The organism is Photobacterium chitinilyticum, assembly GCF_004104355.1.
Taxonomy (GTDB): domain Bacteria; phylum Pseudomonadota; class Gammaproteobacteria; order Enterobacterales; family Vibrionaceae; genus Photobacterium; species Photobacterium chitinilyticum.
The window spans coordinates 1-57,671 of the sequence record NZ_RJLM01000016.1; the positions used below are offsets into that span (position 1 = coordinate 1).

Genomic DNA, 57,671 nt, shown 5'->3' on the forward strand with positions numbered 1-57,671 from the left:
GGCGCGTCCGGGAGGATTCGAACCTCCGACCGCCTGGTTCGTAGCCAGGTACTCTATCCAGCTGAGCTACGGACGCGCAGGCTTCTTTCCGAAGAAAGAAATTTTGTCTGGATCTGAAATTGTAGCTGGAAGGCATATTTCAGAAACAGCAAAGAATGGCGGTGAAGGAGGGATTCGAACCCTCGATACGGGATAAACCGTATACTCCCTTAGCAGGGGAGCGCCTTCAGCCTCTCGGCCACCTCACCACACAGATTAATGGCGCGCTCGGGAGGATTCGAACCTCCGACCGCCTGGTTCGTAGCCAGGTACTCTATCCAGCTGAGCTACGAGCGCACACTAATATCTTTTTATCAACATCGCTAGTTTCAACTAGCCATATTGTGAATAGCTGGCGCGTCCGGGAGGATTCGAACCTCCGACCGCCTGGTTCGTAGCCAGGTACTCTATCCAGCTGAGCTACGGACGCGCAGATAATCGTTGCAAGAAATGGCGGTGAAGGAGGGATTCGAACCCTCGATACGGGATAAACCGTATACTCCCTTAGCAGGGGAGCGCCTTCAGCCTCTCGGCCACCTCACCGTCTTGCGGGGGCTCATATTACTGCCAGCCGAAAATAAGTCAAACACTTTATCGTCAAAAAACGACATTCACAGCGCAGGTGCACACTAAATAGCCAACACGACAATTAAACCTGCGCAATGTCCACAGTATCTTACTTATTTTCAAATAAATGGCGCAAAGAGCGAGAAGAATTCGGGTAAATCACAGAGACAAAAAAGGCCAGCAAATAACTGACCTTTTTCGACTTAGAAGTTACCAGAACCTTGAGAACCGGTTTCTTTTTCCGCTTGAATTCGCATATAGATTTCTTCACGGTGAACAGATACTTCTTTAGGCGCGTTAACGCCAATGCGAACCTGGTTACCTTTAACGCCAAGTACAGTAACGGTTACTTCGTCACCAATCATTAGCGTTTCACCTACGCGACGTGTCAAAATAAGCATTCGTGTGCTCCTTGAGTAATCTCAGTCTATTAAGAGTTAAAGTTTATTATCCAACATTATTTACACATCCATTAACGGAAGCGTAAATGGTCACTGCTCAAGAAACAGCGAGAAGTGGTCGATTATCCAGACTTTCTGGCTCAACCACAAACCTTTTGTGGACGATATCTACAGCTAATTGATGATCATCCTCACTTATCAACAAAGAAAGACAATGAGTCGACCGTTTATTCTGGCGCACCCGGATACCCGCTTCAGCCAGCACTGTGCAGATATGATCTGCCAGCTCTGACACATCATCCCCTACTACAGACAGGGTTGAAACCGCAGCGACCTGGTGCATATTTTTACCCAGCACAAGTTTTAGTCGTGCCAAATCTTCATTTGCTGTAACAATTTGCGTTGAATCAGCGGCGACGGCCTTACACCAGCACTGCATACCGAACAAGTTAAGCTGTTCCTGTAGCTCAGAAACTGGCATATCGACATCAAGCAGTGTTTGCTGATTCTTTAGCGCGATCCCCACGACACCAAGTGCCGCAGAGGAGTCAAAACTTACCAGTGTCCCCTTCCCCTCTTCGAACGAAGATAGGACCCTCAACGGGACTCTATGCTGTCGCGCATATTCAACAGACTGTAATTGTAGCACTTTCGCACCGTTTCGCGCCAAGGATGTCATATCATCGAAATGAACAACATCCAAACGGCGCGCCTGCGGTACTAAACGCGGATCGCACGTATATACGCCGTCCACATCGGTGAAAATCTGACATTCATCTGCGTGTAAAGCGCCTGCCAGTGCAACTGCCGTGGTATCTGAGCCCCCACGACCAAGGGTAGTTATATCCCTTTCATCATTAATGCCTTGAAAACCAGCAACTATCACAATCTGGTCTTGGCCGAGCAACTGCTGAATGTAACTAGGATCAATATCTGTAATTTTCGCATCATTGTGCTGGCTGCAGGTTTTGATCCCTGCCTGCCAACCGGTTAGCGATACCGCAGCATGCCCCAGCCTATTCAACATCATTGCGAGCAAAGCCATGGAGACTTGTTCACCCGCCGACAAGAGAACGTCAAGTTCTCGCTCTGCAGGCACAGCATCAACCTGCTGTGCAAGGTCTAGCAGACGATTCGTCTCACCAGACATGGCAGAAACAACCACTACGAGTTGCTTGCCCTCTTCTTTAGCTTTAATGACTCGTTCGGCGACAGCCTGGATACGTTCTATCGATCCAACGGATGTACCGCCAAACTTTTGCACTATTAGCGATTTACGCGCAATCTGCGTCACTTTACTTCACCTTCCTGGGGCTAATACCCCGTTACCTTACGTCTTGATAAAGAGCGCCTTACAGGCGCTCAGCGATCCATGTTTGTGCCGACTCTAGCGCAGCAGGAAGTGCACTTGCGTCCGTACCACCTGCCTGTGCCATATCCGGGCGACCGCCACCTTTACCACCAACTTGCAGAGCCACCATATTGACGAGCTCACCGGCCTTAACTTTGCCGATAAGATCTTTGGTTACACCTGCGATTAAGCCTACTTTGCCGCCACTGACGTTACCCAGTACAACAACACCGCTGCCTAGCTGATTCTTTAGCTCATCAACCATGCCACGCAATGCTTTATTATCGGCTCCGTCCAGTTTAGAGATCAGCACTTTTACACCATTGATCTCTTGTGCCTGATTAATAAGACCGGCACTTTCTTGTGCTGCCAACTTATCTTTCAGTTGTTGAATTTCTTTTTCAAGCTGCTTGCTATGAGCAACCAGTGCGCCTACTTTGGTCGCGACGGATGCTGCATCAGACTTCACTAAACCGGCAGTTTCTGACAGCAACGCTTCCTGCGTATGCAATGCTTCGATTGCGGCTTCACCCGTTACCGCTTCAATACGGCGGATACCTGCGGCAATACCACCTTCCGAGGTGATTTTGAACAGGCCGATATCACCGGTATTCTTGGCGTGGATACCACCACAAAGCTCCGTCGAGAACTCACCCATGCTCAGTACGCGGACCTCGTCATCGTACTTCTCGCCAAACAGTGCCATCGCACCTTTTTCTTTCGCCGTTTCGATATCCATAATGTCGGTATCGATAGCATGGTTCAGACGGATCTGCTCGTTCACGGTACGTTCAATCTCACGTAGCTGCTCTGACTTCACCGCTTCTAAGTTCGAGAAATCGAAACGCAATGACTCTGGCTTAACCAGCGAGCCTTTCTGCGCGACATGTTCGCCGAGCAGGTTACGTAGTGCTGCATGCAATAAGTGCGTAGCCGAGTGGTTAAGGCTGATCGCCGAGCGGCGCGCCGCATCCACGGTTGCCGTTAACTTATCACCCACTTTCAGCTCACCTGTTGCCAATGTCCCTTTATGGCCAATGGCATCACCAAACTTCTGGGTGTCTGCAACATCAAACTGGACACCAGTTGCTGTCATTACACCCGCATCACCACACTGGCCGCCAGACTCAGCGTAGAATGGCGTATTGTTCAGTATCACCAGCGCTTCTTCACCAGCACGGATGCTGCCTACAGCTTCACTGCCACGGTACAGGCCAATAACTTCGCCTTCGCCGTCAGTACCGGCATAACCACAAAATTCGGTGTTGGCGTCAACCTTGATAGCCTCGTTATAATCAACACCAAAATGACCCGCGTCACGGGCACGCTGGCGCTGGGCTTCCATGGCATTGTTGAAGCCTTCTTCATCAATAGAGAAGCCACGCTCGCGGGCAACATCATTGGTCAAATCCGCCGGGAACCCATAGGTATCATACAGTTTGAATACTGTTTCACCGTCCAGTACCTTGCTGTCTAGGCTATCGAGCGCATCGTTCAAAATTGTCATACCACGGTCAAGTGTACGGCCGAAGTTTTCTTCTTCGATCTTCAGCACTTTCTCGACCATTGCCTGCTGCTTCTTCAGCTCTTCGCCCGCCGTCCCCATAATTTCAGCCAGAGGACCAACTAACTTGTAGAAGAAGACACCCTTCGCGCCCAGTTTGTTACCATGACGTACTGCACGACGAATGATACGGCGTAGCACGTAGCCACGACCTTCATTCGACGGCATCACACCATCGACAATCAAATATGCACAAGATCTAATATGATCAGCAACAACACGTAACGACTGGTTCGACAGATCATCGTACCCAATCACATCTGCTGCTTTTTTGATTAGGGTCTGGAAAATATCAATCTCGTAGTTCGAATGTACACCCTGCATGATTGCAGCAATACGCTCGATCCCCATTCCGGTATCAACTGACGGCTTTGGCAACGGCTCCATGGTACCGTCAGCCTGACGGTTAAACTGCATGAATACGTTGTTCCAGATCTCAATGAAACGGTCGCCATCTTCTTCCGGCGTGCCGGGACGGCCACCCCAGATATGCTCGCCGTGATCGTAGAAAATTTCAGTACACGGGCCACAAGGGCCAGTATCACCCATCTGCCAGAAGTTATCAGACTCAAAAGGCTTGCCGCCCTCCTTGTCACCGATACGGACGATGCGATCAGCCGGGATCCCCATATCTTTGTTCCAGATAGCGAAAGCTTCGTCATCGGTCTCGTAGACGGTCACCAACAGGCGGTCTTTTGGCAGCTTCAGTACGTCGGTCAGAAACTCCCATGCATACTTGATCGCATCTTGCTTGAAGTAATCACCGAAACTGAAGTTACCCAGCATTTCGAAAAAGGTATGGTGGCGCGCGGTAAAGCCGACGTTTTCAAGGTCATTGTGCTTACCACCAGCACGTACACAGCGCTGAGCTGTTGTCGCTCGAGTGTAGCCACGCTTTTCCATACCTAAAAATGTATCTTTAAATTGGTTCATACCTGCGTTGGTAAACAATAGTGTTGGGTCGTTAGCAGGTACAAGAGAAGAGCTTTCTACGATCTGGTGACCTTTGCTCTCAAAAAACGCAAGAAACGCACGGCGAATCTCATCAGTGCTCATGTACATTGGCAAATCCTGAATAAATGCTTTGATAAAACCGGAAAATCGCACTTAAGCGATAATGTAACCCCCTCCCATAAACTTCCATGCGTGTCAGCCTGGAACTTATGTCAGCAGGTTTTAATTGAACTAAAATAAATTCTTTGGCGGCTATTGTAAAACAACGGCAGGTAATACGGGAAATGTTATGTTAAGAATTAGCGCAATTAATACATAGTTGCTAGAACGAAAGATGCCATTAAAGAAAGGTAACGCTGCCAAGCTTGGCAAATTGGCAGCGGGAAGAGAGATGTCGCATGTACTAAATAGAATAACCGTTATTCGTCATCGTTAGTATCTAGGGCATACTTGATCTGATCAAAATCAAACCCACGATACTGCATAAAGCGAAAGCGCCGGGCTTTTTCCTTCGGCGTATCAATTTCGCTATTTCCAAACTTCCGTTGGGCAACGTCGCGGGCATGCTCATACCAATCAATATCGCCATCCTCAAGAGCCTGGCTGACAATCGCGTCATGCACACCCTTCATTTTCATTTCCTGCTTGATCCGCAGTGCCCCCCATCCCTTGGCAACACCATTGCGCATCATCATTGCCGCATAGCGGGCATCGTCTAGCCAGTTATAGTCCTGGCAGTAGGCGATGGCATCGATAACATCCGGCTCACTATAACCTCTCGTTTTAAGCTTCTGGCGCAGCTCTTTCTCTGCATGATCCCGGTGTGAAAGATAGCCGACAGCCGCTTCTTTGGCACTTTGCCTCGGTACTTGTTTTTTCATTTTCCTTGCCTCAATACACAAAACGGGCCACGTACCAAAGTACAGGGCCCGTCTCATTTTTCTAGCCTCTTTACAGAAGCAGGATAGCTGGAATATCTGGATGCAGAAAAGCGGCTTAGAACGCCTGATCTTTCTCTGCGTCTTTCTCCTCAGCCGTTTCTTCCTGCGCAGCCGGTGGCGTTAGCAACAAATCACGTAGCTTCTTATCTAGCTCTTGTGCAATTTCAGGGTGCTCACCCAGGAACTTACAGGCATTTGCCTTACCTTGGCCGATCTTATCGCCCTGATAGCTGTACCAGGCACCTGCCTTCTCGACCATTTTATTCTTCACACCAAGGTCAACCAGCTCGCCTAGACGGTTGAAGCCCTGACCATAAAGGATTTGTGTTTCGGCTTGCTTAAACGGCGCAGCGATTTTGTTCTTCACTACCTTGATACGAGTTTCGTTACCCACCACTTCGTCGCCATCTTTGATCGCACCGGTACGGCGGATATCAAGGCGAACAGAAGCATAGAACTTCAGGGCGTTACCACCGGTTGTGGTTTCTGGGTTACCAAACATCACACCAATCTTCATTCGGATCTGGTTAATGAAGATACACATGCAGTTTGATGTTTTCAGGTTACCGGTTAGCTTGCGCATCGCCTGTGATAGCATACGTGCCTGAAGACCCATATGAGAATCACCCATCTCGCCTTCGATCTCTGCTTTCGGCGTTAGTGCCGCCACAGAATCGACAACAATCATGTCGACAGCACCCGAACGGGCTAGTGCATCGCAAATTTCAAGCGCTTGCTCACCTGTATCAGGCTGGGAAACCAGTAACTGATCAATATCAACACCCAGTTTTTGCGCATAAATTGGATCCAGAGCATGCTCCGCATCGATAAACGCACAAGTTTTGCCGGCTTTCTGAGCACACGCCACCGCTTCAAGAGTTAGCGTCGTTTTACCTGATGATTCAGGACCGTAAATTTCAACGATACGCCCCATTGGTAAACCACCAGCGCCAAGTGCAATATCAAGCGACAGGGAGCCAGTCGAAACTGTTTCAATATCCATAGTACGGTTATCGCCCAACTTCATGATGGAACCTTTACCGAACTGCTTTTCAATCTGGCCTAACGCTGCGGCAAGAGCCTTCTGTTTGTTGTCGTCCATTCGACTCTCCAACGGATGCTAAAATTAAGTACTGATAATGATGATTAGTATACTGTCTATTCATACAGTGTCTAGCACTGTATGAAATTTTTTTTGCCTATCTTCGCTCGCAACTGGGGGGCTTCTTTCGCTCAGCCCAGCTGCCGCAGGCGCTGCAGCATGCCAGACAATGATTTCTCGACAGCTTGCAGCCTGACAGCATTGCGATCACCATCAAAAAAACAGGTTTCACACTGTACCCAGCCAGTTGTATCAGCCCAGGCAAAACAAACAGTCCCGACCGGCTTTTCTTCGGAACCACCACCCGGACCGGCAATACCACTGATCGCCACACTGATCGTCGCCGCTGATTGCTTCAGAGCCCCTTGTGCCATCTGCTGGACGACCTGCTCGCTAACTGCACCATGCGCTTCAAGCTGTGCCAGCTCAACCCCTAGCATCTGCTGCTTCGCTTCATTGCTGTAGGTAATAAAAGCACGATCAAACCAGCCTGAGCTACCGGCAACATCCGTGATTGCCGCAGAAACACCACCGCCGGTACAAGATTCTGCCGTCGTTGCGATCCCCCCCTGCCGGCTCAAAGCCGAACCAAGTTCATGAGCCAATTGCTGGATATCTGCCATCCCTACCTCCCGTCAATTATTCCAGCCCAACCATACTCTGCAACGCACTCGTCAGCAACTCTGCTCATCGCCTTCCATTGTCGATAAGGTATCGAGCAAATAGTTATACAAGAAAACAATTGCTGCTTTGCTCCCCTTGGCTGATTCACGTATCCTTAGCCTCCAGAAATTTACCCGGTACGTTTTCAATTCCGGCATCAATAAGCAGGCAATATCGTGACAGTGAAAGGTTTAGAAAAGCACACCCCCATGATGCAGCAGTTCTTGAGGATCAAGGCAGAAAACCCTGATATTTTGCTGTTCTATCGTATGGGCGACTTCTACGAACTATTTTTTGATGATGCCAAACAAGCCTCTCAACTACTGGATATTTCCCTGACCAAACGCGGCTCTTCAAACGGCCAGCCAATCCCTATGGCCGGAGTTCCCTACCATGCTGTCGAAGGCTACCTCGCCAAGCTGGTTCAGCAGGGGGTCTCTGTTGCCATTTGCGAACAAATCGGCGATCCGGCGACCAGCAAAGGACCGGTTGAGCGTCAGGTCGTCCGCATTGTGACACCGGGTACCGTCAGCGACGAAGCGCTGCTCAATGAACGTCATGACAACTTGATTGCCGCAATTTATCAAAATAGCAACGGATTCGGTTACGCGACGCTGGATATCACCTCGGGCCGCTTCATGCTTACCGAGCCTGAAACCGAAGAAGCCATGCAGGCCGAACTGCAACGTACCTGTCCGGCCGAACTGCTATACCCGGAAGATTTTGCCCTGCCGGGTTTATTGCAGTCGCTTAAAGGCACCCGCCGTCGTCCGGTTTGGGAATTTGATTTGGACACCGCCCGCCAGCAGCTGACCATGCAATTCGGTACCCGTGACCTGGTAGGCTTCGGGGTCGAGACAGCAGAGCGCGGCCTATGTGCTGCGGGTTGCCTGATGCAATATGTCAAAGATACCCAGCGTACCGCGCTACCGCATATCCGTGCTATCACCCAAGACAACAAAGATCATGCCGTGATCTTGGATGCCGCCACCCGCCGCAACCTCGAACTGACCCAAAACCTCGCCGGTGGTTTTGATAACACCTTGGCCTCGGTACTGGATCAGACAGCAACCCCGATGGGAAGTCGTTTGCTCAAACGTTGGCTGCATCAGCCGATCCGCGATCCGCAGCAACTCAACCACCGACTCGATGCTATTTCTGCCTTCAAGGATACCGGCCTGTTTAGCGATGTAGCTGGTGTACTGCACCACATGGGTGATCTGGAGCGCATCTTGGCTCGTTTGGCCCTGCGTTCAGCACGTCCGCGTGACCTTGCCCGCATGCGTACCGCCTTGCAGCACCTGCCGGAGCTGGCAGAGTTGTTGGCGGAAGTCGAGCAGCCGCGCATCGGTGAGTTGGCACAGTTTGCCGCCCCGATGGATGCACTTTGCGAGCTGCTAGAGCATGCCATTATTGAAAACCCGCCCGTAGTGATCCGCGACGGCGGAGTATTGGCTCCGGGCTATAATGCCGAGCTGGATGAATGGCGAGACTTGGCAGACGGTGCCTCGAAATACCTTGATGATCTCGAGGCCAGAGAACGCGAGCACCATGATATCGATAGCCTAAAAGTAGGGTTCAACCAGGTACATGGTTTCTTCATCCAGGTCAGTCGTGGCCAGAGCCACCTGGTGCCTAGCCATTATGTCCGCCGCCAGACCCTGAAAAATGCCGAGCGCTATATCATTCCAGAGCTCAAAGAGCATGAAGACAAGGTACTGAACTCCAAATCCAAGGCTTTGGGGCTGGAGAAAAAGTTGTGGGAAGAGTTGTTTGACTTGCTGCTGCCTCACCTAGAGCGACTCCAGAATGCAGCCAATGCCTTATCCGAGTTAGACGTACTGGCCAACCTGGCCGAACGTGCCGATACACTGAACTACTGCCGCCCAGAACTCGCAACGGAAACAGGAATTGAAATCAATGCAGGCCGCCACCCAGTAGTCGAACAAGTCCTGAACGAACCATTTATCGCCAACCCGATTTCGCTGCACAATGCCCGTCGAATGCTGATCATTACCGGACCCAATATGGGCGGTAAATCTACCTATATGCGCCAGACAGCCCTCATTGCCCTAATGGCTCATGTCGGTTCTTTTGTACCGGCAGAATCGGTAAGAATTGGTCCGCTGGATCGTATTTTTACCCGTATTGGCGCCTCGGATGATCTCGCCTCCGGCCGCTCGACCTTCATGGTAGAAATGACCGAAACCGCGAATATTCTTCATAATGCAACCCAAAATAGTCTCGTGCTAATGGATGAAATAGGTCGTGGTACCAGTACTTACGACGGTCTGTCGCTGGCTTGGGCCAGTGCCGAATGGCTAGCCGAAAAGATAGCAGCCATGACTCTCTTTGCTACCCACTACTTTGAATTGACAGAACTGCCTTCGATGATGGACGGACTGGCTAATGTACATTTAGATGCCGTCGAGCATGGTGATGAAATCGCCTTTATGCATGCCGTACAGGAAGGTGCTGCCAGTAAATCCTATGGTCTAGCTGTCGCAAGCCTGGCTGGGGTGCCGAGATCGGTCATCAAGCGCGCCAAAATCAAGCTACAACAGCTAGAAGCCAGCGGGCACCAACAGGCCGTGAAGTCGCCTTCCGCTGCACCGAAAGAAGAACATCAGCTCACTTTGTTGCCCGAGCCGAGCGAGGTAGAAGAAGCTCTGACCAACCTGAACCCGGACAACCTGACACCGAGACAGGCGTTGGATGAACTGTACCGTCTAAAGGCGCTGCTGTAGGCGGTAAGGTCGGTTAGAGGGCATTAAAAAAGGACGCACTTTGCGCCCTTTTTTTCATTCCTATCCGGCAGATGACAGTGTTGCAATCAGCTGACCTGAATACTTTTACAAATCTTGGTTAAACAACGATTCGATATTCAGCCCTTGGTGCGTCAGCATGTCGCGCAGACGACGCAGGCCTTCGACCTGGATCTGGCGGACACGTTCACGGGTCAGGCCAATTTCACGGCCAACATCTTCAAGGGTCGACGCCTCATATCCCAGCAGACCGAATCGGCGTGCCAGTACTTCGCGCTGTTTCGGATTCAGTTCCTGCAGCCAGGAAACAATCGAGGTTTTGATGTCATCATCCTGAGTCGATGTCTCCGGTCCCCCCCCCTTCTCGTCAGGAATAATATCTAGCAACGCTTTCTCTGAATCGCCACCAATCGGGTTGTCAACCGAACCGACACGCTCGTTCAAACGCAGCATGCGGTTTACATCCTCGACAGATTTATCTAGCTTCAGGGCGATATCTTCCGCTGTCGGCTCATGATCCAGCTTCTGGGCTAGTTCGCGGGCAGTACGAAGATAAACGTTCAGCTCTTTCACTACATGGATGGGTAAACGGATGGTGCGAGTTTGGTTCATGATAGCCCGCTCAATAGTCTGACGGATCCACCATGTTGCATAGGTAGAGAAACGGAAGCCGCGTTCCGGATCAAATTTTTCGACTGCGCGGATCAAGCCGAGGTTGCCTTCCTCAACCAAATCCAACAGGGCAAGACCACGATTGCTGTAACGACGAGATATCTTCACAACCAATCGCAAGTTACTTTCTATCATTCGCTTGCGGGCAACTTCATCACCTCGCAGCGCCCGGCGGGCATACAAAACTTCTTCTTCCGCAGTAAGAAGCGGAGAAAAGCCGATCTCGCCAAGATAAAGCTGTGTCGCATCCAGGGCTTTTTGTGTTGCCCCGTATTGCGAAATATCGACCTCATCACTCGTTTTTTCAGCCGATGCGGTTTTGGTTTCGGCTTCGGCCGAGTCTAATTCCACATCTTCAAAGTCAAAGTTCTCGATATTTGTAGCCGTATTGCTTCTACTCATAGCGCCTCCCAGATGGCGAGTTAGCAAGACATTACAACTTCACTATGCCATGTTGTCTATTTCGGCAAGTACCGTAACGGATTAACCGACTTGCCTTTGTAACGGATCTCGAAATGTAGGCGAACACTGTTGCTACCGGAGCTTCCCATTGAAGCAATCTTCTGCCCCGCTTTTACCGTCTGTTGCTCTTTGACCAGCACCTTATCATTGTGTGCATAAGCACTTAGATAATCGTCGCTATGCTTGATAATTACTAAGTTTCCATAGCCACGCAGGGCATTACCTGCATACACTATGATTCCTCCAGCCGAAGCCTGTACGGCCTGTCCTCTTTTTCCGGCAATATCGATGCCTTTGTTGCCATTTTCTGAGCTGGAGAACTTAGCAATAACCCTACCTTTGGTCGGCCATGACCAACTGGTCACCTTGTTACTCTTGCTCGCTTTTTTTGTAACGACTTTGTTACCTTTCGAATTTTGAGAGTACTCTTTTGTGCGACCTTGATCAACATTTTTATTGGCTGCTTTTTGCTCGGTCGGTTTAGGCTTTGGCTTCGGTTTTGCCACCGGTTTCGGGGTTGGTTTTGGTTGTGTTGCCTTACTTGCTGTTTTTACTGGGGGTTTAACAACAGCGATAGTCCCGGCCTTACCATATGCAGGGGCAACATATTTCGGTTTCCAGAGCTGTAACGTCTGACCCGGATAAATAGTATAAGGCGGAGAAAGTTTATTACTGGCAATTATATCTTTCACTTCCCGTCCGGTGATGTAGGAAATGAAATACAGGGTATCCCCCTTTTCCACTTGATAATAACTGCCACGGAAGCTGCCTCGCTTCAAGCTTTGGTAGTCTTTGTCAAGGCTGGTTACCGGTGCCGGCATATGAGTGCTACAGGCAGACAGCAGCAGGCATAGCACTGCTACTGTCGTTGTTCGCCAATTCGATATCTTCGCCGCCACACTCATCGCAATTTACGCCAGCTCTCCTGCGACCAAAGGTACGAAACGTACAGCTTCAATATCCTGAGAAATATACTGCTCGCCATTTCGTACAATCTGCTTCAGTACTTGGTACTCATCACCTACCGGGATGATCAGGCGACCGCCATCGGCAAGCTGAGCCAGCAGCTCAACCGGAATATCATCGGCAGCAGCCGTCACGATAATGGCATCAAACGGTCCTTTGCTTGGCCACCCCTGCCAGCCATCTCCATGCTTGGTAGAGATATTATGCAAATCAAGCTGTTTAAAGCGACGCTTGGCCTGCCACTGCAACGCTTTGATCCGCTCAACAGAAAATACATGCTCGACCATGTGTGCAAGCACGGCTGTCTGATAGCCAGATCCCGTACCAATTTCCAGTATCCGGGAGTTAGGCTTCAGATCCAGCAACTCCGTCATTTTTGCCACAATATAAGGCTGCGAAATCGTCTGCCCACTACCAATAGGCAAGGCATTATTTTCATAAGCTTTGTGAGATAATGCTTCATCGATGAACAGCTCTCTGGGAACGGTTGACATCGCCTGCAAAACTATATCGTTACGGATACCCAGCTGATGTAAATACGTCAGCAGACTATGTCGTTCTTCCGCATAGCGCATCCTTAATTTGTCTCCACTTGTTTTAACCATTGTTCAATGCCATCAATCGCATCATGCGCCGTTAGATCGACCTGTAATGGTGTGATCGACACATGGTTATGCTCTATCGCAAAAAAATCCGTACCTGGTCCGGCATCCTGACAAGCACCAGGAGGGCCCAGCCAGTATATCGCCTTGCCACGAGGATCGACGGCCTTTTCCATTTTTTCGGCGCGATGGCGTGCACCTAAGCGGGTTACCTTCCAGTCACCAAGTTCCGCAAAGGGTACATCAGGTACATTGATATTCAGTATTTTATTATAAGCCAACGGCTGTTCTGCCAGTTTGCCAACAATATCTTTGATTACCAAAGCAGCAGTATCGAAATGCTGTGAGCCGACCAAAGAAACGGCAATAGCCGGCACGCCGAGAAAATGCCCTTCGGTAGCTGCAGCAACCGTTCCGGAATACAGCACATCATCACCTAGGTTTGCACCATGGTTAATGCCCGCTACAACAATATCCGGACGGTAATCCAACCATTCATTAAGCGCAAAGTGAACACAGTCTGTCGGTGTTCCTTCTACCGAAATCCGACGCTCGCCTTCCTCGCGAATACGCAGTGGATTATCTAAAGTGAGGGAGTTCGAGGCACCAGAGCGATTACGATCCGGCGCGACGACCGTCACCTCGCCAAGTTCTTCCAATGCTGCGGCCAGCGTCTTAATCCCTTCGGCAAAAATGCCATCATCATTACTGATCAAAATTCGCATGGTCGCCATCCTCTAGCTCACGCTCAATCATTAGTTCACGTACTACTGCTGTCGCGAAACAGCCTGCAGGCAGCGCGAATGATACGGTCAGTTCATTGTCTTCAAGCAGCCATTCCATCTGCTGGGGTTTCAGCAGCAACGAGCGACGCTCGTGGCGCATCCGGTTATCGCAGATCAGTTTTAACAACAACGGTTCCTGCTCGACAATTCCCATCTCAAACGCTTCTGCATCCGCGGTGGTTGGTAGGGCATTATCACCCATCATCGGCGCAGTGATCGCCATAGTGCCCTTATCGACTTGCATTTGTAACTCAGCAGTAGCAGGTTCGGCTATTACCCCACGTTCATCACCGTGCTGAAGCAGACTATCACCCGCCAATAATGTACGTTCCTTGCCTTGTTCGATGCGAGAGGATAACACCATGTTAAACAACCAAGAACGCGCAGCAGATAAATAAAAGCTGCGCTTGCTCTTGTCTCGCACGCGGAACTCATCGTTGCCCCAGCTACGTGCTTTCGCCACATTGTTGCCGTTATGGCCAAACCGCTGCTCACCAAAATAGTTTGGTACGCCCTGTAGCTTGATCTGCTCTAGACGAGTGATCACATCTTGGGGCATGTCCAGTTCGGTCAGGCGCAGCTGGAACCAGTTACCCGCTAGATCGCCCGGTCTTAGTTTTTTATCATGACGAGCGGTCTCCAGTACTTCCACGCCCGGATGATCAGCAACGAATTGTGTCAAATCCGGATCAGACTTACCTGGCAGATGAACACTTAACCACTGTTCGGTAATCGCATGACGATCTTTAAGACCAGCCCAGCTCACATCTCGAGACTTGACCCCGCACGCTTTTGCCAGTTCATTAACAACATATTTGGTGTTTTCACCCGTCTTGCGGATTTTCACCATAAAATGCTCACCGGTACCGGTAAAATCAAAGCCTAAATTTTCTTTAACGACAAAATGTTCAGGCAGGACTTTGATCTGTCCCTGGCAACTAGGTTTACCGTATAACCAGCTAAAACTGTCCATTATATTAGACATATATACACCGTATGTTGGCAGCAATAACGATTGCTGCGAAACCTGCCGTTATATTGTTGACAAAGGCAACGACAGGTAAGAAAAACTTATTGTTTATTGATCAAGACCACAGCTTCACAAGCAATACCTTCCTTGCGTCCGGTAAAGCCCAATCGCTCTGACGTTGTCGCCTTAACATTGATATTGCCAATATCCGAATCCAGATCCTCGGCAATCGCTTGGCACATCGCATCAATGTGGGGAGCCATTTTAGGTGCCTGGGCAATAATAGTGACATCCAGGTTACCCAAGCGATAACCCTTCGCCTTCACTTTACTATAGACATCCCGAAGCAGAAAACGGCTGTCAGCACCTTTCCACTCCGCGTCGGTATCCGGGAAGTGCCGACCGATATCACCGGCACCGATTGCCCCGAGCAATGCATCGCATACCGCATGTAAAGCCACATCCCCATCAGAATGGGCAATTAACCCCTGTTCGTAAGGAATCGCCACACCACCAATGATCACCGGCCCTTCACCACCAAATTTGTGTACATCAAAACCGTGTCCAATTCGCATCATGGCTAATCCTTTGTTAGTTGTTGTAAATAAAAATCGGCCAGTGCCAGATCTTCAGGCTGGGTAACTTTCAGGTTATCTGCCCGCCCCTTTACTAATTGCGGCACATATCCACAAAACTCAAGGGCAGACGCCTCATCAGTAATCACGGCCCCTTGCTCAAGGGCATGCTGGAGCGAGTCGCGCAGTTGCTTCACTTTGAACATCTGCGGCGTTAAGGCATGCCAGAGATTTTCGCGATCGACCGTTTCACGTATCCCCTGCGGCTTATCCGGTGACTGTACAAAACCACGCTTCATGGTATCTCGCACCGGCGACGCTAAAATCGCGCCACACTCGCTTAGACTAGCGGTGGCAATCAAGCGTTCCAAGTCTGATAGCTGTAAACAAGGTCGGGCGGCATCATGAACAAGTACCCAGCTATTTTCGTCATCAATGGCAGCCAGACCGGCAAACACCGAATCAGCTCGCTCGGCCCCGCCATCAACGAGTGTAATCCGCGGATCCGTGGCCAATGGCAATGCCGAAAAATAAGGATCGGTTTTGCTAATCGCAATAATCACCCGCTGTATAGCCGGGTGGCAAAACAAACGATCTATGGTGTGCTCTAAAATTGTCTTTCCTGCAACCAGCAGGTATTGCTTTGGACGGTCTGCCGCCATTCGGCTACCAACGCCAGCAGCAGGTACAACTGCGGTGATCTTATCGGTCATAGGTAAGGTGTTATGCTCAGAGTTAAAGTAATACCAATGGCAAGTGCCGATTTCCGATTCAAGTACCGAAGCTCAAGAGCACCCTTCATGTGGCGCTTAGTCACTGACAATCCGAAAGAAGGTTTCTCCCGGTTTTATCATGCCGAGTTCGTTGCGCGCCCGCTCTTCGACCGCTTCCTGACCTCTGTGTAGATCATGAATTTCGGCATACATTTGCTGGTTCCGCTGTACAAGTTCGGCATTGGCCTGCTGCTGAACCGCGACATTTCCTTTCGCCGCCAAATAATCCATCATTCCGTTTTTGCCAAGCCAGAAATCATACTGAAGCCAACACAGTACCGCCAGCAGCGAGACAGTTAACAAGCGCATGCAGCTCCCCGTTATTTCATGTAATTAATTCAGTTTCGGACAATTTGCCTAACTAATCGCACTAAATGGTACATATCGAACAACGCGATTAGTTAATAAAATTGCAATACGGTAATAATCCCATAAAGCGCAAGGTGTGACTAGCGCCTAATTCCAAACTCATTATTTATTCGGGCATAAAAAAACCGCCTCACGAAGAGGCGGTTCGATAATTAAGGGTGATAAGTTCACCCCAAAGGCAAGCTAATGATTAAGCTTGGCCTTTAACTTCTTTAAGACCGTTGAAAGGTGCTTTTTCACCTAGAGCTTCTTCGATACGAATTAGCTGGTTGTACTTAGCAACACGGTCAGAACGGCTCATAGAACCAGTCTTGATTTGGCCTGCAGCTGTACCTACCGCTAGATCAGCGATAGTTGCATCTTCAGTCTCGCCTGAACGGTGAGAGATAACAGCCGTGTAACCAGCATCTTTAGCCATCTTGATTGCAGCTAGAGTTTCAGTTAGAGAACCGATCTGGTTGAACTTGATAAGGATAGAGTTAGCTACGCCTTTCTCGATACCTTCAGCAAGGATCTTAGTGTTTGTAACGAACAGGTCGTCACCAACTAGCTGAAGTTTGTCACCCATTAGTTCAGTCTGGTGCTTGAAGCCAGCCCAGTCAGACTCGTCCAGGCCATCTTCGATAGAAACGATTGGGTACTGGTTAGCAAGATCTTGTAGGTAGAAGTTAAACTCTTCAGAAGTGAAGATTTTGCCTTCGCCTTTCATGTTGTAGTTGCCAGCTTCTTTGTCGTAGAACTCAGATGCAGCACAGTCCATTGCTAGAGTAACATCTTTACCTAGTACGTAACCTGCAGCTTCAACAGCTTCTTTAATTGCAGCAAGTGCAGCAGCGTTTGATTCTAGGTTAGGAGCGAAACCACCTTCATCACCAACAGCAGTGCTTAGGCCTTTCGACTTAAGTACTTTCGCTAGGTTGTGGAATACTTCTGCGCCGATACGTAGAGCTTCTTTCAGAGTTTTCGCGCCAACAGGCTGGATCATGAACTCTTGGATGTCAACGTTGTTATCAGCGTGCTCACCACCGTTGATGATGTTCATCATTGGTAGAGGCATAGAGAATACGCCAGCAGTGCCGTTTAGCTCAGCGATGTGCTCGTAAAGAGGCATGCCTTTCGCTGCAGCAGCAGCTTTAGCATTCGCTAGAGAAACCGCTAGGATAGCGTTCGCGCCGAAGTTAGACTTGTTTTCAGTACCGTCTAGGTCAAGCATAACCTGGTCGATTGCTGCTTGATCTTTAGCATCTTTACCAAGTAGTGATTCAGCGATAGCACCGTTCACAGCTTCAACAGCTTTAAGAACGCCTTTACCTAGGAAACGAGACTTGTCGCCGTCACGTAGCTCAAGAGCTTCACGAGAACCAGTTGATGCGCCAGATGGAGCAGCAGCCATACCAACGAAACCGCCTTCTAGGTGAACTTCAGCTTCAACTGTTGGGTTACCGCGTGAATCGATGATTTCACGACCTAGAACTTTAACGATCTTAGACATTATGTTTCCTCTTGCTTTATCTTCAATTTAAAAGCTAAAAAAATAGCTGCAGCCATAACCGCTACAGCTATCCGTAATCCTTACTTATTCAGCTCACCGCGCTGCTTATCACCAGCGGCTTTTACAAAGCCTTCAAACAATGGGTGTCCATCGCGAGGCGTTGAGGTGAACTCAGGGTGGAACTGAGCAGCCACAAACCATGGGTGGTTCGGGATCTCAATAATCTCCACCAGCTTCTTGTCTGCAGATAGACCAGAAATCTTCAAGCCTGCCTTCTCTAGTTTCGGCAGCAGGTTGTTGTTAACTTCATAGCGGTGACGGTGACGCTCGTGGATAGTCGCGTTACCGTAAAGCTCACGCGCTTTAGAGCCTTCTTTCAGGTGACATAGCTGAGAACCAAGGCGCATTGTACCGCCTAGATCCGAGTTTTCAGTTCGCTCTTCAACTTTACCTTCGCCGTCAACCCATTCAGTGATTAGGCCAACAACTGGGTTCTTGGTTTCAGCGTTAAACTCAGTTGAGTGTGCATCTTTCAGGCCCGCAACATTACGTGCGAATTCAATCAGTGCCACCTGCATACCCAGGCAAATACCTAGATATGGAATTTTGTTTTCACGGGCATATTGTGCTGTCAGGATTTTCCCCTCGACACCACGTCCACCAAAGCCACCAGGGACTAAGATTGCGTCTAGGCCTTGTAGTGCTTCTGCGCCTTTAGACTCAACGTCTTGTGAATCAACATATTTGATCTTCACAGACAGACGATTCTTCAGGCCAGCGTGCTTCAGGGCTTCGTTCACTGACTTATAAGCATCCGGTAGTTCGATGTACTTACCAACCATACCAATAGTAACTTCGGCTGTCGGGTTGGCTTCTTCATAGATCACCTGCTCCCACTCTGTCAGGTTTGCTTCCGGAGCTGTAATACCGAAACGCTGACACACAAGATCATCAAGACCCTGAGCTTTGATAAGCTGTGGAATTTTGTAAATGGAATCTACGTCTTTCATTGAGATAACTGCTTTTTCCTGCACGTTACAGAATAGCGCGATCTTCGCACGCTCATTCGCAGGAATGTTACGGTCAGAACGACATACCAGGATGTCAGGCTGAATACCGATAGAAAGCAGTTCTTTAACCGAGTGCTGGGTTGGTTTGGTTTTAACTTCGCCAGCTGCTGCCAGGTAAGGAACCAGAGTAAGGTGCATAAACATAGCACGCTCGCGCCCAAGTTCGACCGCTAGCTGACGGATAGCTTCCATGAACGGTAGTGACTCGATGTCACCAACTGTACCGCCCACTTCCACGATAGCCACATCATGGCCTTCTGCACCGGCAATCACACGCTCTTTGATAGCGTTGGTGATGTGTGGAATTACCTGAATCGTTGCCCCTAGGTAATCACCACGACGTTCTTTACGTAGTACGTCCGCGTAAACACGGCCAGCGGTAAAGTTGTTGCGTTTGGTCATCTTGGTACGGATGAAACGCTCGTAGTGACCTAAGTCAAGATCGGTCTCTGCACCGTCTTCCGTAACGAATACTTCGCCGTGTTGAATTGGGCTCATTGTGCCTGGATCAACGTTGATGTAAGGGTCTAGCTTCATCATAGTCACGTCAAGACCACGTGCTTCTAGAATAGCCGCAAGAGATGCTGCAGCAATACCTTTACCTAGTGAGGATACTACCCCGCCCGTAACAAAAATGTAATTCGTTGTCATGTTTAACCTGGAAGATTGGTGTAGAGGATTAAAATGTATCTGGACGGGAAATTAGTATACCAGACACACTTTATTGCCACAACGTGAAAACTATCACAGCATTGATCGTTTTTTTTTGTTTCAAATCAAATATACCCAACAGCCTGCCTATCACGGTGCTTTTGTCGCCGAAATCCGGCTCCGACTGGTGAATTAAACGCCGGACTGGCGTTCACGCTGTTTTACCTTATCCCACTCACTATCGAGCAGATCCAGCGAACAATCGTTAAGATGCTTCCCTTGTTCTAGCACACTTTTTTCAACTTCGCGAAATCGACGCTCGAATTTTTTATTGGCCCGCTGCAGGGCAGTTTCCGGTCTGACATTCAGATGACGGCTAAGGTTGACCACAGCAAAGAGTAGATCCCCAACTTCTTCTTCGATCTTACCTTGATTGGGTGATACTTGGATGACTTCATCCATTACTTCATCAATTTCCTCTTTCACCTTTTCAACCACAGGCCCGACTGTATTCCAGTCAAAACCATGCTTGGCGCAACGCTTTTGGATCTTGTCTGCACGCGTAAGAGCCGGAAAGGCTTTAGGGATATTAGCCAGGATACTTACGTCCTCACCTTTGGCTTCTCGCTCTTTGGCCTTTTCTGCTTCCCAGTTGGCATTGATTGCCGCATCGTCTTCGAACTCAGTATCACCAAACACATGGGGATGTCGGCGGGTTAGCTTTTCATTGATACCGGCAACAACATCATCAAAGTCAAACAGTCCCTGCTCTTTTCCCAGCTGGCTATAGAAGATGACCTGAAACAATAGATCCCCGAGCTCTTCGCGCACATCGTTCCAGTCCTGCTGCTCAATCGCATCGGCTACCTCGTACGCCTCTTCAATGGTATGCGGTACAATAGAGGCGAAATTCTGTTTGAGATCCCACGGGCAGCCCTTGTTCGGATCCCGCAATGTCGCCATAATTTCAACCAGCTGATCAATCGGTGTGTGCTGTTTCTCGCTCATAGTCGTCATTCTTGTGTTCTTTTATTCAGTTAAAAAAACGGGCGGCAATAGGCCACCCGCTTCTCGCTTCTCGCTTCTCAGAGTCTAGTAGAGACGCTTGGCTTCGGCGACATCCTTCACCTGCTCAATTCGCTTAAGTACCCGGCTCAATACTTCGAGATCGGTCAGCTCCAGATCAAAATCCATAATCGACATCTGTTTCTTGAAGTCGATACGGCTCTTCATCCCCGCAACCTTCACTTTCTCGTTTGCCAGCGTACTCGTCAGATCTTTGATCAAGCCGTTACGTTCCGAGGCCGTCACTCGCACCGTGATATTGTAGTTACCGACAAAACCACCGCCCCAAACTGTATGGATCATTCGTTCAGGCGCATGATGACGCAGCTCTTCAAGCTGTTCACAATCGCTGCGGTGTACCGAAATACCCCGTCCTTGCGTTACGAAACCAATGATTTCATCGCCAGGAATTGGCTGGCAACAGCGCGCAAGGTGAGTCATCAGGTTATCAACCCCTTCAACGACGACAGCATCACGCTGAGGCTTCTTGCTGGTTTCAACCTTGGTACTTGCCTCGGCCAATTTCTCCAGCAGCTGCTGATCTTCCTCTTCCGCGGTAGGCTTGTTAACCAGCGCATTAATATGGTTTATCACCTGATTAATACGCAGATCACCGCTTCCGATCCCGGCATATAGCTCCACCGCCGAATTAACGTTAAAACGCTTCAGGGCATAGGCCTGGGCATCTTTCAGCGTTGCACCAATTTTCGTCAGCTCAGCTTCGAGGATCTCACGACCGGCGGTAATATTCTTGTCCCGATCCTGCTTACGGTACCAGGCATGTACCTTGGCACGCGCGCGACTAGATGTAACAAACCCCAGGTTAGGGTTCAGCCAGTCACGAGAGGGATTTGGTTCTTTCTGAGTAATAATCTCGACCTGCTCACCCATCTGCAAACGATAGGTAAACGGTACGATACGCCCTTCAACCTTGGCACCAATACAACGGTGACCAACTTCGGAATGAATGTGGTAGGCAAAATCCAGCGGTGTCGCATTCAGTGGCAAATCAACCACATCCCCTTTCGGCGTAAAGGCATATACCCGGTCATCAAAAACCTGGCTACGTAGCTCATCGAGCATTTCGCCAGAATCTGACATCTCTTCCTGCCACGCGAGTAGCTTCCGAAGCCAGTTTATTTTTTCGTCATACGACGATTTTGCGCCGCCTGACGAGCCTTCCTTGTACTTCCAGTGTGCCGCGACACCCAGCTCTGACTCTTCGTGCATTTGCTTGGTACGGATCTGAATTTCAATGGTCTTCCCTTCCGGCCCGAGCACCACTGTATGAATAGACTGATAACCATTCGGTTTGGGGTTGGCGACATAGTCATCAAATTCTTTCGGCAGGTGACGGTATTTGGTATGCACGACGCCTAGTGCGGCATAGCAATCTTGCAGCTGATCAGCAATGATGCGCACCGCCCGGACATCGAACAGTTCATCAAAAGCCAAGCTTTTCTTCTGCATCTTACGCCAGATGCTATAGATATGCTTAGGACGGCCATGCACTTCAGCCTTGATATGCGAGACTTTCATTGACTCATCTAAGTCTGTCACAAAGTGGTCGATGTACTGCTCACGGTCAATACGACGCTCAGAAAGCTGCTTGGCAATTTGTTTGTAGGTATTCGGGTGATTATAGCGAAACGCATAATCTTCGATCTCCCACTTCAACTGACCAATCCCCAGCCGGTTAGCCAGCGGGGCGTATATATTGGCGCACTCTTTTGCCGCCGCACGACGGACCTCATCCGGTTCGTCTTTCACTTCGCGTAGATTACAGATACGCTCAGCCAGCTTGATCACCACGCAGCGGAAATCATCCACCATCGACAGTAACATACGACGAATATTATCCACCTGAGCCGACTGCGCCGCCCCTTCCGTGGTGGCATTTAGCTGACCGATGGCCGCCATCTGGTCAACGCCTGTTACCATCTGCAAAATCGTATTGCTATAATCTTCCTTCAGCTGTTCTTGGTCATATACGCCAGCCTGAACCAACGGGAACAGCAACGCGGCGATCAGGGTATCCCTGTCCATACTCAGAGTGACAAGGATCTCCACCATTTCGCGGCCACGCCATAACAGTAACGGCGCAGACTCTTCCTCTGTCGTTAACTCGATACATCGCTGATAAGTTTGCGTAATGCGTTTCGCCACTTTGGCGTCCTGCTGCAAACTATCCACCCAAGATGAAAGCTCAAATGTATCATTTTCCTTTAAATGCGCACCGCGAACTGCGACCATTTCTCTATCCTGTTATGTTCTCTGTTAATGTTGAATAAACACTACTTTTTGGAGCCCAGACTCTTTTTCGTAAACAGGGCCATAGACTCCAGATGCCCGGTATGCGGGAACATATCCAACATCCCCAGACGTTCCAGCTGATATCCTTGTTTCAGCAACACCTGGCTGTCTCTTGCCAGCGTGGCAGGGTTGCATGAAACATACACGACCCTTTCCGGGTTCAAATTCACAACATGCTGCATCACACCAGCCGCGCCGGCACGGGCAGGGTCGAGCAAAATTTTATTAAAATGTTCCTGCGCCCATTCTAGCGTAGTCACATCTTGATCTAAATTCGCCTGGTAAAACGCAGTATTATTTTGCTTGTTTATCAGTGCATTATCAGTTGCACGATGCACCATCTCATCGACACCTTCAACACCGACCAGCACTTTTGCTCGTTTTGCCAGCGGCAGGCTAAAGTTACCCAAACCACAGAACAGATCCAATACACGATCCTGTGGTGCGACGTCTAGCCACTCCAGCGCCTGCTGTACCATCTGTTTGTTCACATCCCGGTTAACCTGAATAAAGTCTTTCGGGGAAAAGTACAACTTCTGGTCATCTAACTCATAATACGGAGCCTGACCTGAAATTCTATCGATTGAATCAGATGTTGGGGCCAAATACAGAATAACATCGTATTGGTCGGCAAACTGACGCAGCAAGGTCATATCTTTGTCATTAAACGGCTGCAGATGGCGGATCAGTACCACCCGGCCATTATCTGCCTCGACTAGCTCGACATGACCAAGGTGCTTTTGCCCCTTCAGCCGAGTTAACAGACTCCGTAACGGAGGCAAAAGTTCATTTAATGATTGTGCCAGCACCGGACATTGCTCGACATCGACAATATCCTTGCTCTGCTTTTTGCGAAATCCGAACAGCAGCTTACCGTTGCTTGGCCTGAGACTAAAACGGGAACATCGACGATAGTTTTTATCGTTACCGACGATCGGCGCAGCCTGATCCATATCCGTTGCCGCAAACTTACTTATCAGCTCGGCCAATGCCTGCTGTTTGGCCTCAACCTGGCCTGAATGGGATAAATGTTGCAAGTTACACCCGCCACACTGGTCATAGATAGAGCAATGCGGTTTAATACGCGCCTGACTGTCAACCAAACGTTTAATGACTTTGGCACGCGCGTACTGCTTCTTGTCTTCGGTTAGCTGAACCAGCGCCTTTTCGCCCGGCAGCAGGCCATCAACGAAGACCGGCTTTCTGTTGATATGACCAATACCGGCGCCAAGGTGATCCAGGCGGCTTATAACAATTTCTTTATGCTTGGTATCGGTTACTTTTCGTTTTTGAGGCTTAAAAAAGCGTGCCATAGTGTTTTGACTCACGGAGCAGATAGACCAAACTGAGTGATATTGTCGGCAGTTTGGTATTAGTTGATTGTCGAATAGCCATAGTTTCATTAAGCTAACGGCCACAGATGGACGACAATTCTCCCACAGAATCGCATTCTTGTAATTAAGAGAACCATGACCAAATATGGACTTCGTGCCAGGGTCTTCACCCTGACATTAGCACCGACGCTGATTATTGGCCTGCTATTAAGCGCATTTTTTACTATGAGCCGTTATCGGGATCTTGAGCACCAGCTGATTTCGACCGGTGCCAGTATCGTCGAACCCCTTGCGATTTCAACCGAATACGGAATGACGGATAAAAATCGCGAAGCCGTTCGCCGCCTGATCAGCTATGCTCATCGCAAGCATTCACAGATAGTCCGCAGCATTGCCGTCTTTGATGCCGACAACCAGCTGTTTGTCACCTCAAACTTCCACCGAAATTTCGAGGCACTGATGTATCCGGATGATCAGCCAATCCCGATGCTGCTCGATACCCGGCTCAACGAAAATTCCCTCATCCTCCGAGCCCCGATTTTAAGTGAAGGCCAATTTTCCTCAATATCGGGGCCAGGCTACCAGGCTGAAGCACTCGGCTACATCGCACTGGAGCTCGACTTGAGCGCCCTGCGCCTGCAGCAATACCAAGAGGTATTTACCGCCCTAATGGTGCTCCTGCTCGGGCTAACCCTGTCATCGCTCTTCGCCTATAGGCTGATGAAAGACGTTACCCGGCCTATATCCCATATGGTCAGCGTGGTGGATAGGATCCGCCGCGGGCACCTCGATATTCGAATCGAGGGCCAGTTGCTCGGTGAACTCGATACCCTGAAAAACGGTATCAACGCCATGGCTATCTCGCTATCGGAATACCACATTGAGATGCAGCAGAGTATCGACCAGGCAACATCCGATTTGCGCGAAACCCTAGAGCAGCTGGAAATCCAGAATGTCGAGCTGGATATTGCCAAGAAGCGGGCCCAGGAAGCCGCACGGGTAAAATCTGAGTTTCTGGCCAATATGTCGCACGAACTGCGGACACCGCTGAACGGGGTGATTGGCTTTACCCGCCAAATGCTGAAAACCCGCCTCAGTACCAGCCAGCAGGATTACCTGCAGACGATTGAAAAATCAGCCAACAACTTGCTGACCATCATCAATGACATTCTCGACTTCTCCAAACTGGAGGCCGGTAAACTATTACTGGAAAATATCCCGTTCGACTTCACGGATTCATTGGATGAGGTCATGAAACTTCTGGCACCAAGTGCCCACGAAAAAGGCCTTGAACTGACGCTGAAAGTGGACAACAGGATCCCGACCGGGCTGATAGGCGACCCATTGCGCATCCAACAGGTACTGACCAACCTGATTGGCAATGCAGTGAAGTTTACCGAACGCGGCAACATTGATGTTTCGGTAGAACTGAAAACCGATCGCGACGAGAGCGTCGAGCTCCAATTCATGGTACGAGATACCGGCATCGGTATTTCCGAACGCCAGCAGGCACAGCTATTCCAGGCCTTCAGCCAGGCTGATGCCAGTATTTCTCGCCGCTATGGCGGTACCGGACTTGGCCTCGTGATCACCCAGAAACTGGTTACCCAGATGGGCGGTGAAATCAGCCTGACCAGCCGACTCCACCAGGGGTCGACATTCTGGTTCAGCCTGCGGCTGACCAAAACGGATCTGCCGGTATCCCAGCCAATTGATACCTCATCGCTGACCGGCAAGAAGCTGCTGCTCATCGAGCCCAATATGCAGGCGGCCTCTGTGGTCCAGCAGCGCTTGATCAAGGCCGGGCTCCATGTCACTTACCGCTCGACCATGCCGGAAGATGCCGAGCATCACCATTTTGCGCTACTCAACCTTACACCGGGAGAGCAGCCGCCGATTGCAAGCCTGTTGGATATGGTATTCAAAGCCGAGCAGCTCACTGATCAAGTCATGGTTTGCCTGCCGACCACCGAGCTGGCATTGTCTGAACGCCTGGTCAACGCTGGCGTATCCGCCTGTCTTCCGAAGCCGCTTGCTCACCGTAAGCTACTGGAAGCCTTAATCAGCGAACCAGATATGTTCTCTGAGCCGGTACAGCAATTACTACCAGAGCCCAGCCAAAGCATTCAGCCGCTAACTGTCATGGCGGTCGATGACAATCCGGCCAATCTAAAGCTGATTTCTGCCCTGCTCAGTGAGCGGGTCGAAACCGTCATTACTGCAACGGGTGGCCGAAAAGCGGTGGGGTATGCCCACCAGAAAGGCTTTGATTTGATCTTCATGGATATCCAGATGCCGGAAATGGATGGTGTCACGGCCTGCCAAGAGATCCACAAGACCGAGCTCAACCACAATACACCCGTTATTGCCGTGACCGCTCACGCAATGGCCGGAGAGCGAGAACGTCTAATCGATGCGGGCATGGATGACTACCTGACCAAACCTATCGAAGAGCATATCCTGCAACAGATCCTAGCCAAGTGGACGCTCCCTCACGATGCTGATACGAGCCCGGTTTCAGAAGCTATCCCTGAGCCGGATCCCGAGACACATCCCGTCAATCACAATATCAGCTGGGATTGGGATCTCGCACTGAAACAAGCCGCTGGCAAGGAAGATCTTGCCAAGGACATGCTGCAGATGCTGCTCGACTATATGCCGGAAGTAGAAATGCTGGTCAATGAAGCGTTGGATGGCAGAAATGTTGAACTATGGCCGCCGATACATAAGCTACACGGCAGCTGTGCCTATAGCGGAGTGCCAAGGCTGAAAAACCTCTGCTATACCATTGAAACGGCACTGAAAGCCGACGCGAAGGTTGAAGACATCGAGCCAGAGTTGTTTGAGCTGATCGACGAGATGAATAACGTGGTAAAAGCATCGAAGACGTATCGGCACTAGGGGCGAGAAACAAGAGTAAAGAGCTGATGCTCAAGAGTTAAAAAAGGCGAGATCAGTGATCTCGCCTCTTGAAGCGAAGCGTAACTCGCTTCCCGTCGCTTCTGAAAAGCTAGCTTTCTAAAATCACCGTTGCTACCGCGTACTTCTTTTCGTCAGCAATCGTGAGGTGGACATGGTTCGCCCCCATTGCGCCAGCAAGTTCTGCGGCCTTGCCCGACAATGTCAGGATAGGCTTACCCCGTTCGTCATTGCTGACAGTAAAATCATGAAACGACACACCGCAGGCAATACCGGTTCCCAACGCCTTCGACGCGGCTTCCTTGACGGCAAAGCGCTTGGCCAGATAGCGCCCTTTGAGTTTAAGGCTATGAAAAATAGTCAACTCAGAGGGGGAGAGCACCCGCTCGGCAAAGGCATCACCAGAACGGGCAAAAACCTTTTCTACCCGTTCGATATCAGCAATATCAGTACCAAGACCCAGAATGGCCATTAACGACGCGCATCCAGCATTTCAACTTTCATATCAGCTACGGCTTTTTGCAGGCCATCGAATGCTGCACGGCCAATAATCGAGTGACCAATGTTAAGCTCGTACAGCTCCGGCAGTGCCGCAATGGGCTTAACGTTATGATACGTCAGACCGTGGCCGGCATTGACCTTAATGCCCTGATCGTCGGCATAGCTAGCCGCTGCGGCAATTTTCTTCAGCTCGTCCTGCTGCGCTTCTTCGGTCTCTGCATCGGCATAATGACCAGTATGAAGCTCGATATAAGGTGCGCCACAGGCAACGGCTGCATCAATTTGTTCGCGGTCGGCATCAATAAACAGTGAAACTTTAATACCCGCTTCGCCCAGCTTAGCTGTCGCAGCTTTGATTTTCTCCAGCTGACCGGCGACATCCAGACCACCTTCCGTTGTTAGCTCTTCACGCTTTTCCGGTACCAGGCAAACAAACTCAGGCTGGGTTTCCAGTGCAATCTTGACCATCTCATCGGTCACAGCCATTTCCAGGTTCATTCGAGTCTGGATAGTTTCACGCAAAATTCGAACGTCACGATCATTGATATGACGACGGTCTTCACGCAGGTGAACTGTAATACCGTCTGCACCCGCACGCTCAGCCACCTCTGCAGCATGTACAGGATCTGGGTAACGAGTACCTCGAGCGTTACGTAGAGTGGCAATATGATCGATATTAACGCCGAGTAAGATGTTGTTCATTTTCCGGTGCTCCTTCCTCTAGGGATAAACAATTCCCTGCTTTTTAATGGTTTCCCGCCAAGATACGGCTTCAAGGCTATACGTGTAAAGCGTTTTGCCGCCCGGAGTTGATCCGGGGTTTCAAAATGCCGGGTTGCAATGGCCGTTAACTGACTTCCGGTAAACGACAGCTGCCCTGCCACCATGGAAGCAGTAAAGCCCCGTTGTTCACGGTAGTTATAGGTCATATCACTTTCAACAGGTAAGCCGCTGCCGGCACAATGGAGAAAATCAATGCCATAGCCAAGGTGGTGTAATAGTGCTAATTCAAAACGACGCAATGCTGGCTCTGGATTATCCGCCTGCGCCAGCTCTCGCAGCACATTCAAATAATCCAGAAACAGCACCGGATAAGGTGTGTTATTTTCCAGTACCCGCGCCAAGACTTCGTTGACGTACATCGCGGAATACAGGATATAGCTGCGCATCGGTAGGCCAATGCTAATGGGCTCGGCATAGGTCAATACTGGCATTGAACCTCGGCCAGACCATTTCATAAACAGCGGGGTAAAAGGCTGCAAGGCACCTTTTAGATTGGAGCGCTTACGGCGCGCTCCTTTCGATAGGATAGTGACACGGCCTGAATCTTCACTGAATACATCGAGGATCAGGCTCGTCTCACTATAAGGACGAGAATGAAGGACAAAACAACGCTGTAGCCCCTCCATGGTGTCCCTTACAGGTCGTCGATGTAACCTAGGCTTCGTAGTGCACGTTCGTCATCTGCCCAGCCTGATTTCACTTTCACCCAAAGCTCCAAGTACACCTTGCGCTCAAACAGATCTTCCATATCAATACGGGCTTCTCGACCTATGACTTTCATTTTCTCGCCATTTTTGCCGATCACCATTTTCTTCTGGCCTTTTCGCTCGACCAGAATCAAACCATTGATATCAAAACCATTCGTGCGCGGGTTAAAATCAAAACGCTCAATTTCAACCGTCACTGAATATGGCAGCTCTTCACCCAAAAAGCGCATCAGCTTTTCGCGGATAATTTCCGATGCCATAAAGCGCTGTGAACGATCTGTCACATACTCTTCAGGGAAGTAGTATTCACCTTCAGGTAAATGCTCGCGTACAATTTTTTCCACGGCATCTACGTTGGTGCCACTCTTCGCAGAAATTGGCACGACATCGACAAAATCCATCTTTTTAGACAGCTCTTCCAGATGCGGGAACAGCTCATGCTTATCTTTTACGTTGTCGACTTTATTGATCAGCAGTACTGTCGGCAGCTCACTTTTAATCAGCTTGTTCAGTACCATCTCATCATCGGCCGTCCACACGGTACCGTCGACAAGGAACAGTACCAGTTCAACGTCAGTCAAAGAACTGCTTGCAGCACGGTTCATCAGCCGGTTGATAGTCCGTTTTTCTTCAATGTGAAGACCTGGAGTATCAATAAACACGGCTTGATAACCATCACGGGTATCAACCCCCATAATACGGTGGCGGGTGGTCTGAGGCTTACGTGAGGTGATCGATAACTTCTGCCCAACCAAACGGTTGAGCAAAGTTGATTTACCGACATTCGGTCGGCCGACGATGGCAATAAAGCCGCAATGCTGTGTGTCTGTCATGATTCCAACTGCTTAAGCGCAATTTCTGCTGCTGCCTGCTCTGCCTTGCGCCGACTGCCGCCTTTACCGATTACAGGCTTATCCAAGCCTGTTACTTCACATTGTACCGTGAACTCTTGATTATGAGCTTCACCGTGTACCTTAGTTACAGTATATGCCGGAAGCGGTAAACGGCGCCCCTGCAGACACTCTTGAAGACGCGTTTTCGGATCTTTTTGATTGATACCCGGCTGAATCGTATCTAAACGCGACTGATACCAGCTCAATACAATCTTACGAACAACTTCAATGTCACTATCGAGGTAGATCGCACCGATGATCGCTTCAACGCAATCGGCCAGAATAGAATCACGGCGGAAACCACCACTCTTCAATTCACCCGGACCAAGCAGAAGGTGATCACCGAGGTCAAATTCGCGACCAAGCTCGGCCAGCGTCTTCCCACGCACTAAAGTTGCACGCATACGGCTCATATCACCTTCATCCACATTGGGGAAACGGTGGTACAAGTCATCTGCGATAACAAAGCTCAAAATCGAATCGCCGAGGAACTCCAGGCGCTCGTTATGCGTCCCATTGGCACTACGGTGTGTCAATGCCAGGGTCATTAAATCAATATTATTAAATTGATACCCCAGCTTACGCTGGAGTCTATTAGCAGGAGATGTCATTTTATCCCGATCAGTTTATGCCACCGATGCGACTAAAGCGCACACCGGTAGGAATCCAAGATGGAAGTGCGCTATCAGCGCCTCGTTCAAATTCAAAGCTGATCCAGATCCCGACCGCCTTACCAACTAGGTTGGCTTCAGGCACAAAGCCCCAATAACGGCTATCTGCACTGTTGTCGCGGTTATCACCCATCACGAAGTACTGGCCTTCAGGAACAACCCACTCACTCACGCCCGGACGCGGCTGATAAGCCAATGTACGGTCACGCTTAAGCGGGTGCACCAGGATCTGGTGTTCTTGCTCACCCAGTTTTTCGTTGAACTGGACCAAACGTGTCATACCCTGACTGAACTCGCTGTCAGTCATATTTTCTAGCGGTACCGGCGTACACTCGGCTGCACCTTTTGGCGCAACACAAACCTGCTTGTGGGCACTATAGCGAACCGTGTCGCCCGGCATACCCACGACGCGCTTGATGTAATCAATTTGTGGTTGAGGCGGAAACTTAAATACCACGATATCACCACGTTCTGGCTCGCCCGTTTCTATCAGCTTGTGACGGAAAACAGGATCTCGCAGACCGTAGGCATATTTCTCAACCAGGATGAAGTCTCCAACGAGCAATGTCGGCATCATCGAACCGGATGGGATCTGGAACGGCTCATAAATAAATGAGCGAAATACCATAATTAACGCAATCACCGGAAACATCGAGCTGGCTGATTCCACCCAACTCGGTTGCGGTGCTACGGCTTGTAGGGTATTAGCATCGACTTGATCGCCAGCATTTGCGGCAGCCGCTTCAATTTTCAATTGACGTTTCGGAGCCCAGATAAACTTATCCAGTGCCCAAATGATCCCGGTGACCAGCGTTGCCAGTACCAGAATTAGCGAAAAAGTATTTGCCATTTTAATCCCTAATAAATGTAACAGTGCAGCAAGAAAATCTTGCTGCACTGCTCATTGACACTTGCTTCAAAATACCGGAGTTGCCCCCGGTCATTGTTATATTTTCTGAGGCAATAACAATGAGTAAAGTAGTTACTTACTTGTCTTTACCTACATGCAGAATCGCCAAGAAAGCTTCCTGAGGCAGTTCGACGTTACCGATCTGCTTCATACGCTTCTTACCTTCTTTCTGCTTCTGTAGCAGTTTCTTCTTACGGCTAATATCGCCACCATAACATTTTGCGATTACGTTTTTGCGTAACTGTTTCACCGTAGCTCGCGCAATGATCATGCCGCCGATAGCAGCCTGGATAGCAATATCAAACATCTGACGAGGAATAAATTCCTTCATCTTGTCAACTAAATCACGACCGCGACCGTTTGCATTGTCTTTATGCGTAATGATTGCCAGCGCATCAACACGCTCGCCATTGATCATTACATCGACACGTACCATGTTTGACGGTTCGTAACGCTGGAAGTTGTAATCCAGTGATGCATAGCCACGTGATGTTGATTTCAGGCGGTCAAAGAAGTCCAGTACCACTTCAGACATTGGAATGTCATAAGTAAGGGCCACTTGGTTACCGTGGTAAACCATATCCACCTGTACACCACGTTTCTCGATACACAACGTGATCACGTTACCCAGGTACTCAGAAGGAACCAAGATATTACAGCGTGCAATTGGCTCACCAATCACATCGATATCGTTAACTGCCGGTAGCTTCGCAGGGCTATCAACAAACACGGTTTCACCACGTGTGGTCTCTACCTGGTAAACAACCGTTGGCGCCGTTGTAATCAGAGCAAGATCGTATTCACGCTCCAAACGCTCCTGGATAATTTCCATGTGTAGCATACCAAGGAAACCACACCGGAAACCAAAGCCAAGCGCAGACGAGCTCTCTGGTTCATAGAATAGAGAAGCATCGTTCAGACTTAACTTGCCAAGCGCATCACGGAAGTTCTCGTAATCATCAGATGATACAGGGAACAGACCGGCATAAACCTGAGGCTTCACTTTCTGGAAACCCGGTAATGCGTCTTCACAGCCATCTTTAGCCAGTGTGATGGTATCACCGACTGGTGCACCTAAGATGTCTTTGATACCACAAACAACCCAACCTACTTCGCCAGTGTTTAGCTCTGTTGTGTCAATTTGTTTTGGCGTAAAGATACCAAGGCGGTCAATGCCCCACACCTGACCGGTGCTCATCATTTTTATTTTAGCGTTTTTCTTCAACGAGCCATTCTTAACTCGAACCAAAGAAACAATACCCAAATAGTTATCAAACCATGAGTCAATAATCAGTGCTTGTAACGGTGCATCTGGATCACCTTCTGGTGGTGGAATAGCCGAAACAATGTTCTCTAATACATCGTCGACCCCCACCCCCGTCTTCGCGGAACAACGAGTTGCTTCAAGCGCATCGATACCAACGATTTCTTCAATTTCTTCTGAAACACGCTCAGGATCGGCTGCTGGCAAGTCAATCTTGTTCAAGATTGGCACCACTTCCAAGTCCATTTCCATGGCAGTGTAGCAGTTCGCCAAGGTCTGAGCTTCTACGCCCTGACCGGCATCAACAACCAATAAGGCGCCTTCACAAGCTGCCAATGAACGGGAGACTTCGTATGAGAAGTCAACATGCCCCGGGGTGTCGATAAAGTTTAATTGGTAGGTTTCGCCATCTTTAGCAGTGTAATCAAGCGTTACACTCTGTGCTTTGATGGTGATACCGCGTTCGCGTTCAAGATCCATGGAATCCAGAACCTGCGCAGCCATTTCACGATTGGAAAGGCCACCACAGACTTGGATCAAGCGGTCGGATAAGGTCGACTTACCATGGTCGATATGTGCAATAATCGAAAAGTTACGAATGTGCTTCATGAATTGGCGTGACTAACTCGTGATTAAAAAATGAATGGGATCTACAGATCAAGTTAACAGATTCTACCGAATTTCACGGCTAGCCGCTATCTTTCGATGCGGCATTTATTGCGCCATCAGCAGATATAGGGTCGCCCAATACCCGAATAAGGCTTGGTTTGTAGGCCGAATTGCCTTCCAGACGCTTGGCAAAGCGCCGCGCAAGCAACAAACCGACTGCCGCGCTGAGCACTGCCGTCAGGATAACTCCCAGCTCACCACTACCCGCCAAATCAACGAACCACCACTGCCCAAGTACTGCTCCCAGAACTAAGAATAGCAAAGGCAGCACATAAACCAGTATTGCAGAGTGCAGCATACTTCGCTCAGACAAGCCGATTTCGACAACTTCGCCGATGGAAACACGCGTTTGGGTCACTATTTTCACCAAGTGACTGCGCCCCGGCGTAGCCTTGCTGACAATACCGGTTCCGCAACTATCGCGGGAGGCACAGTGGCCACAGCTGGTCTGCTGCTGGCATGTCACCGTAATTATACCGGGGTCGACGGCAACAACCGTCGCCAATGAACGCATCATGGCGTGGTCTCTCCTGACGCACTTACCTTGCCCGCCACAAACGCTACAGATTCAGCCACTCGCCGGGCGGTAGCCGGCGGAATATCTCCTACTACGGTCACTTCTTTATCATTGAGCAGGTAGCTGTGCAGCGTTCGCCGTCCCTGACGCACCAATTGCTCCCGAACGGTAAAATTGTCGGCAGCTGATACATAGATAGAAAAGCTAAATAAGCCATCACTGTACATTTTGCTCTCAACCGGGCGCTCCGTCATCATCAGGCGGTGGCGGTTACGGGAAACCGATTCAAAGCCCTGGGGCAACCAGTTGGCCTGCCAGCTCAGCTCAGCCTGTGGCTGGGGCGGCAGTTTAACAACAGCAGGCAACTCCACCGTTTTCAGGCTTCTCAGCACATCGCCGACTTTCGGGTTCACAACATAAGAGACGGCACGGTACTGCTCGAGCGGCTCTCCATCACGATCGAGCAGATCTGCACGCATCACCAGCTTGCTTCGGGTATCAACCCACAACAAATAGGAATAACGCGCCCCGTCTTTCGGCGCAATACGAATCACGTCACAGGCAACACCGGCCTCTCGTGCTCGCCCCATGGAAATGAAATCATAAAACTGAGCCAGTTCATTAATATCCGACTTCATAATTGGTGGCAGGGGAGCGACCATTTTATTGCTTTTGATCGTGAACGGGTCAAGGCCAGGCTCAAAATAGCTGACCTCGCTACCACGCTGGATCACCTCACGCGGCGGCCCACTCAGATAAACAAGGTGCGCATATGTCTCACCATCTTCAAACGTATGACGATAGCGTATCGGTTCAATACTATTTTTTTTAATGAGTATATATGACAGCTCATAACTAAGCTCACGGCTAGCCTCATCCATTTGATGCAACAAAGCCTCTGCCGAAGATACCGAATCTTCCGCAGAGGCTTGCAATGGCATCATAAGGCTGACCAGTGTCACTACACCGACCAGAATTTTTCTCATTTATCCGCCAATCAGTTTGCTTCTAGCAACGTTTTATCAATGCTGCCATCTTCGGCATTCAAACGCAGCTGTAATTCATAGTCCTGAAGCATCGCGTTAATACGACGTCGCTGCTCCATAACTTGTGCTTCACTCGGTGCGTTATGGTTGTTGCTACGCACAGAATCCCGGGTCAGACTAACAGGTTCGGCCGTGCCGGAAAAAGGAATTGTCTGTAGTACCGGCATCTGTGATTCAGCAGGTGTTCCAACGATACCCTCGTCACCACCGTTATATTGCTGAACCCCTACAATAACAGCCAGTGAGACACAGGCAGCGACAGCAACCTGGCCAAACTGAGTCAGCCAAGCAGGCATCATACGTTTTGCCTGTTGCGGTGTCGGCTGTGCCTCGACAGTTTCACGAGCGGTTGCAAGCTGAATCACTTGAGCTGGCTCTGCGCTGATATCAGCTAGCCCGGTATGCGCAGGCTCATTGTCTAAGGCCAACGCTACGCTTGCAGCAATATTCCAATCCTTGTTTTGCGGAGCTTCTCCCCGCATCACATCACCAATCAGGTTGAAGTGCTGCCAGGTTTGCTGGCTGTCATCATCAACGGCCAACGCATTAATAATGCTCTGATCCAGCTCTTCACCATCTAATAATGCCGAAATCTTTTGTTTATCAGCCATTTTTTTCACCGTATTGGCTTAACATTTATCGCTGCATTAGAGGACGAATACGTTTTTCAACCGCCTCTCGTGCACGGAAAATACGAGATCTTACCGTACCAACCGGACATCCCATGACTTCAGCAATTTCTTCATAACTCAAACCTTCCAGTTCGCGCAGAGTAATTGCCGTTTTGAGATCATCTGGTAACGCTTCAATGGTACTGAAGACTACCCGCTTCAATTCTTCAGACAACATTTGATTCTCAGGGTTCGATATTTCTTTCAAGGCATTTCCACTTTCGTAGTATTCTGCCTCTTCAGCATCTACATCAGACGCTGGCGGTCGGCGGCCCTGAGCGACCAAATAGTTCTTTGCCGTATTCACTGCAATTCGGTACAGCCATGTATAAAAAGCACTTTCACCACGAAATGTCGGTAAAGCACGATACGCTTTTATAAACGCTTCCTGAGCGACATCCGGCACGTCACCGGAGTTGCTGACATAACGGGCAACAAGGCTACATACCTTATTTTGATATTTAACCACCAGCAGATTAAATGCCTGCTTGTCACCACGCTGTACCCGCTCAATTAATACCTGATCAGTTTGCTGCTCGCTCATTCGAGCGTGTACTCCTATATCCGTCTTGCACTCGTGATTTCTAACTCGCCTGTCAACTGTCAGAGCAATAAGCCCCTGGCCTAAGGAAGTAAGCCTAGGTGCTCTTCATTACAACAGTAAAGCTCAATCAAAACAGGGTTGTATGAAAATATGAGCATGAGCACTATCTAAGACTCGGGTATAAAAGCAAAGTTCCCCGTGCCAAAGAAATTATTTCTCATTAATAGTGCGCGATTTTCTATTCGCAATGAAGCAGTATAACCATTGCATTAACTGGGCATTATACCGCGTCAATACGATAAGTGGTTAACTAACAGTCAAAAATGAACAATTGAGATGGAATTTGGTAACATAGAATGATTACCACAGGGATATGATATCGATATGAACGAAAACCGTGAACATATTTGCGATGTACTAGTCATTGGTAGCGGCGCAGCAGGATTATCGCTGGCGTTGCGCCTTGCGCCACTAGGGAAAGTAATGGTTCTGAGCAAGGGACCACGCAGCGAAGGCGCCACCTATTATGCCCAAGGCGGTATTGCAGCCGTCTTTGACGAATCGGACAGTGTTGAGTCCCATGTCCAGGATACCCAAATTGCCGGCGCGCATCTCTGTGATGACGAAGTCGTTCGCTTCATCGCCGAAAATGCCAAACACTGTGTCCAGTGGCTGATTGACGGCGGGGTACCGTTTGATCGCGAGGAAAGTGACAGTGATGATGCTCCTCGCTATCACCTGACCCGTGAAGGTGGCCACAGCCACCGTCGGATCCTGCATGCGGCAGATGCCACAGGCATGGCAGTACAAAACTCGCTACAAGACAATGTTCACAATCATCCTAATATCGAAGTACTGGAGCGCCATAATGCGCTGGATTTAATTACCAACCAGAAATTAGGCTATAGCGACGAGCCAAACCGGGTGCTGGGAGCCTATATCTGGAACCGCAACCACGAGATCGTCGAAACGGTCCGCGCCAAGTTTGTCGTATTGGCCACCGGCGGCGCTTCGAAAGTGTATCAGTACACCTCGAATCCAGACGTTTCTTCCGGGGATGGTATTGCCATGGCTTGGCGGGCCGGATGTCGGGTTGCCAACCTGGAGTTTAACCAGTTCCACCCGACCTGCCTATTCCACCCTGAGGCCAGGAATTTTCTGCTAACCGAAGCCCTACGCGGTGAAGGGGCCTACCTGCGCCGTCCTGACGGTAGCCGCTTTATGACAGACTTCGACGAACGTGCCGAACTGGCCCCCCGTGATGTCGTGGCGCGCGCAATTGATTTTGAAATGAAACGCCTGGGCGCAGATTGCATGTATCTGGATATCAGCCACAAACCGGCTGATTTCGTACAGAAGCATTTCCCAACCATCTACGAGAAGCTGCTGGGATACGGTATTGATATCACCAAGGAATCCATCCCTATTGTTCCTGCTGCCCACTATACTTGTGGTGGCGTCATCGTGGACAAAGAAGGACGTACGGATCTAAACGGCCTCTATGCCATCGGTGAAGTCAGCTATACCGGCCTGCACGGAGCCAACCGCATGGCTTCTAACTCGTTGCTGGAGTGTGTGGTCTATGCCTGGGCAGCAGCTGAAAGTATTGGGCAAAAACTGGATCAGGTTAGCATGCCCGAACACCTGCCGAGCTGGGATGAAAGCCAGGTTAGCTGTTCGGATGAAGAAGTCGTGATCCAACACAACTGGCATGAGCTCCGTCTGTTCATGTGGGACTATGTCGGCATCGTGCGCACAACCAAGCGCCTTGAGCGTGCCATGCGCCGCATCCAGCTGCTCAACGAGGAAATTGACGAGTACTACAGCAACTTCAGGGTGTCGAACAACCTACTGGAACTGCGTAATCTGCTTCAGGTTGCCGAGCTAATAGTTCGTTGTGCTCTAGAACGGAAAGAGAGCCTCGGCCTGCATTACAACCTTGACTTCCCTGAGCAGCAGGACAACTCAAAACCAACCGTTATCACACCAGATCAGCCGTGTTGAGTGCCTAGAAGCCAATATCGATATTCGAGATAAAAAAAGCGAGAGGTCCGTACCTCTCGCTTTTTGCTTTCCCTAGAAACTAGAAACTCGTACCAATTCCTAAACCTTAAACTCCGCAATAGCCTCATCAAGGGAAGAAGCCTGAGTTGCGACAGCATTGGCCGCCTGGGCATTTTCATGCGCCACCGAGGAGTTCAAATTGGTAATATCGCGAATCGAGGTGACATTCTGACCAATTTCATCAGAGACCAAACTTTGCTGTTCTACCGCAGCTGCAATCTGCGTGCTGGTATCCATAATCAACTGCATATCAGCCATGATCTGATTAATTCTTATTTCAGCATTGTCAGCCTGGGTCACACTCAGGTCGCCTTGTTCACGACAGCGCCCGATATGGACAACCACCTGATCGGTTTGCTCCTGCAGCGAGGCAATGATCGTGGTGATTTCTTCCGTCGACTGTCGAGTTCGCAATGCCAAAGATCGGACCTCGTCAGCAACAACCGCAAAGCCCCGGCCCTGTTCTCCAGCACGTGCAGCTTCAATCGCCGCGTTCAGTGCCAGCAGGTTAGTCTGCTCAGCAATTGCCTTGATAACATCCAATACGGAACCGATATTTTCCGACAACGTTGACAGGCTGGCCACTTCTTCACTGGTTTGAGACAGATCATCAGACAAGGTGCGGATACGCTCCTTCGTGGCACTCACCTCATTCAACCCTTCCTGCGCGCCGTTATAGCTTCGATCGGCATTGGCCGCGGCATTTTCGGTATTCGAGGCAATTTCACGGATAGTCACACCCATCTCAGTAATGGCTGTTGCTACCGAGTCAGTTTCCGACTGCTGCTGCTCCATTGCCTCTTCTGAATCCTGACTACGACGCTGAAGTTGCTCCGACGCAGTTCCCAGCTCGGTAACCGCTCCCTGAACATTACCGACCAGATTACGTAGGCTCGCCAATAAACCATTAAAGTTTACTGCCATTTCTGCAAGTTCATCGTTGCCATTTTCATCGGCGGTTTGGGTAAGGTCATTGCTCGAGGCAATGGTTGCCATCAACTCACTCAACCTCTGCACCCGGCGCTGTATCGACTGACTGATAAACCATGAAAGGCTAACCAGCACGATTATCACCATCAACACGGCTGCAATGGTTAACTGGCTGATTTGACTACGCTCAGCGTCAACCTTTGCCTCAAGCTGCAGCTCAAGCTCGGCAAACACTTCTTCAACCAAGTGAGACTGCTTGCGAATCTCACCCCGCAATCCCTGGTTATGACTTAAGCCAATAGCTTGTTGCTGCCGAATGATCTGCTCTGTGGTATGTGCAAAGCGGGTAAATACGGTACCAAAATCATTCTCTAGTTTTTGACCATATTGAGCATAAGCCTTCTGATAAGCCTCGAGGTACTCTTTATCTCCCGTAACAAGGAACAGCTTTGCCACTTCCTCGACACTATAGGCAGCCATAATACCACGCTGCTGCTCGCTGGCGACATTGACCAGTTGCTCCGAGTACTCGAAAAACTCACGGAACAGGCCATCTGAAGATGTCAGTCCGAGCTGCTGATACCCTTTGATCAGCGCCAGCATTCCACCCTGATAGTTCTTAATCGCTGTGGGCAGCATTTCCAGACTTGGAAGAGCAATCGATAGCCCATCAAGATCACTCTTAAGAACCGTCAGCTGTGATTGAAAATGATCATAATTTTTCTGAAATTTACCTTGATACTTCATATCCATCCGCAGCAGGAAATCTTTCTCGTTGCGGCGTAAATTAAGCAAAGTGACTTCGAGATGACTAACCGCTGCGCTGGAGTCATTGATCTTCATTACCCGCTCATTAGCCTTCCAGGTCATGCCCAGTACAGCCAAGAGAGCAACTACCGCCAGAGCGGTAAGCCCCAATAATTTATGTTTTATTTTCATGTCTACATCGTCCTTGCCTAATTACGCACCCTAGGCATGGGTATACAACCGTACTTCGGTAGTGCTGTTACAACCAAATTTAGCGGCCTTAACGGCAATATCTTTAGGGTATAAAAGTTATGACGATGGATAAAAAGGAACAATAATAAAAATAAAACACTGAAAAACAATTGTATTTCATTAAAATTAACCGCGAAAATTAATTGGGCACTTATTATTTACTGGTCGAATCAATAGACAAGTTATGGCATATCAAAGACAGCGAACGATATGCAGCCTCGTCACATGCATCATGACAGATCAGAAGCCAGCGACGCTGGCCTTGATAACGAAGGCGCCACAGCAACAAAAAACGACAACGAATTTTAACCCGATCTATAAACCATTGTTCGCGCTGCCACTGCAGCTCACCTGACAATTTGACCACCAGCCTTCCCTGCTGTGAACGACAATCAATAAGCCGTTGTAGCCACTCAAGCCATAACAGTTCCAAACAGACAATAACAACCGGGAAAGGAAGAACGGCACGGAGCCAGGAAAGCAGTAACAAGCTGGCCGCACAGGTATAGAGGAGTACCAGTACGGCAGCAGATAATCTGGAAGGCGTTATATCAAGATCAGCGAAGTTTGCTGTTGTTGTGGGCGACAATTTTGTCCACCATAGCTGCATGTGCAGGATTTTCGCTACGACCGTGCTGCATCATCCAAGTGAACAAATCAGGATCATCGCACGTCAGCAAAGAGATAAAATCACGCTGCTCTTGCTCTGGTAGCTGCTCAAAGCATTCTTCAAAGAACGGCATGATGATCACATCCAATTCCAGCATGCCACGACGGCATGCCCACTTAACGCGTGCCTTTTCTTCTGCACTCAACATATACAACCTCAACCTTTAACTTGGTCGTTCATACAATTTGCTCAATATTAGCAGTCCATGCCAAGGCCGACTATGCGCAGGAACAAGCAAAGCACCAAGATGAGACCTATGATCAATAATAACCATCCAAGTTAATCAGGTGTTTGGGCTGACAAATGCCTGCCGGCGTTTTAACATAGCAGGAACAAAGATATTCACCCAATCGGAGTAACTTGCCGCCATTGCTGTGCCTATTCTCAGGGTGAGAAGAGCACGGCCTCCTGCAGGTTACCAGCACATCATGGAAATCCTATGAGTACCTGGTCAAACGTTCTGAATTTCAAAAAAATTGCTTTAACTGCGCAAGATAGCCTGCCGGAACTGGCGTTGGTCGACCTCGCTGACTGGGGCCTGATCACCCTGATCGGCGAAGATAAAAAGTCTTATCTACAAGGTCAGGTTACCTGCGATGTCGCGACCCTGACAGCGGATCAATCGACCTTAGGCGCCCATTGCGACGCCAAGGGTAAAATGCGCACCATTTTCCGCTTATTCCATCACCGTGATGGTTATGGCTTCCTACAGCGCCAGAGTATCATGGCGACTCAGCTGCCAGAGCTGAAAAAATATGCCATTTTTTCCAAGGTCGATATCGAGCAAAGTAACGACGTTCTGCTTGGTCTTACCGGCAGCAAAGCCAACGAGGTTATCGAACGCGAATTTGGCGGCGAAGGTGATGTCCGGGCGATTACAGCCGGTACCGCAGTTAAAGTCGACGAACAACGCTGGTTGATTGCCGTAGCAACTGCCCAGGCTGAAGCGCTAGCCGGTAAACTGGCTACAGAAGCAGTGCTTTCCGACAGCACACTTTGGGATCTCTACGATATTCAGCACGCCATTCCACGCGTCGATGCGGCAACCGAATTGGAATTCATCCCCCAGGCGATGAACTTGCAGGCCGTCGATGCCATAAGCTTCAAAAAAGGCTGCTATACCGGACAGGAAACTGTCGCACGAGCCAAGTACCGGGGAATCAACAAACGCGCAATGTACATCGTCAGCGGCAATACCGAGCACTGTCCGCAACCAGGTGATGCCTTGGAGCGCAGTGTCGGCGAAAACTGGCGCAAGGGCGGCACTATTATTTCGGCCTACAAATTTGCTGATAGCCAAGCAATAGCCCTGGTCGGGCTGCCCAATGATCTTGATGAAGACAGTCAGTTCCGCCTCGCAGGACAAGACGCAAGCTGGCACAAGCTGCCGCTGCCCTACTCGCTGGAAGATGATCAATAAACAATGCAAACACCTGTCACTTTCTATTTAGAGCAAGAAGGAGTCGAGTACCGGCTCCTGCCCCACACTAAACCGGCCAAAACCGTCGATGAAGCCGCACAAGAACGTGGTGTCAATCCGGAGCAGATGGTCAAATCGATCCTGCTGCGAGACATGGGAGGATTTCATGTTCTGGCCTGCGTACCAGGCCCAGCCCAGGTCGATCCTAAAAAGGTCCGTACAATGTTTGGCTGCCGCCGGATGACCTGTGCCGATGCCAGTGATGTCGAAAAAGTCACCGGTCTGGTGATCGGCACCGTTGCGCCAATCGGGCTAAAACGCCCTCTGCCGGTTATTTTTGATCACAGCATCAAAAAACATCACAAGATCAATATCAGCAGCGGCGATCGTATGGCTGGTATCGAGTTAGAAACCGAAGATCTCCTTATCCTTTGCGATCCAATGTTTGCTGATATCTGCCGCTGATGACAAAAAAGAGGGACAATAGTGAAGAATATCAACTGGCGAGGTGTCGATCTCAATTTGCTGATCGCTTTTTCAGCCTTGATGGAAACCCGGAGTGTCACCAAAGCTGCTGCGAAATTGTCTCTCGGTCAATCGGCAATGAGCCACAATCTGTCTCGGCTTCGGGCGCTGATCAACGATCCGCTATTTGAACGTCAGGGACACCAGATGGTTGCCACCGACAAAGCCATTGAGCTTGCACCGGTGATCGACAATATTCTTCATCTGGTCACCACCGAAATTCTACAGCCCGGTGATTTTACGCCCCACAACTACCGTGGCAGTTTTCGCATCGGGCTAACCGATTATGCCGAGCTCTTGTTTGCCCCGGCCTTGTTCGATGCTATAACTAAACAAGCTCCCTACTGCCAGCTCAGTTTCTGCAATGTAGACCGCAACAACTTCCAATCAGCGATTGAGGCACAAAAAATCGATCTGATTATTGGATCCATGACGGATCTGCCGCGAGAGTTCGATAGCCAGTATCTGTATACCGAAGATCATGTTTGCCTGTTCGACAAGCAGACAACCGGATTACATCCACCTATCGATCTAGCCCGCTATATCGCAACCCCACAGGCTTTGGTAACTCCTGACGGCAAGCTGGCCAGTGCCGTTGATACCGAGTTATTGCAACAAGGCTTCAACCGCCATATTGCTGTCGGATCGAGCAACTTTATGACCATTCGCCACTTGCTGACAGGCCGCAATTTAATCTGCGTGGTCTCCACCCTGATGGCGCGAGTCGAGATATTTCACGATAAGCTGACCCAGTGCCCGCCACCAGTCAATATCCCTGACTTTGATATCAATATGCTGTGGCTGCGCAGAAACGGCAGCCATCCCAGGATAGAGTGGCTGCGGCAAGTCGTGAGCCGGACAATAACCAGACGAGTGGAGGATCTACGCCAGCGATCCTAGGGTGTACAAGTAGGGCTAGCACCCTGCTTGCCTACTCTTTTTCTGGCTCCTGGATCTGATAGAGCTTATGACTATCACACGGCTGATCACAATTACATTCCTTTTCAACCCCGACACCGGCAAGGCCTCCGCAGCTTCCCTTGATCGTCTGCTTTTTAACAATCCAACCTATCGCCATTGCAACAATAACCAGCAGAAAAACCATCATGGTCAATAAAAACGTCATAACTTTAGTCCTCCTACCTTAGTCAGACCCGACAATGACAATTTTTTATTCATCGCTGTACCAATTTTTGCGGGCGCAACTTGTTTCTTGCTGCCACAACCACAGCCGCAGTCCCCTTTTTCGCGCTTACACGGCCGTCCTTGCTCTGCTGTTGCCAGCTGTTCTCTTGCGGCATCGCCATTCAATACCGATGAGACACTACTCCGTGTAGGCACCCGGATCACCGAGAATCCGGCCTTTAACAACCTTGCCAACGATCGCTGACCAACATTGCCAAGGATAATTTCGCTAACACCCAGTTCACTCAACTGGTGTTGAAGGCGTTTTTTATGCTTACAGCCAATCTCACGACGACCTGCATTGTCAAGAGTGGTTAAAGGTTGCCCCTGTTCATCAAATACCAAAAAAGCAGCAGCTTTACCAAAATGTCCTGCCACTTCATTTCGTGGCGTAATTGCAATTGCGAGCGACATTCTAATGATCCTTCTTGTCGACCTGTCGATCCGCATCGACTGACTGTGATGTTAAAGATGATAACGAGGCTGGCTGGAGTTCCAGTGCCTTGCCCTTTACTAGAGCCTGTGCAACTTTATTTCTCGCCCGAGCAATAATATTGCCTAGGGTTTGCCGGGAAACACCCAGCTCCTGCGCAGCAGCCTGCTGATGGAGGCCATTTAGGTCCACCAGCCTAATTGCTTCCAGCTCATCTGGCGCAAGCACAATACTTTCTAGCTGCGACATCGGGACGCCATTAGGCTTAAAACAGCTATGTGCCGGGCGACATCCTATTCTGCGATGTATTTTGGGTCTGGGCATAACATCCTCTTTTCTAGCATATGCCAACAACAGTCATATTATTAGCATATGCTAAAAACAAACCTTGATCCCGAACAGAAAATCGAAGAAAACTTAAAACACCTCAGACCAGCACCTATATTCAGCACAAAACACTAAATTTACGACAGGCAAAATCTATATTGCCCTAGAAGACTTGATAGGAAGAGCAGAGCTCATTAAAAATATGTATACAAGTGCCCATTGGTAAAATCTCTAAGATCATAATATAAAAACAATAAATGAAATAAACCGCGATATTTGTAACTTTCATTTACATAAGCCAGTTATTTTTCAAAGAAAATAAAAAGCACAATCATCTAAAAATCAAGCAGTAGCACAAAAAAATACACCGCCGTGATTAATTTAACATTATTATTATGCTGTAATCATCACATAACTTTCATAACCTCTATTTTATAATTCCTGCCGTTAGGAACCCATACAAGGTTAGCTTTATATGCGCATGTTCAAACGCTACGTGCCTAAAATGATAGCAAAGCACGTAAGCCGTTTATTTAGTGGAAGGATCTATATTGATGGCCGAGGAGGCTATGAATTCAACAATGGAATGTTGCTTGTGCCAGTAAAAGCCCAGCAACGACATTTTCAGACCGTTAACGAGGTTAATCAGGAAATCAAACGACTAAAAGAATTCTCGTTATTGTAATTTATTAAAATGTTGGCCCGCTTCATTCAAAGCCCACCCTTGCGTGGGCTTTATACACCCAAGTAACCTGGGTATGGTCATGAATGACTCCTTATTCAGACTCATCGACCAAATCTAGATAGTTATCCGCATCCAGCAAATCAGCGAACTCGCCTTCATCTTCGACTTTGATCTGAAATAGCCAGCCGTCACCATAAGGATCGCTATTGAGCAACTCAGGCGAGTTTTCTAACTCTTCATTTATTGCAACCACAAAACCGGTCAAAGGTGCGTAGACATCAGACGCTGCTTTTACTGATTCGGCGACCGCACAGTCTTCGCCGGCCTCTGTCGCTGCATCCAATTCGGGTAAATCAACAAAAACCATATCACCCAACATAGACTGGGCATGATCGGTAAGACCTACGGTATAGACACCATCACCTTCCGGACGTACCCATTCATGGGTATTGGTAAATTTCAACTCAGAGGGAATATAGCTCATGGTGGTACTTCCTTTTGAAAGCCTGCCTATCGCCCTTAACTCAACGCGATGAAAGCAGATAAGTTAAAACACAGTTACAGCACTTCAACTAACATAACTGCCGTCAGTCTCTAATTCGTATTCAAATTCCTGTTATTTACTGTAGGAGAAAAAATCAAAAAGTGATCAATAAAATCCCTATGAATTAGCGACAAACAAAAAAACCGCCTCAGGAGAGACGGTTTATTTTTCAAACACCAGGATTAGCAACCAGTTAGTGCTTCGCTATATCCGGTAACTCACCAGACAAACCCAATGCCCGACGCATAAACTCATCTTTCACACCCGGGGTTTTATCGGCGATAAACATACCAATGTCTCGCACCAGTTTTTTGGCCGGATTACTACCGGCAAATAGGTCGCGAAACGCCTGCATCGCCGTAATCATTTTCGCAGCCTCGGCTTTGCGCCAGCGCTCATACTGACGTAAATTCACTTTCTTACCTATATCCTGTTCTTGCTGCCACAGGAGTTTCAGCTCTTGTGCCAAGCTCGCAGCATCAAGCAACCCCAGATTCACGCCCTGCCCTGCCAACGGGTGGATGGTATGGGCGGCATCGCCGACGAGCGCAACCCGCTCACGCACAAAGTCACGGGCATAACGCATTTTCAATGGAAATGCCTGACGCGCGCCTTCGACTCGGCATAGTCCGAGTCGGTGATCAAAGGCGGCAGTCAGTGTTTTGTTAAATTCATCATCAGACATCGCACAAAGCTGCTCGGCTTCCCGCGGATCCACAGACCAGACTATCGAGCAAAGATCACTGGCTGGCAAAGGCAGAAAAGCCAATGGCCCCTGCGGGCGAAAAATCTGGCGAGCCGTTCGCTCGTGAGCTTCCGTACAACGGATGTTAGCAACGATCGCACTGTGGCCGTAATCCCAGTGAGTTAATGGAATATCAAGCTGCTGACGCAACCAAGAATTGGCCCCATCGGCCCCAACAACCAGTTTAGCCGTCAGGCTTTTGCCCGATTCTAGGCTAAGCCAGGCTTCACTTTCGCCAAAGGCAATGTTCTGACACCGCTCTGGTGCCAGCAATGTCACATTGGGTAATTGCTGTACCCGCTCGAGCAATGCCAGCTGGATCACTCGGTTCTCGACAATATGGCCCAAGTTAGGCTGGGCCAGGCGTCCGGCGTCAAATTCGATACTGGCAAAACTGTCCAGCTCCCAGACCTCCATCTTGCTATACGGGCTCAGACGGCGCGATTCAATACCCGGCCAGGCACCAACGCGGTGTAAAATACGCTCACTGGCTCGGCTTAAGGCAGAAACACGCAAATCCGGCAATGGTTCAAGCTCTTGCTCGGGTAACCGGCCTTCAATTACCGCCACTCGCAACTCGGTATCAGCGAGCGCGGCGGCCAGCGTTAAGCCCACCATTCCGCCACCAATAATGGCAACATCTACACTTTGCATCATCGTTCTACCTGTCCCATTGCCCGCCTAACCAGCGGTGTTTTTAAAATATCACATAGGCTCATCGCCATCAGGCCAATATTCCTGCCAGCGATCAGCGGAAAGCTGTTGTTGGCAAACAAGCTGACCAGGCCTGCAGTCATATTGATGGTCGCCTCACGATCCGGTGTACGGCGCTGACGATAGCGGCTCAAGATGCTAGCACTGCCCGGCTCTTCGCCGGCCTCCAGCCCCTTGGCGACTTCTTCAGCCAAGGTCATCACATCACGCAAGCCAAGGTTGAATCCCTGACCGGCAATCGGGTGCAAGGTCTGCGCGGCATTACCGACCACAGCAACCCGATGAGAAATTAACCGCTGAGATTGACGCAACAATAGCGGGTAGGCACAACGGGATCCCGTTTTCACCAGTTGCCCGAGCCGCCAGCCAAACGCCTTCTGCAGCTCAGTCAAGAACTGCTCATCACTCCACTCCATCACCTTATACTGTTCTTCCGGGCGGATGCACCATACTAACGAGCTACGCCCTTCCGACATCGGCAGCAACGCAACAGGCCCGTAAGGAGTAAAGCGTTCAAATGCCCGTCCCTGATGGGCTTCAGCCGTCGTGATGTTGGCAATAACAGCAATCTGCTCAAAATCATACTCACTGCGTCCCATGTTCAACATCTCACAGCAAGCTGACAAAGCACCGTCTGCCGTTACCAGCAACTTGCCAGAAATAGTATCGCCTTGATCCAAAGTCAGGGTTACCGCTGCTTGGCTTCGCTTAATATCGGTAATAACGGCCGGACAGAACAAGCTAACAGGTTCAAGCTCATCAAGTTGTTTATGCAATACAGCACCTGCATCGGCAAGCTCTACAACATAACCCAACGCATCAACAGCCTGCTCATCGGCATCAACATGTACGATGCCTGCATGCCCCTGATCAGAAACATGAATATGTGAAATCGGTGTAGCCACTTCCGCCATCGGCGGCCAAATACCAATATCCCGCAGGATATTGGCCGAGCCCAACGACAGCGCGATACTCCGCGCGTCATAGCCCGGGTGTTGATCCAATTTGGGTGCAACGGCTTCAACAACTGCTATTTTCAGCAGGCCATTGCTGAGTGTATTAAGTGCAATTGCCAGTGTTGCGCCCGCCATTGCTCCACCAGCAATGACCACATCATACTGCTTCACATCCAGCCCCTTTGCGTAAGTAATTAATGCAGTGTTGGCTTCTCACCCTGGCCGATGCCAGGAATCGTTGGTTCTTCAACAGCACCCGGGCGCTGGCTGAGTTCGACCAGACAGGTCAGGACACATTCCGGCACATAGGCAGCCACATTATCGAATAACTGGGCTTGCTCTGACATATCTTCATCTTCGTCGACACCTAGTTGAGAGATCTCTTCCAGTACCGATACAGCCTCAGTCACTTCAGGTGAGAGTTTGGATTTCTCCAGCCCCATCAAACCCAGTCCTGAGATAAAATTCGTCGTCCATTCACTCAATGCCTCGGCACGCAGCATCAGCTCAGCCTCATCGGCAGGCAGCAGCATCGAGACAGTAAATTCATAATCCGCCAGCTCCGCCGCCGTCGAGCTAAATAAGGTTTTAGCCAATTCACCCAGCTCAAAAGAGGCTGCATCAAAGACCATTCGCACTGCGGCTTTTGCACCATCGGTTAAAAGTGCGCCTTCGTTAGCGTAATCACTGACCGGGCCAACCCAGCTCTCATCATCTACCGCCATACCACCGCAGATCATTCCGCTCAACAGACCGTGAAGTTCTGAAGGCGTGACTGCCAAGCCGTGATCTTTCAATGCTGCTTCAACAACATCATATGCGGGCAATTTAACATCGCTCATGGGCCTTTCACCTTAATCTCATTGGTGCCAATCTTAATTGTGTTATGCTAACACTTAGCCTATGAACAGGCTAATAACCTGATAACAATTCAGTAGATTCCCAGTGCAGCCGTGGTGCGATGTTTTTATTGGCATGCTAAGCCGATGTTTATATCAAACTGGCTCCAAGTTGGTTAAGATCTGGCTAGTCAGTCACCATTTGCGACAAAGCATGATAAGCAAGCTTGCATGTTGAAAAGGCTTTTTCTATATTTAGCCACCTATCGCGTATCGCAAGCGGAATGCCATATTAGCTATCTGGCACGGAGCAGATTAGAAGTTTATGAGTACTCAGGCAGTTGAAATTCAAGTAATGGGCCGTACCTTGCGGGTAAACTGTCCGACAGGTCAGGAGGATGCGCTGCGTGAAGCGGCAATAGATTTTGACCAACGCCTGCAGGACTTGTCTGATCGTACCAATATCAGCAATGTCGAGCAGCTGCTCATGTTTACAGGTCTGAATATTTGTAACGAGCTGCATAGCGAACGTAGAGAACATCAAGGCAGTGATTCAAATTTGTCCAATCGAATCAGCGAACTAGCAGAAAATTTGGATAAAGCATTGCAAAATCAACCAAAGCGTTGATAATAAATTGACCCTGGGGTGTACGTCAGTGAATTAACGTCCCCGAGCCGATAAGCAAATACCCAGGATCAGCTTTTTATTAGCTATTGAGCATGCTCAGCCCGTACTGAGAAGCCTGCGGTTAATGTTGCTGATCCACCTTGAACATCTGGTTCAAGGGCCACAATTCGCAACGGCACCTTGGGGCATACCTCCAACAGTAACGAGAATCGAGAAACTGGATTCTAGAACTCGTCCACAAGATACTCGCTTCTATAATTGCCCGAACAACCTCTGTCATTGGATGACCTATGAGACAACCTGTTCAGCCATCTTCTCCACGCCAGCATATTCGCCAACATGTCCGTCTTCGGCGCCGTGCCCTTAGCCCGGAACAACAGCAACATGACGCACAAGAATTGCTTGTACGGTTCCAACAGATAAAAAGTGTCATCGAGTCTCACCATATTGCACTGTATTTATCCAATGACGGTGAAATTGATACCCAACCTCTGATCAACTGGCTATGGGAACACGGTAAACAGGTTTACCTGCCCGTCCTGCATCCTTTCAGCAAAGGACACCTGCTGTTTCTCCACTACACCCCAGCAACCCGTATGACGCTGAACAAATATCAAATCCAAGAGCCCGCGCTGGATATCAGGCTAGTGAAGCCCGCCAGAGAACTGGACCTGATCTGTACCCCGATGGTCGCTTTTGACAGTACCGGCCAACGCCTGGGAATGGGGGGCGGTTACTATGATCGCACACTCACTCGCTGGCACTATGAAAAACAAGGTCCGCGTCCACTCGGCTTGGCCCATGACTGCCAACAGGTCAATAACCTGCCTTTTGAGGCCTGGGATGTCCCTCTGCCGGAAATCATTACCCCGTCTTGCCATTTTTCCTGGTAACAAGACCTATCTAAATAAATAGCGACACTCTGCTGCCTTTTTCAGCATATTCCTGCTTACCAACGCAAACGTTTGGTTTTTACGTGCCACAAATGGCATAGCTAAATCTATGTTATTAATAGATTTATGTTTTCTGATGTAATGAACAGCGATCTTCGTCAAAGAATAGGCCTGACGCATGCAGTCCAGTTAGCTATAATCAGCGCTTCGCGCAACGTTTGTCATCACTAGGAGAAAGGCATGACACAAGATGAAATGAAAAAAGCTGCTGGCTGGGCTGCTCTGGACTACGTAAAGAAAGGCAGCATTGTAGGTGTCGGCACAGGCTCAACCGTTAATCACTTCATCGATGCTCTAGAAACTCGTAAAGAAGAAATCCAAGGTGCAGTATCTAGCTCGGTAGCTTCCACTAAGCGCCTGGAAGAGATCGGCATTCCTGTTCTGGATGCAAACGAAGTCTCTAGCCTGGATATTTATGTTGATGGTGCCGACGAGATCAACGGCGAGTACGACATGATCAAAGGTGGCGGTGCCGCATTGACTCGCGAAAAAATCGTTGCAGCCATTGCCAAGCAGTTCATCTGTATTGTTGATGATACCAAGCAGGTGGACGTACTGGGCCAGTTCCCGCTGCCAGTCGAGGTGATCCCGATGGCACGTTCATTCATTGGCCGCGAGCTGGTGAAACTTGGTGGTGACCCAGTTTATCGCGAAGGTGTAGTCACGGATAACGGCAACATTATCCTAGATGTACACAATATGAAAATTACCAAGCCTAAAGAACTTGAAGAACAAATCAATGCGCTTCCGGGCGTAGTTACCGTTGGCCTGTTTGCTCACCGTGGTGCGGACGTCTTGCTGATGGGGTCTCGTGAAGGCGTGAAAAAATTCGAAAAATAAACTAGTTAGCCGCAAGGCTAGCCTGAGTTCTGTTATTTGATTACAAAACGGCATATATTATGCCGTTTTTTCTTATCTATATTGTAATATTCTTACCCTTACTGGTTATTTTTTGATACTTTAATATCAGCATGTAGCAATCGTTTGAGTTAACGCCAGGCCGCCAGCATGCAGGAAAATAACCTTGCTAAGTCTTTCCTGCCAACACAGTGCTGGTCTCCCCCCTGAATGCCTAGACTCATGTTTTTAAGGATGAGAACCCAATGGCTAAAGTTTCACTGGATAAAGAAAAGATTAAAATTCTCTTGTTAGAGGGTGTTCACCCTTCTTCAATTGAAGTTTTACAGCACGCTGGTTACACCAATATCGAGTACCACAAGGGTTCTCTTGCTGGTGATGAACTGTTGGAAGCAATCGAAGATGCGCACTTTGTTGGCATCCGCTCCCGCACCCAGCTAACTGAAGAGGTCTTTAGTGCTGCAAAGAAACTGATTGCCGTGGGTTGTTTTTGTATCGGAACCAACCAGGTTAATCTGAAAGCCGCGACCAAGCGGGGGATCCCCGTTTTTAATGCCCCATTCTCCAACACCCGAAGTGTTGCCGAGCTCGTACTTGGTGAAATCTTGCTGCTTCTTCGCGGCATCCCAGAAAAAAATGCCAAAGCACACCGTGGCGAATGGCAGAAATCCGCAGATCACTCTTTCGAAGCCCGAGGCAAACGCTTGGGGATCATCGGTTATGGCCATATCGGTACCCAGCTGGGTATTTTGGCTGAAAACCTCGGCATGAAAGTCTATTTTTACGATATTGAAAACAAGCTATCACTGGGCAATGCCACTCAGGTTCGTTCAATGACCGAACTGCTGAACAAGTGTGACGTGATCAGCCTGCATGTACCTGAAACGCCTGAAACCCAGGATATGATGGGCGCTGAAGAATTTGCCCGTATGAAACCTGGGGCCATCTTTATCAATGCCGCCCGTGGTACGGTCGTCGAGATTGATTCGCTATGCAGCGCACTGGAAAGCAAGCACATTGCCGGCGCGGCTCTCGATGTATTCCCGACAGAACCAAAAACCAATAGCGATCCATTCGAGTCGCCGCTGATGAAATTCGACAATGTCCTGCTGACACCGCATATCGGCGGTTCAACCCAGGAAGCACAGGCCAACATTGGCGTCGAAGTGGCGGGCAAACTGGCGAAATACTCGGATAACGGTTCCACCCTGTCAGCCGTTGGCTTCCCCGAAGCATCTCTTCCTGAACATCGTGACTGCGCTCGCCTGTTGCACATTCACGAAAACCGCCCGGGTATTCTGAACCAAATCACCACGATTTTTGCTTCAGAAGGCATCAACATTGCCGCACAATACCTGCAAACAAGTCCGGAGCTCGGCTACGTGGTTATTGATGTTGAAACAGAGCGTGCCGAAGAGGCACTAACAAAACTTAAGGCGATCGACGGTACAATTCGCGCGCGAATTCTGCATTAATCGCAAAGCGACAGGATCGAGGAACTAGGGCCGAGATTCGATAACAGGAAAAGGAGAGCATGTGCTCTCCTTTTTGTTATTCAGAAACAAAGAGAGTGATTATTCCTCAAGCTTAAATACAACTTCAACTCGATCACGGATTGTGATCTGTGAATCCTGATAAGTCGCTGACGTTTCCGGTGCGGCATCCATCGCCATCCGCATCATCATCGGGCGTGGGCTTGCAGCCTGGTAGGTAATACGCCATACCCCATCGATCTTCTCACCAAAGCCTTTTGCCAATGATTCGGCTTTCTCCATCGCATCTTTTATCGCGGCCTGTCGCGCCTGTTCGATATATTCGGCTTCATTGCTGACCTTGAGCTGGATAGTGTTGATCCGGTTGATCCCGTCGCCCAGCGCGTTATCGAGATAGGTGTTCAGCAGTTCGAGATCTCTCACCGTAACGGTAATATGGCGACTGGCACGGTAGCCGGTCAGTTCGGGCTTCTTGTCTTTCGGGTAGTGATATTGCGGCTGCAGGCTAATATTGGCGCTTTGAATATCGCTTCGCTCTACTCCCTTGGCCTGCAAGCGCTCGACAAATGCTGTAACCGCCTTATCAACCGCCTGTTTGGCCTCTTTGGCCGAAGCGCGCATTTCTTCGACAGCAACCGAGAATTCTGCCATATCAGGTTGCGCCGTTACCTCGCCACTGCCGATCGTTTCAAGGTGAGGTACGGTTATATTAGCCGCCGCCGTGCCCGCAAAGCCCAACGAGCTCAATCCCAATACCACCGCTAATAGTTGCTTTTTCATAAGGCTATCCTAATTGGTTATACCGTCAAATTTGTCTGCTGTTTTGTTTCGACAACAAGGATCCAAAAATTATCCCCCAAAACTGAAAATGTTTTGTACGATGTTTTATTTTGTAATTTATCAACACAACATTAAAACGATTTGCTCTTTCACTATTGTGGCAACACGTTGCGGGCGTATGTGGTTAACTTCTGTGACAGCTCGGCCAACACGCCACTTTCAAGAACCCAATGATGCCAATACATTCGGCGAGTCAGAAAAATCTCCGGCGTCACATTTACCAACAGGCCACTGTCCAGTTCACTCTGGATCTGCACCCGTGGGATCAGGCAATAAGCGATCCCCTCCACCGCCATTCTGACAAATGCCTCGGACGATCTCACCGTATGCTTCATCACACTGCCCAGCGGCAGATTATAGTGCTGGTGAACAAAGCGCTCATGCATATCATCATGCTGATCGAACGCCACACCAGGTGCCGCCAGCAAGGTCTCCCTTGTCACACCATCAGCAAAGTATTTCTTGGCAAACTCGGGGCTGGCAACACACCAGTAGTCAACCCGGCCAAGATAATCTGCCACACAGCCCGGTAACGAATTGGCCTCCATACTGATCGCCCCCACCACTTCACCGCTGCGCAATTTGTCCAGTGTTCTAATTTCATCCTCAACCAGCAGGTTCAACTCTATTCGCCGTGACTTCAAAAGCGGACTCAGTGCAGGCAAAAGCCAGGTAGCTAAACTGTCTGCATTAATAGCCAGAGAAACCGATAAGGGCTGGCTGGTATCATCTGGAGTGAGCTCCGGTAACAACTCTTGCTCCAGCAGACGAACCCGACGATAGAGTCCCAATATTTTCTGCCCTGCCGGCGTCGGCCTCGGTGGCTGCTCACGCACCAGCATTGGCTGGGCCATCAGCTTTTCCAACTGCTTGATCCGCTGAGAAACCGCCGACTGGGTAATACACAAATGCTCTGCTGCCCGCTCAAAACCGCGCTGCGCAATCACCGCATCCAATGCTTCTATCCAGCGATAATCCAGCCCTCGCATACCCAACCCCGCTCATTATTAGAAAGATTAATAATATATAAATTTTATTAGTTGTACTTAATCCTACTCTCGAGAGTAAGCTTGCGCTATCAGAAATCGTCGTTGATAAATCTCTTTTCAGGAACAAGACCAATGAGTATGTGGGTGTTATTACAAGGATTTGGATTGGGTGCGAGCATGATCATTCCCATCGGGGCGCAAAACGCGTATGTTTTGAACCAGGGTATTAAGCGCAACCATCATTTAACCACAGCAACTATCTGCAGCATCTGCGATGTGATATTTATCAGCCTGGGGATCTTCGGCGGAGGCGCTCTGCTATCAAGCAATGAAACCTTGCTGTTTGCGGTTACAGTCGGCGGCATGGCATTCCTGCTCTTTTACGGCGTAATGTCTTTAAAGAGTGCGTTCCAGCCCGCCTCAACAGAGGGTGAAAACACGACCGCCTTGACCCGCAGACGGCGTACCGTCATTCTAGGCGCGCTGGCTGTCACCGTATTGAACCCGCATTTATATCTGGATACGGTGGTCATTCTTGGCTCGATTGGCGGCCAGTTCGAAGGAAGTGATCGAGTCGCGTTTGCAGCGGGCACAATCCTCGCATCATTCGTATGGTTCTACAGCCTGTCGATCGGCGCTGCGAAAATGGCCCCTACCCTGTCCAAACCCAAAGTAAAATGCGCTATCGATCTTTCCGTCGCTGGTATGATGTTCTTCATCGCAGCGCACCTTGCAAACCAATTATGGGAGAGTCCTTTTGTCGGATAACCAGGAACACATCTACCAAACCAATATTGCGCTATTCCAACAGGCAAATGTTCCCTATAAAGAGTGGCAACACGACCCTATTTTGGACTTTGAGACCGATCGACGTATCAGTACCGAACTCGGTATCACCGCGGCACCGACCAAGAGTTTATTTATGAAACTCAAAGGCGGCGGTCATTGCCTGCTACTGACCCACCGTGACAGTCGGCTCGACAGCAAGTTGGTAAAATCACTGGTCGGCAAGCGTGTCTCGATTTGCAGCAATGATGAAATGGTTGAAGCCATAGGTTGTGAACCGGGCGCGGTATGCCCGTTTGGTTTGCCGGAAGCTATCACAATGCTGATCGACCCGGTGTTATATTCCTTTGATGAAATCATGTATACCCCCGGAAAACCGACCGCTACCTTTGCATTTGCCAGTGCCCAATTGGATGCACTGTTAAGCCTGCTGCCTAATCCGCAAATTCAGTTGCCTGCAGTTACTGAAGTATAGAGGGCAGCCGAATACTCTCGGACTAATATCTAAAAAAATGGAGCCAGCCGGCTCCATTTTCATTTTTCGTTTTATTGATGGCTCTTAGCTTTCCTGCTTGTTCAGGTGCACATCCATTTGCGGATAAGGTATACCAATATTCTCTTTATCGAGCTCTTCTTTGATAGCCTGTAGCAAATCAAAATAAACGCCCCAATAATCTACAGTATTCACCCATGGACGAACCACAAAATTCACCGACGAATCAGCCAAGGCTACGACACCAATGGTAGGTTCCGGATCTTTCAGCACCCGCGACTCGGCGTTAACCACACGGGTCAGCACTTCTTTGGTTTTTTTCAGATCCGCATCGTAAGACACACCAATCACAAAATCGATACGACGTGTTTTATGATGTGAATAGTTAGTGATCGCACTACCAATTACTGCGCCATTCGGTACTACAACCATTTTATTATCCGGTGTACACAGTACTGTTGAAAAAATTTGAATCGATTCAACCGAACCGGCTACGCCACCGATTTCAACATAGTCACCAGATTTGAAGGGACGGAAAGCAACAATCAATACGCCTGCGGCAAAGTTTGATAGTGACCCCTGCAAAGCCAGGCCAACGGCAAGACCTGCGGCACCGATCACTGCGACGACAGAAGCAGTCTGGACACCGATTCGTCCCAGAGCGGCAATCAGAACAATGACAAATAATAGATAGCGTACTAATGAGTGTAGAAACTCGACAACCGCTTCATCCATATCTTTCTTGCGCAGCACCTTCGCTACGCCGTTGGCAATCCCCTTGGTGATCATGTTACCAATGAACAAAATCAATAGGGCCGAAAGAACATTCACCCCATATTGGATCAGGAGCTCTTGGTTATCGGCAACCCAAGTACCTGCATTCAATACGCCGTTGGTTAACTCATTATCCTTAATGGTTTCGACAACGGTATCCGTTACGGTTTCCGCGACACTTTCACTCATACTAATCTCTTCCTGCTAACATTATTCTTATCCCACAATAGGTTATAGCTGCATAAATAAACTTAGTCCTAATAACACCAAATCCTTACGC

At 49.3% G+C, this 57,671-nt stretch carries 56 protein-coding genes, 5 tRNA genes and 1 other RNA gene; 14 read left to right on the forward strand and 48 right to left on the reverse strand.

Annotated features, from left to right (window positions below):
- Window positions 1-2 precede the first annotated feature (2 nt).
- From EDI28_RS22375 to pncC, 11 genes are all read right to left on the reverse strand, one after another.
- Window positions 3-76: transfer RNA gene (locus tag EDI28_RS22375), tRNA-Arg, on the reverse strand.
- A gap of 80 nt (window positions 77-156) precedes the next feature.
- Window positions 157-248, reverse strand: a tRNA-Ser gene (locus EDI28_RS22380).
- 11 nt (window positions 249-259) lie between these two features.
- A tRNA-Arg gene (locus EDI28_RS22385) sits at window positions 260-336 on the reverse strand.
- A gap of 56 nt (window positions 337-392) precedes the next feature.
- Window positions 393-469 (reverse strand) — tRNA-Arg (locus tag EDI28_RS22390).
- 21 nt (window positions 470-490) lie between these two features.
- A tRNA-Ser gene (locus tag EDI28_RS22395) sits at window positions 491-582 on the reverse strand.
- A 227-nt stretch (window positions 583-809) separates the two neighbouring features.
- Window positions 810-1,007, reverse strand: coding sequence for a carbon storage regulator CsrA (gene csrA, locus EDI28_RS22400; protein WP_075763080.1), 198 nt, complete (start codon window positions 1,005-1,007; stop codon window positions 810-812).
- A 97-nt stretch (window positions 1,008-1,104) separates the two neighbouring features.
- Window positions 1,105-2,301, reverse strand: coding sequence for an aspartate kinase (locus tag EDI28_RS22405; RefSeq protein ID WP_128786107.1), 1,197 nt, complete (start codon window positions 2,299-2,301; stop codon window positions 1,105-1,107).
- A gap of 58 nt (window positions 2,302-2,359) precedes the next feature.
- Window positions 2,360-4,984, reverse strand: a complete 2,625-nt coding sequence (gene alaS / locus EDI28_RS22410; protein ID WP_128786108.1) for an alanine--tRNA ligase — start codon at window positions 4,982-4,984, stop codon at window positions 2,360-2,362.
- A gap of 311 nt (window positions 4,985-5,295) precedes the next feature.
- The gene (gene recX, locus EDI28_RS22415; protein WP_128786109.1) at window positions 5,296-5,757 is read right to left on the reverse strand and encodes a recombination regulator RecX; all 462 of its coding nucleotides are present in this window, start codon (window positions 5,755-5,757) and stop codon (window positions 5,296-5,298) included.
- A 115-nt stretch (window positions 5,758-5,872) separates the two neighbouring features.
- On the reverse strand, window positions 5,873-6,919 hold the full coding sequence (recA, locus tag EDI28_RS22420) for a recombinase RecA (RefSeq protein WP_128786110.1): 1,047 nt from the start codon (window positions 6,917-6,919) through the stop codon (window positions 5,873-5,875).
- 131 nt (window positions 6,920-7,050) lie between these two features.
- Window positions 7,051-7,542, reverse strand: coding sequence for a nicotinamide-nucleotide amidase (pncC, locus tag EDI28_RS22425; protein WP_128786111.1), 492 nt, complete (start codon window positions 7,540-7,542; stop codon window positions 7,051-7,053).
- 249 nt (window positions 7,543-7,791) lie between these two features.
- Here pncC and mutS point away from each other — a divergent pair, with 249 nt between their 5' ends.
- Entirely contained in the window at window positions 7,792-10,329 is a 2,538-nt protein-coding gene (mutS, locus tag EDI28_RS22430; RefSeq protein ID WP_438942813.1) for a DNA mismatch repair protein MutS, read from the forward strand.
- A 105-nt stretch (window positions 10,330-10,434) separates the two neighbouring features.
- Here mutS and rpoS read toward each other — a convergent pair whose 3' ends face one another.
- The 13 genes from rpoS to rlmD form a co-directional block, all read right to left on the reverse strand.
- The gene (gene rpoS, locus EDI28_RS22435) at window positions 10,435-11,421 is read right to left on the reverse strand and encodes an RNA polymerase sigma factor RpoS (protein WP_128786113.1); all 987 of its coding nucleotides are present in this window, start codon (window positions 11,419-11,421) and stop codon (window positions 10,435-10,437) included.
- Window positions 11,422-11,477: 56 nt separating this feature from the next.
- On the reverse strand, window positions 11,478-12,386 hold the full coding sequence (locus EDI28_RS22440; RefSeq protein ID WP_128786114.1) for a peptidoglycan DD-metalloendopeptidase family protein: 909 nt from the start codon (window positions 12,384-12,386) through the stop codon (window positions 11,478-11,480).
- A 6-nt stretch (window positions 12,387-12,392) separates the two neighbouring features.
- Window positions 12,393-13,022: a protein-L-isoaspartate(D-aspartate) O-methyltransferase gene (locus tag EDI28_RS22445; RefSeq protein ID WP_128786181.1), complete on the reverse strand. Its 630-nt coding sequence runs from the start codon at window positions 13,020-13,022 to the stop codon at window positions 12,393-12,395.
- Between the two features lie 2 nt (window positions 13,023-13,024).
- Complete coding sequence (gene surE, locus EDI28_RS22450; RefSeq protein WP_128786115.1) at window positions 13,025-13,774, reverse strand: 5'/3'-nucleotidase SurE; 750 nt, start codon at window positions 13,772-13,774, stop codon at window positions 13,025-13,027.
- Window positions 13,755-14,819: a tRNA pseudouridine(13) synthase TruD gene (truD, locus tag EDI28_RS22455; protein WP_199287479.1), complete on the reverse strand. Its 1,065-nt coding sequence runs from the start codon at window positions 14,817-14,819 to the stop codon at window positions 13,755-13,757. Before truD ends, surE begins: the two co-directional genes overlap by 20 nt.
- Before the next feature lie 86 nt (window positions 14,820-14,905).
- Window positions 14,906-15,379 carry a 2-C-methyl-D-erythritol 2,4-cyclodiphosphate synthase gene (ispF, locus tag EDI28_RS22460; RefSeq protein WP_199287482.1) on the reverse strand — a complete coding sequence of 158 codons (474 nt, stop codon included), beginning with the start codon at window positions 15,377-15,379 and terminating at the stop codon, window positions 14,906-14,908.
- A 5-nt stretch (window positions 15,380-15,384) separates the two neighbouring features.
- Window positions 15,385-16,092 (reverse strand): 2-C-methyl-D-erythritol 4-phosphate cytidylyltransferase, encoded by a 708-nt coding sequence (gene ispD, locus EDI28_RS22465; protein WP_128786117.1) that lies wholly within the window; start codon window positions 16,090-16,092, stop codon window positions 15,385-15,387.
- A gap of 96 nt (window positions 16,093-16,188) precedes the next feature.
- A complete protein-coding gene (gene ftsB / locus EDI28_RS22470; protein ID WP_128786118.1) occupies window positions 16,189-16,461 on the reverse strand; it encodes a cell division protein FtsB in 273 nt (90 codons plus the stop codon).
- A 250-nt stretch (window positions 16,462-16,711) separates the two neighbouring features.
- Entirely contained in the window at window positions 16,712-18,013 is a 1,302-nt protein-coding gene (gene eno, locus EDI28_RS22475; RefSeq protein ID WP_128786119.1) for a phosphopyruvate hydratase, read from the reverse strand.
- Window positions 18,014-18,093: 80 nt separating this feature from the next.
- On the reverse strand, window positions 18,094-19,734 hold the full coding sequence (gene pyrG / locus EDI28_RS22480) for a CTP synthase (protein ID WP_128786120.1): 1,641 nt from the start codon (window positions 19,732-19,734) through the stop codon (window positions 18,094-18,096).
- A 192-nt stretch (window positions 19,735-19,926) separates the two neighbouring features.
- A complete protein-coding gene (gene mazG / locus EDI28_RS22485; protein WP_128786183.1) occupies window positions 19,927-20,742 on the reverse strand; it encodes a nucleoside triphosphate pyrophosphohydrolase in 816 nt (271 codons plus the stop codon).
- An 84-nt stretch (window positions 20,743-20,826) separates the two neighbouring features.
- Window positions 20,827-23,052 (reverse strand): GTP diphosphokinase, encoded by a 2,226-nt coding sequence (gene relA, locus EDI28_RS22490; RefSeq protein WP_128786121.1) that lies wholly within the window; start codon window positions 23,050-23,052, stop codon window positions 20,827-20,829.
- A 41-nt stretch (window positions 23,053-23,093) separates the two neighbouring features.
- The gene (gene rlmD, locus EDI28_RS22495; protein ID WP_128786122.1) at window positions 23,094-24,425 is read right to left on the reverse strand and encodes a 23S rRNA (uracil(1939)-C(5))-methyltransferase RlmD; all 1,332 of its coding nucleotides are present in this window, start codon (window positions 24,423-24,425) and stop codon (window positions 23,094-23,096) included.
- Between the two features lie 156 nt (window positions 24,426-24,581).
- Here rlmD and barA point away from each other — a divergent pair, with 156 nt between their 5' ends.
- Window positions 24,582-27,347 (forward strand): two-component sensor histidine kinase BarA, encoded by a 2,766-nt coding sequence (gene barA / locus EDI28_RS22500; protein ID WP_128786123.1) that lies wholly within the window; start codon window positions 24,582-24,584, stop codon window positions 27,345-27,347.
- Between the two features lie 109 nt (window positions 27,348-27,456).
- Here barA and acpS read toward each other — a convergent pair whose 3' ends face one another.
- The 11 genes from acpS to rpoE all read right to left on the reverse strand — a co-directional run bounded on the left by acpS (window position 27,457) and on the right by rpoE (window position 36,541).
- Window positions 27,457-27,837, reverse strand: a complete 381-nt coding sequence (acpS, locus tag EDI28_RS22505) for a holo-ACP synthase (protein WP_128786124.1) — start codon at window positions 27,835-27,837, stop codon at window positions 27,457-27,459.
- Complete coding sequence (pdxJ, locus tag EDI28_RS22510; RefSeq protein WP_128786125.1) at window positions 27,837-28,568, reverse strand: pyridoxine 5'-phosphate synthase; 732 nt, start codon at window positions 28,566-28,568, stop codon at window positions 27,837-27,839. Before pdxJ ends, acpS begins: the two co-directional genes overlap by 1 nt.
- Window positions 28,565-29,275: a DNA repair protein RecO gene (recO, locus tag EDI28_RS22515; protein ID WP_128786126.1), complete on the reverse strand. Its 711-nt coding sequence runs from the start codon at window positions 29,273-29,275 to the stop codon at window positions 28,565-28,567. Before recO ends, pdxJ begins: the two co-directional genes overlap by 4 nt.
- 8 nt (window positions 29,276-29,283) lie before the next feature.
- Window positions 29,284-30,189, reverse strand: a complete 906-nt coding sequence (era, locus tag EDI28_RS22520) for a GTPase Era (RefSeq protein WP_128786127.1) — start codon at window positions 30,187-30,189, stop codon at window positions 29,284-29,286.
- Entirely contained in the window at window positions 30,186-30,860 is a 675-nt protein-coding gene (gene rnc, locus EDI28_RS22525) for a ribonuclease III (RefSeq protein ID WP_128786128.1), read from the reverse strand. Before rnc ends, era begins: the two co-directional genes overlap by 4 nt.
- A gap of 10 nt (window positions 30,861-30,870) precedes the next feature.
- Window positions 30,871-31,770 carry a signal peptidase I gene (gene lepB, locus EDI28_RS22530; protein WP_128786129.1) on the reverse strand — a complete coding sequence of 300 codons (900 nt, stop codon included), beginning with the start codon at window positions 31,768-31,770 and terminating at the stop codon, window positions 30,871-30,873.
- A gap of 136 nt (window positions 31,771-31,906) precedes the next feature.
- On the reverse strand, window positions 31,907-33,703 hold the full coding sequence (gene lepA / locus EDI28_RS22535; RefSeq protein WP_128786130.1) for a translation elongation factor 4: 1,797 nt from the start codon (window positions 33,701-33,703) through the stop codon (window positions 31,907-31,909).
- Between the two features lie 79 nt (window positions 33,704-33,782).
- The gene (locus EDI28_RS22540) at window positions 33,783-34,280 is read right to left on the reverse strand and encodes a SoxR reducing system RseC family protein (RefSeq protein WP_128786131.1); all 498 of its coding nucleotides are present in this window, start codon (window positions 34,278-34,280) and stop codon (window positions 33,783-33,785) included.
- A complete protein-coding gene (gene rseB, locus EDI28_RS22545; protein ID WP_128786132.1) occupies window positions 34,277-35,266 on the reverse strand; it encodes a sigma-E factor regulatory protein RseB in 990 nt (329 codons plus the stop codon). Before rseB ends, EDI28_RS22540 begins: the two co-directional genes overlap by 4 nt.
- Window positions 35,267-35,277: 11 nt before the next feature.
- Complete coding sequence (locus EDI28_RS22550) at window positions 35,278-35,937, reverse strand: RseA family anti-sigma factor (protein ID WP_128786133.1); 660 nt, start codon at window positions 35,935-35,937, stop codon at window positions 35,278-35,280.
- Window positions 35,938-35,962: 25 nt separating this feature from the next.
- Window positions 35,963-36,541, reverse strand: a complete 579-nt coding sequence (gene rpoE, locus EDI28_RS22555; protein ID WP_128786134.1) for an RNA polymerase sigma factor RpoE — start codon at window positions 36,539-36,541, stop codon at window positions 35,963-35,965.
- Window positions 36,542-36,925: 384 nt separating this feature from the next.
- Between rpoE and nadB the strand changes: the two genes are divergently transcribed.
- Window positions 36,926-38,545 carry an L-aspartate oxidase gene (gene nadB / locus EDI28_RS22560; RefSeq protein ID WP_128786135.1) on the forward strand — a complete coding sequence of 540 codons (1,620 nt, stop codon included), beginning with the start codon at window positions 36,926-36,928 and terminating at the stop codon, window positions 38,543-38,545.
- A 99-nt stretch (window positions 38,546-38,644) separates the two neighbouring features.
- Here nadB and EDI28_RS22565 read toward each other — a convergent pair whose 3' ends face one another.
- From EDI28_RS22565 to EDI28_RS22575, 3 genes are all read right to left on the reverse strand, one after another.
- Entirely contained in the window at window positions 38,645-40,474 is a 1,830-nt protein-coding gene (locus EDI28_RS22565) for a methyl-accepting chemotaxis protein (protein ID WP_128786136.1), read from the reverse strand.
- Between the two features lie 214 nt (window positions 40,475-40,688).
- Complete coding sequence (locus EDI28_RS22570; protein WP_164918611.1) at window positions 40,689-41,123, reverse strand: protein YgfX; 435 nt, start codon at window positions 41,121-41,123, stop codon at window positions 40,689-40,691.
- Window positions 41,092-41,352, reverse strand: a complete 261-nt coding sequence (locus tag EDI28_RS22575; protein WP_128786138.1) for an FAD assembly factor SdhE — start codon at window positions 41,350-41,352, stop codon at window positions 41,092-41,094. Before EDI28_RS22575 ends, EDI28_RS22570 begins: the two co-directional genes overlap by 32 nt.
- Window positions 41,353-41,643: 291 nt before the next feature.
- Between EDI28_RS22575 and ygfZ the strand changes: the two genes are divergently transcribed.
- The 3 genes from ygfZ to EDI28_RS22590 are packed head-to-tail and all read left to right on the forward strand — an operon-like array spanning window position 41,644 to window position 44,049.
- The gene (gene ygfZ, locus EDI28_RS22580) at window positions 41,644-42,624 is read left to right on the forward strand and encodes a tRNA-modifying protein YgfZ (RefSeq protein WP_128786139.1); all 981 of its coding nucleotides are present in this window, start codon (window positions 41,644-41,646) and stop codon (window positions 42,622-42,624) included.
- A 3-nt stretch (window positions 42,625-42,627) separates the two neighbouring features.
- The gene (locus tag EDI28_RS22585) at window positions 42,628-43,089 is read left to right on the forward strand and encodes an aminoacyl-tRNA deacylase (RefSeq protein WP_128786140.1); all 462 of its coding nucleotides are present in this window, start codon (window positions 42,628-42,630) and stop codon (window positions 43,087-43,089) included.
- A gap of 21 nt (window positions 43,090-43,110) precedes the next feature.
- Window positions 43,111-44,049: a LysR substrate-binding domain-containing protein gene (locus EDI28_RS22590; RefSeq protein ID WP_128786141.1), complete on the forward strand. Its 939-nt coding sequence runs from the start codon at window positions 43,111-43,113 to the stop codon at window positions 44,047-44,049.
- Between the two features lie 31 nt (window positions 44,050-44,080).
- On the opposite strand, the gene nqrM is transcribed toward EDI28_RS22590, so the two are convergent.
- The 3 genes from nqrM to EDI28_RS22605 are packed head-to-tail and all read right to left on the reverse strand — an operon-like array spanning window position 44,081 to window position 45,091.
- Window positions 44,081-44,275, reverse strand: coding sequence for a (Na+)-NQR maturation NqrM (gene nqrM, locus EDI28_RS22595; protein WP_128786142.1), 195 nt, complete (start codon window positions 44,273-44,275; stop codon window positions 44,081-44,083).
- Window positions 44,272-44,748, reverse strand: a complete 477-nt coding sequence (locus EDI28_RS22600) for a NifB/NifX family molybdenum-iron cluster-binding protein (RefSeq protein WP_128786143.1) — start codon at window positions 44,746-44,748, stop codon at window positions 44,272-44,274. Before EDI28_RS22600 ends, nqrM begins: the two co-directional genes overlap by 4 nt.
- A 1-nt stretch (window position 44,749) precedes the next feature.
- Window positions 44,750-45,091 carry a DUF134 domain-containing protein gene (locus EDI28_RS22605; RefSeq protein WP_128786144.1) on the reverse strand — a complete coding sequence of 114 codons (342 nt, stop codon included), beginning with the start codon at window positions 45,089-45,091 and terminating at the stop codon, window positions 44,750-44,752.
- 478 nt (window positions 45,092-45,569) lie between these two features.
- On the opposite strand from EDI28_RS22605, the gene EDI28_RS22610 reads away from it, so the two are divergent.
- Entirely contained in the window at window positions 45,570-45,779 is a 210-nt protein-coding gene (locus tag EDI28_RS22610; RefSeq protein ID WP_128786145.1) for a DUF1107 domain-containing protein, read from the forward strand.
- 91 nt (window positions 45,780-45,870) lie between these two features.
- Here the strand turns inward: EDI28_RS22610 and gcvH are convergent, their stop codons facing one another.
- From gcvH to EDI28_RS22630, 4 genes are all read right to left on the reverse strand, one after another.
- Window positions 45,871-46,254: a glycine cleavage system protein GcvH gene (gene gcvH, locus EDI28_RS22615; protein ID WP_325062649.1), complete on the reverse strand. Its 384-nt coding sequence runs from the start codon at window positions 46,252-46,254 to the stop codon at window positions 45,871-45,873.
- A gap of 262 nt (window positions 46,255-46,516) precedes the next feature.
- Window positions 46,517-47,725, reverse strand: coding sequence for an FAD-dependent 2-octaprenylphenol hydroxylase (locus EDI28_RS22620; protein WP_199287480.1), 1,209 nt, complete (start codon window positions 47,723-47,725; stop codon window positions 46,517-46,519).
- Entirely contained in the window at window positions 47,722-48,909 is a 1,188-nt protein-coding gene (gene ubiH, locus EDI28_RS22625; protein ID WP_128786147.1) for a 2-octaprenyl-6-methoxyphenyl hydroxylase, read from the reverse strand. The genes EDI28_RS22620 and ubiH overlap by 4 nt, the downstream gene beginning before the upstream one ends.
- A 23-nt stretch (window positions 48,910-48,932) precedes the next feature.
- Window positions 48,933-49,580: a UPF0149 family protein gene (locus EDI28_RS22630; RefSeq protein ID WP_128786148.1), complete on the reverse strand. Its 648-nt coding sequence runs from the start codon at window positions 49,578-49,580 to the stop codon at window positions 48,933-48,935.
- Window positions 49,581-49,902: 322 nt separating this feature from the next.
- On the opposite strand from EDI28_RS22630, the gene zapA reads away from it, so the two are divergent.
- From zapA to serA, 5 genes are all read left to right on the forward strand, one after another.
- The gene (gene zapA / locus EDI28_RS22635) at window positions 49,903-50,205 is read left to right on the forward strand and encodes a cell division protein ZapA (RefSeq protein ID WP_128786149.1); all 303 of its coding nucleotides are present in this window, start codon (window positions 49,903-49,905) and stop codon (window positions 50,203-50,205) included.
- Between the two features lie 7 nt (window positions 50,206-50,212).
- Window positions 50,213-50,396: non-coding RNA, 6S RNA (gene ssrS / locus EDI28_RS22640), on the forward strand.
- Window positions 50,397-50,495: 99 nt separating this feature from the next.
- On the forward strand, window positions 50,496-51,098 hold the full coding sequence (locus tag EDI28_RS22645) for a 5-formyltetrahydrofolate cyclo-ligase (RefSeq protein WP_128786150.1): 603 nt from the start codon (window positions 50,496-50,498) through the stop codon (window positions 51,096-51,098).
- A gap of 240 nt (window positions 51,099-51,338) precedes the next feature.
- Window positions 51,339-51,998, forward strand: coding sequence for a ribose-5-phosphate isomerase RpiA (gene rpiA / locus EDI28_RS22650; protein ID WP_128786151.1), 660 nt, complete (start codon window positions 51,339-51,341; stop codon window positions 51,996-51,998).
- A 263-nt stretch (window positions 51,999-52,261) separates the two neighbouring features.
- Window positions 52,262-53,491 carry a phosphoglycerate dehydrogenase gene (serA, locus tag EDI28_RS22655; RefSeq protein WP_128786152.1) on the forward strand — a complete coding sequence of 410 codons (1,230 nt, stop codon included), beginning with the start codon at window positions 52,262-52,264 and terminating at the stop codon, window positions 53,489-53,491.
- 99 nt (window positions 53,492-53,590) lie between these two features.
- Here the strand turns inward: serA and EDI28_RS22660 are convergent, their stop codons facing one another.
- Complete coding sequence (locus EDI28_RS22660) at window positions 53,591-54,289, reverse strand: oxidative stress defense protein (protein WP_128786153.1); 699 nt, start codon at window positions 54,287-54,289, stop codon at window positions 53,591-53,593.
- 152 nt (window positions 54,290-54,441) lie between these two features.
- On the reverse strand, window positions 54,442-55,338 hold the full coding sequence (locus EDI28_RS22665; protein ID WP_128786154.1) for a LysR family transcriptional regulator ArgP: 897 nt from the start codon (window positions 55,336-55,338) through the stop codon (window positions 54,442-54,444).
- Window positions 55,339-55,470: 132 nt separating this feature from the next.
- Here EDI28_RS22665 and EDI28_RS22670 point away from each other — a divergent pair, with 132 nt between their 5' ends.
- Together EDI28_RS22670 and EDI28_RS22675 are read left to right on the forward strand one after the other, a co-directional pair.
- Window positions 55,471-56,106, forward strand: coding sequence for a LysE/ArgO family amino acid transporter (locus EDI28_RS22670; RefSeq protein ID WP_128786155.1), 636 nt, complete (start codon window positions 55,471-55,473; stop codon window positions 56,104-56,106).
- Window positions 56,096-56,599, forward strand: coding sequence for a YbaK/EbsC family protein (locus tag EDI28_RS22675; protein ID WP_128786156.1), 504 nt, complete (start codon window positions 56,096-56,098; stop codon window positions 56,597-56,599). The genes EDI28_RS22670 and EDI28_RS22675 overlap by 11 nt, the downstream gene beginning before the upstream one ends.
- A gap of 84 nt (window positions 56,600-56,683) precedes the next feature.
- On the opposite strand, the gene mscS is transcribed toward EDI28_RS22675, so the two are convergent.
- The gene (gene mscS / locus EDI28_RS22680) at window positions 56,684-57,580 is read right to left on the reverse strand and encodes a small-conductance mechanosensitive channel MscS (protein WP_128786157.1); all 897 of its coding nucleotides are present in this window, start codon (window positions 57,578-57,580) and stop codon (window positions 56,684-56,686) included.
- Window positions 57,581-57,671: the final 91 nt, after the last annotated feature.

Coding starts and splice junctions, on each gene's coding strand:
- rlmD (WP_128786122.1), bottom strand. CDS start 24,425: ATGGCACGCTTTTTTAAGCCTCAAAAACGAAAAGTAACCGATACCAAG.
- nqrM (WP_128786142.1), bottom strand. CDS start 44,275: ATGACGTTTTTATTGACCATGATGGTTTTTCTGCTGGTTATTGTTGCA.
- rpoS (WP_128786113.1), bottom strand. CDS start 11,421: ATGAGTAGAAGCAATACGGCTACAAATATCGAGAACTTTGACTTTGAA.
- ftsB (WP_128786118.1), bottom strand. CDS start 16,461: ATGCGCTTGTTAACTGTCTCGCTGCTGGCGGTACTGTGTTGGCTTCAG.
- EDI28_RS22645 (WP_128786150.1), top strand. CDS start 50,496: ATGAGACAACCTGTTCAGCCATCTTCTCCACGCCAGCATATTCGCCAA.
- recA (WP_128786110.1), bottom strand. CDS start 6,919: ATGGACGACAACAAACAGAAGGCTCTTGCCGCAGCGTTAGGCCAGATT.
- nadB (WP_128786135.1), top strand. CDS start 36,926: ATGAACGAAAACCGTGAACATATTTGCGATGTACTAGTCATTGGTAGC.
- pncC (WP_128786111.1), bottom strand. CDS start 7,542: ATGGCAGATATCCAGCAATTGGCTCATGAACTTGGTTCGGCTTTGAGC.
- EDI28_RS22445 (WP_128786181.1), bottom strand. CDS start 13,022: ATGCGCTATGCGGAAGAACGACATAGTCTGCTGACGTATTTACATCAG.
- ygfZ (WP_128786139.1), top strand. CDS start 41,644: ATGAGTACCTGGTCAAACGTTCTGAATTTCAAAAAAATTGCTTTAACT.
- EDI28_RS22610 (WP_128786145.1), top strand. CDS start 45,570: ATGCGCATGTTCAAACGCTACGTGCCTAAAATGATAGCAAAGCACGTA.
- pyrG (WP_128786120.1), bottom strand. CDS start 19,734: ATGACAACGAATTACATTTTTGTTACGGGCGGGGTAGTATCCTCACTA.
- mutS (WP_438942813.1), top strand. CDS start 7,792: ATGATGCAGCAGTTCTTGAGGATCAAGGCAGAAAACCCTGATATTTTG.
- EDI28_RS22540 (WP_128786131.1), bottom strand. CDS start 34,280: ATGATGCGTTCATTGGCGACGGTTGTTGCCGTCGACCCCGGTATAATT.
- EDI28_RS22660 (WP_128786153.1), bottom strand. CDS start 54,289: ATGAAAAAGCAACTATTAGCGGTGGTATTGGGATTGAGCTCGTTGGGC.
- rseB (WP_128786132.1), bottom strand. CDS start 35,266: ATGAGAAAAATTCTGGTCGGTGTAGTGACACTGGTCAGCCTTATGATG.
- EDI28_RS22565 (WP_128786136.1), bottom strand. CDS start 40,474: ATGAAAATAAAACATAAATTATTGGGGCTTACCGCTCTGGCGGTAGTT.
- pdxJ (WP_128786125.1), bottom strand. CDS start 28,568: ATGAACAACATCTTACTCGGCGTTAATATCGATCATATTGCCACTCTA.
- EDI28_RS22440 (WP_128786114.1), bottom strand. CDS start 12,386: ATGAGTGTGGCGGCGAAGATATCGAATTGGCGAACAACGACAGTAGCA.
- recO (WP_128786126.1), bottom strand. CDS start 29,275: ATGGAGGGGCTACAGCGTTGTTTTGTCCTTCATTCTCGTCCTTATAGT.
- eno (WP_128786119.1), bottom strand. CDS start 18,013: ATGTCTAAGATCGTTAAAGTTCTAGGTCGTGAAATCATCGATTCACGC.
- EDI28_RS22665 (WP_128786154.1), bottom strand. CDS start 55,338: ATGCGAGGGCTGGATTATCGCTGGATAGAAGCATTGGATGCGGTGATT.
- EDI28_RS22670 (WP_128786155.1), top strand. CDS start 55,471: ATGAGTATGTGGGTGTTATTACAAGGATTTGGATTGGGTGCGAGCATG.
- ispD (WP_128786117.1), bottom strand. CDS start 16,092: ATGACCGATAAGATCACCGCAGTTGTACCTGCTGCTGGCGTTGGTAGC.
- barA (WP_128786123.1), top strand. CDS start 24,582: ATGACCAAATATGGACTTCGTGCCAGGGTCTTCACCCTGACATTAGCA.
- relA (WP_128786121.1), bottom strand. CDS start 23,052: ATGGTCGCAGTTCGCGGTGCGCATTTAAAGGAAAATGATACATTTGAG.
- rnc (WP_128786128.1), bottom strand. CDS start 30,860: ATGACATCTCCTGCTAATAGACTCCAGCGTAAGCTGGGGTATCAATTT.
- EDI28_RS22550 (WP_128786133.1), bottom strand. CDS start 35,937: ATGGCTGATAAACAAAAGATTTCGGCATTATTAGATGGTGAAGAGCTG.
- recX (WP_128786109.1), bottom strand. CDS start 5,757: ATGAAAAAACAAGTACCGAGGCAAAGTGCCAAAGAAGCGGCTGTCGGC.
- lepB (WP_128786129.1), bottom strand. CDS start 31,770: ATGGCAAATACTTTTTCGCTAATTCTGGTACTGGCAACGCTGGTCACC.
- mazG (WP_128786183.1), bottom strand. CDS start 20,742: ATGAGCGAGAAACAGCACACACCGATTGATCAGCTGGTTGAAATTATG.
- mscS (WP_128786157.1), bottom strand. CDS start 57,580: ATGAGTGAAAGTGTCGCGGAAACCGTAACGGATACCGTTGTCGAAACC.
- EDI28_RS22600 (WP_128786143.1), bottom strand. CDS start 44,748: ATGTCGCTCGCAATTGCAATTACGCCACGAAATGAAGTGGCAGGACAT.
- EDI28_RS22575 (WP_128786138.1), bottom strand. CDS start 41,352: ATGTTGAGTGCAGAAGAAAAGGCACGCGTTAAGTGGGCATGCCGTCGT.
- rpoE (WP_128786134.1), bottom strand. CDS start 36,541: ATGAGCGAGCAGCAAACTGATCAGGTATTAATTGAGCGGGTACAGCGT.
- alaS (WP_128786108.1), bottom strand. CDS start 4,984: ATGTACATGAGCACTGATGAGATTCGCCGTGCGTTTCTTGCGTTTTTT.
- era (WP_128786127.1), bottom strand. CDS start 30,189: ATGACAGACACACAGCATTGCGGCTTTATTGCCATCGTCGGCCGACCG.
- EDI28_RS22620 (WP_199287480.1), bottom strand. CDS start 47,725: ATGATGCAAAGTGTAGATGTTGCCATTATTGGTGGCGGAATGGTGGGC.
- EDI28_RS22605 (WP_128786144.1), bottom strand. CDS start 45,091: ATGCCCAGACCCAAAATACATCGCAGAATAGGATGTCGCCCGGCACAT.
- EDI28_RS22630 (WP_128786148.1), bottom strand. CDS start 49,580: ATGAGCGATGTTAAATTGCCCGCATATGATGTTGTTGAAGCAGCATTG.
- EDI28_RS22585 (WP_128786140.1), top strand. CDS start 42,628: ATGCAAACACCTGTCACTTTCTATTTAGAGCAAGAAGGAGTCGAGTAC.
- zapA (WP_128786149.1), top strand. CDS start 49,903: ATGAGTACTCAGGCAGTTGAAATTCAAGTAATGGGCCGTACCTTGCGG.
- acpS (WP_128786124.1), bottom strand. CDS start 27,837: ATGGCCATTCTGGGTCTTGGTACTGATATTGCTGATATCGAACGGGTA.
- rpiA (WP_128786151.1), top strand. CDS start 51,339: ATGACACAAGATGAAATGAAAAAAGCTGCTGGCTGGGCTGCTCTGGAC.
- csrA (WP_075763080.1), bottom strand. CDS start 1,007: ATGCTTATTTTGACACGTCGCGTAGGTGAAACGCTAATGATTGGTGAC.
- surE (WP_128786115.1), bottom strand. CDS start 13,774: ATGCGAATTTTGATCAGTAATGATGATGGCATTTTTGCCGAAGGGATT.
- truD (WP_199287479.1), bottom strand. CDS start 14,819: ATGTCTAATATAATGGACAGTTTTAGCTGGTTATACGGTAAACCTAGT.
- lepA (WP_128786130.1), bottom strand. CDS start 33,703: ATGAAGCACATTCGTAACTTTTCGATTATTGCACATATCGACCATGGT.
- ispF (WP_199287482.1), bottom strand. CDS start 15,379: ATGCGAATTGGACACGGTTTTGATGTACACAAATTTGGTGGTGAAGGG.
- serA (WP_128786152.1), top strand. CDS start 52,262: ATGGCTAAAGTTTCACTGGATAAAGAAAAGATTAAAATTCTCTTGTTA.